We start from the raw sequence: 57671 nt of genomic DNA on the forward strand, positions 1-57671 counted from the left end.
TCGGCTCCCTGATCGGCGGCCTGCTCGCGCGCACCGGCTACAGCACGCCGCTGATCGTCGGGGCGACGGCCGGCCTGATGGTCGCCGCCGTCGGGCACAGGTACCTCGTGTCGCTGCCCGATCCGGAGACGCTCGACCCCGCCTGACGGCGGGCTCAGATCCAGCGCTTCCAGCGGAAGACGCCGAACAGGCCCACGCTGACCGCCAGCATCGCCACTAGGGCCACCGGGTAGCCGTACGCCCAGTCGAGCTCCGGCATGATCTCGAAGTTCATGCCGTAGACCGTGCCGACCAGGGTCGGGGCGAAGAGGATCGCCGCCCAGCCCGAGATCTTCTTGACCTCCTCGCCCTGCCGGATGCTGACCTCCGACAGGTGCTTCATCTCCTCGTTCTGCCGCTGGGCGGCAAGGGTGGCGGCCACGGTGAGGATGTCGCGCAGCGCCGCCCGGAAGACCTCGATGCGGTCGGCGGCCTCGGTGAGGTGGTCCGCGACGTCGCGCAGGTAGGCCTGCAGCTCCGGGTCCACGCCGTACTTGTCGGCGCCCTTGGCGAGCGAGGCGCAGAGGCTCTGCTCGGGCCGTACGGCGCGCTGGAAGTCGATGACCTCGCGGGAGAGCTCGTAGATGCGCCGCGAGACGTCGGGCGCGCCGCCCCAGACGTCGGCCTCGATCTCGTCGATGTCGTGGTCGAGCCCCGCGACGACGGGCGCGTACCCGTCCACGACGCTGTCGAGGATCGCGTACAGCACGGCCTCGGGCCCGCGGGCGAGCATCTCGCGGTCGGACTCCAGCCGGCGCCGCACCGCCGCCAGGTCGGGCGAGGCGCCGTGCCGGACGGTCACCACGAAGTCGGGGCCCACGAACACGTGCAGCTCGCCGAACTCGACCTCCTCGGCGGCGTCCAGGTAGCGGGCCGCGTGCAGCACCACGAACAGGGTGTCGCCGTACCGCTCGATCTTGGGGCGCTGGTGCGCCTGGATGGCGTCCTCGATCGCGAGCGGGTGCAGGTCGAACTCGTGCGCGAGCGACGTCAGCTCGGCCTCCTCCGGCCGCTCCAGCCCGATCCAGGCCATGCCGCCGGGACGCGACCGCAGCGCGCTGAACGTCTCGGCGAGGTTGTCGTAGGCGGCGGTGCGGACGCCGTCGTCGTAGATCGCGGCGGCGACCACCGACGAGCGAGGCGCCGGCGCGACGGCGCGCGGGGTGACCTCGGGCGGCGCGACGTCGACGGCGCGGCGCTGGCGCAGCGCGCCCAGCAGCGGGCGGACGGGACGGGCAGGGCGGGACGGCAGGAACGTGGCCATGGGGAACTCCGGGGGTCGAGCGCAGGGGAAGGACTGCGAACGGATCACCGCAGGAGGGACGGCCGACCGACCGGTGGAGCTCACGCCCAGCGAGGGCGGAGCGCACCGGTGCGCGAGAGCCCGCGGACGCGCGGGCCGGGGAACCGTCAGCTCAGCTGCGGTTCGGACTACTCGGAGGCTCGCTACGGGTCATGCGCGCCACCTCCTCTGTCCCAGCGGCAGACCGCCGCGCCGTACGTTCTCGACGGAGGCCAGTCTAGCCCCGTCTCCGAGCGGTTTCGAACCCATTCGAGAGCAACCTCACAGGACGCGTCACCAGGCGTCGTGCGCCCGGTGGTGCACGCCGGGCGGGGTGTGGAACTCGTGCGGCGTCGGCGACAGGTAGGCGCGGGCGAACTCCAGCGAGGCGGCCAGGTCGTCGTGCCGCTCGGCCGCCGTCCGCGCCGCGCGGGTCGAGATCTCCACGCAGACGTCGCCGCTCCAGCGGCGCGCGACCAGCTCCTGGAGCACCTTCTCCGCCTGCATGCGGCCGCGGCCGGGCACCAGGTGCTCGTCCCGCGGGCCGTGGTTGCCGTCCGCGAGGTGGACGTGCCGCAGGCGGTCGCCGAACCGGTCCAGCAGGGTCAGCGCGTCCTGCTGCGCCACGCTCGCGTGCGACAGGTCGAGGGTCACCGCGTCGTAGTCGTGCTCCGCGGGGTCCCAGCCGGGCAGGTAGGCCTGGAACTCGCGCCCGCCGCCCCGCCACGGGTACATGTTCTCGACGGCGATCGTGACGCCCGACGCCCCGCTCAGCGCACGCACCTGGTCCTGGAACTCGCGCGCGTACTTGTACTGCCAGCGGAACGGCGGGTGCACCACGACGGTGCCGGCCCCGAGCTCCACCGCCATGTCGGTGGTCCGCTCCAGCTTGGCCAGCGGGGACCGGCCCCAGACCCGCTGGCTCACCAGCAGCGTCGGCGCGTGCACCGAGCGCACCGGCACGCCGGTCTCTGCGGCGAGCTTCGCCAGCGCCCGCGGGTTCTGGGTCACTTCCTCGGACCAGATCATGACCTCGATGCCGTCGTAGCCGAGCTCGGCCGCCGCCTCGAAGGCCATCGGCACACGGCGCGGGAAGACCGACGCCGTCGAGAGCGTGACGTGCACGTCGGGTGCAACGGGCTCCTGTGGATCGGTCCTGATCGGTTCCGGCATGCGGGCCACCTTAAAGCGCCTACGTGACTGTGATGTGACCTGGAGGTTCAGATGAGGTTCAGGTGAGAAGACGACTCCGTGCCACGTCGCGCGCCTCCTGCGCGGTCGGGCACTGGAGAACCGTCCGGGCCAGCTCCGCACACTCCTCGCGGGACACGCCCGCGAGCGTGCTCGCGACGTCGGCCAGCGCACGGGGCGTCATGGACAACGACGTGACGCCGAGCCCCACCAGGACGGGCGCGAGGAGGGGGTCGGCCGCCGCCTCACCGCACACGCCCACCGGAGCACCATGCATGGCACCACCCTCGCACGCCACCCGGACGAGCTCCAGCACGGCAGGCTGCCACGGGGTCGACAGGGCCGCCACCCCAGCGAGGTCGCGGTCCGCCGCCATCGTGTACTGCGTGAGGTCGTTGGTGCCGAGGCTCGCGAACGACACCTCGGCCAGCAGGTGCCGCGCCTGCAGCGCGGCGGCGGGCGTCTCGATCATCACCCCGGCCTGCTCCAGACCGTGCGCCGCGCACGCCGCCGCGAAGTCGCGGGTCTCGTCCACGGTGGCCACCATCGGCGCCATCACCCAGACCTCGGCGCTCTCCGCCGCGGCGGCCTGCGCTATCGCGTCGAGCTGCCGGTCCAGCACGTCCGGGTGCGCGACGGCGGTGCGCAGCCCCCGCACGCCGAGCGCCGGGTTGTCCTCGTGATCCGGCGTGAGGAAGCGCAGCGGCTTGTCGGCGCCGGCGTCGAGCGTCCGGACCACCACGCGGCGGTCCGGGAAGTGGGACAGCACGGCCCGGTAGGCGGTCACCTGCTCCTCGACGCTGGGCTCCTCGCCCCGGCCCAGGAAGCAGAACTCGGTGCGGAACAGGCCGACGCCGCGCGCTCCGGCGGCCGCGGCGGCCTGCGCGGCTGCGGGGTCGGCGACGTTGGCCACGAGCTCCACCTCCGACCCGTCGCGCGTCACGCCCCTGCCGTCGAACGGCGCAGCGCTGACCCGGCGTCGGGCCCCCGCCACCTCGTCGGCGGACGGCGCGCGCAGGACGGTGCCGAGCGTGCCGTCCACCACGATCTCCTCGCCGTCGGCGAGGTCGCTCGCGCCGGGCAGCGCGACGACGGCCGGGATGCCCAGGGCGCGGGCCAGGATCGCCATGTGCGAGGTGGGGCCGCCGCGGGCCGTGACGATCGCCGTGACCACGGCGGGGTCGAGCATCGCCGTGTCAGCGGGCGCGAGGTCGCTCGCGACCAGCACGAACGGGTGCCCGGGATCCGGCACGCCGGGCGGGGCGGCGCCCGTGAGGGCCGCGACGATGCGGTCCCGCACGTCCCGCACGTCGCGGGCCCGCTCCGACATGGGCGGGCCGAGCGCCTCGAGCTGCGCGGCGACAGAGCCCGCCGCATCCCACACGGCGCGCTCCGGGGTGAGGCGGTCCTCCCGGACCCGCCGGGCGGCACCGGCGGCGAGGGTCGGGTCTGCCGCCATGGCGGCGGTGACGGCGAGGACGTCGGCCGCGGTGCCCGACGCACGGCCCGCACGCTCCGCGAGGTCGGCCTCCACCTGGGCGGCGGCCTCCTCGACGGCGCGGACGGCCTCGTCCGGCGAACCCGACAGGCGGGTCGTCCTCGGCTCCGGGACGCGGGCCGGCATCCGGACCACCACGCCCACCGCGCGGCCCGGGCTCGCCGGGACCCCCGTGAGCCTCTCGCTCGTCATCCGCACGCTCCCCCACAAAGGCTCGTCGTCGAGTGCGCTCGGAACGTTACACGCGAGCGCCCGAGCGGGCGAGGTCCGGCCGTCGGCGTGGCCGGGTGACAAGATGGCTCCATGGCCGAGGCGCTGATCGTCGGATCCCCCGTCGCGGGACGGGTGGTGGCGATGCGCGACGTGCCCGACCCCGTCTTCGCCGAGAGCATCGTCGGCCCTGGACTCGCCCTCGACCCCGATCCAGAGCTGGGCGGGCGCGTCGTCGCGCCGTGCGCCGGCGTCGTGGTGAAGCTGCATCCGCACGCGTTCGTGCTGCTGGCGCCGTCGGCGGGGCGCGACGGCGAGCTAGAGGGGCCCGGCGGACCGGCGGGGCCCAGCGAACCAGCGGGGCCCAGCGAACCAGCGGGGCCCAGCGAACCAGCGGGGCTTGGCGAACCAGCGGGGCCCAGCGAACCAGCGGGGCTTGGCGAACCGGCAGGGCTCGGCGCGTCCGGTGCCGGTACGCAGGCCGGCGCTGCCGCGACCGGCCGGGGCGTCCTGGTGCACCTCGGCATCGACACCGTCCAGCTCAAGGGCCAGGGCTTCACCCTGCTCGTCGCGGAGGGCGCGACGGTAACGGCCGGCCAGGAGCTCGTCGCCTGGTCCCCCACGGCAGTGTCCGACGGCGGCCGCTCGCCCCTCGTACCCGTCGTCGCCCTGGACCTGGGGCCCGGCGGCCTCGAGGAGCTGGCCCATCCCGGTGCGCACCTCCGGGCGGGCGACCCGCTGTTCCGGCTGGCCTGAGACGATCCGGTGCGGACGACCCGGGCGCGGACGGACCCAGGAGCCGACCGACCCAGGAGCGGAGACCCGGGCGCGGAGACCCGGGCGCGGACGGGCAGCGCGGGTAAACCGCGCCGCGGGAATGTGTTGCGGAGAGTAGATCGTGTCTACACCCCGCAACACATCCCCGCGGGGCAGTTCTCCTTGGGCGCCTCACCACCCGGCCCAGACGAAGACCCGCAGGATCCCTGGCGAGCTCAGCGGGCGGCGAGCAGCTCCGGCAGCTCGGTGAGCGAGTCGATGACCGTCGTCCGCCCCGCCTCGGGACGCCGCGCGTGCAGGTGGCCCCACGGACCGCGGCGGAGCAGGACCGGCAGCATCCCGGCGTCCGCCGCGGGCAGTACGTCGTTGTCGAGCCGGTCACCGACGTAGGCGATCTCCTCCGGGGCGACCCCTGACAGCTCGGCGACCTTGGCGAAGAACCCGGGCTCGGGCTTCTGCACGCCCCACTCGTCCGACGTCCGGATCGCGCTCGCGGGCAGGTCCATCGCCTCCAGTGCGGCCCGCGCGGCCGGCGGCTGGTTCCCGGCGACGACGACGCCGAAACCCGCCGCGCGCAACGCCGTCAGGGCCGGGCGGACGTCCGGGTAGAGGTCGCCGGCGTCGAACCCGTTGCGCAGGCCGGCCGGGTCATCGAGGGCCCAGCGCGCGGCCTCGGCCTCGACGTCCAGGCCCGGCCGCACGATCTCGAAGGCTTCCCAGTGCGGGCGGTCGAGCGCGGCGCAGCCACCCAGCACGCCGAGGAACGTGAGCGGGGGCACACCGAGCCGTTCGGCCCACCGCAGCCAGATCCTGGACTCGTCGATCAGCGTCTCTCCGACGTCGAACACCACGGTGCGCACCATGCGCGTGACCATAGACGGGCTCGGCTCAGCCCCGCAGGGGCAGGGTCAGCTCGGCGTCGCCGTCCGGCGTCACCCGTACCGGGACGCCCCAGTCCTGCTGCGCCAGGTGGCACGCGGGGAACACGTCGGGGTCCGGCTCGCCGTTCGGCAGCAGCGGCACCTCGTCGCACGACGCCGCCTTCGCGGTCACGTGCAGCACGCCCTCCGTCACCTCCGGGTTGATCACGAGCTCCCGGAACAGGTCCGTCCCGCTCCCGGACCCCGCCAGCAGCAGCTCCGGCGGAGTGGCGCTGACCTGGAGCGACGTCGACGGACCCCAGCGGTCGTCGAGCTTCTGGCCCGGCGCGGGCACGAACGGCACGTCCAGCCGGAGCGCGCCGGCGCCGATGTCCGTGGCGGGGCGGGCGACCCGGTGCGCGCCACCGTCGAGCACCTCGCCCGCGAGGCTCGCCGGGAGCGCGACCCGGGTGAGCCGGTGCGCCGCCGACTCCACCACGAGCAGGCGCACGGCGCCGTCCGCCGCCTCCACGAGCACGTCCGACGGCTCGGCCAGGTCCCGCGCGAGGGTGGTCACCTCGCCGGAGGCCGGGTCGTACCGGCGCAGCGCGCCGTTGTACGTGTCCGCGACGACGGCGGAGCCGTCGGGGAGCGTGGCCAGGCCGAGCGGGTGCTGCAGCAGCGCCTGGTCGGCGGCGCCGTCGCGGTGCCCGAAGTCGAACAGCCCCTGGCCGACGGCGGTGCTGACCACGGCGGCCGGCGTGTCAGCGACGCCGGCGGACAGCTCGACGCGGCGCAGCGACGAGGTCTCGGAGTCGGCGATCCACAGGTGTCCGTCGGGCCTGCCTTCGGCGTCGACGGAGGGCACGACGCCGGAGGTCTGGGCGAACCAGGCGCGCTCGCCGGGGCCGTCCTCCAGCCCTTCGTTCATGGTGCCGGCGAGCAAGCCCGCCGAACCCTGCAACAGGTCGATCTCCCACAGGGTGTGGTTGCCGGCCATGGCGACGACGAACGCGCCGCGCACGGACGACCAGGCGACGTCCCAGGGCGAGCTGAGGCGCAGGTCGAGCGGCGCGACGGAGGTGCCGGGCTCGTAGGGCGCCGACGGCCCGCCGTCGCGCCCGCGCACGTTCTCCGGCCCGCCGACCATGAACTGCTCGCCGGTGCCTGCCACCGTCGTGACGGCCCCGTCGGCGAGGCGCAGCCCACGCAGGGCGTGGTTCACGGTGTCGGCGACCACGACGTCGTAACCGAGGTGGGAACGCAGCTCGTCCGGCACCAGGCACAGCCCGTTCGGCTCCGAGAACCGCGCTTCGCCCGGCCCGCCGTCGACGAGCCCGCGCTCGCCCGAGCCGATCCGCCGCACGAGCGTCTCGCCGTCGGACGCGAGCTCGGCGATCGAGTGGTGCCCGGCGTCCGCGACCAGGAGGTTCCCGTTCGGCAGGGCGAGCGCCTTGGCGGGGAACCGCAGCGTGCCCGACGCCGGAGCCGGCGGCACGTACGGCCCGTCACCCCGGTGCAGCGTGCCCTTGGCCGCGTGCTCCTCGATCAGCTCGGTGACCAGGGCCGCGATGGCGGAGCCGTGCCCCTCGCCCGCCATCTGGGCCACGATGTAGCCCTCCGGGTCGATGACCACGAGCGTGGGCCAGGCCCGCGCGGTGTACGCACCCCAGGTGACCAGCTCCGGGTCGTCGAGGACGGCGTGCCGCACCTCGTACCGCTCGACGGCGGCGGCCAGGGCGTCGGGATCGGCCTCGTGCTCGAACTTGGGCGAGTGCACGCCCACGATCACGAGCTCGTCGCGGTGCCGCTCCTCGACCTCGCGCAGCTCGTCGAGCACGTGCAGGCAGTTGATGCAGCAGAAGGTCCAGAAGTCGAGCACGACGACCTTGCCGCGCAGCTCGGCGAGCGTGACGTCACGGCCGCCGGTGTTCAGCCAGCCGCGCCCGACGAGCTCGGACGCACGGACCCGAGGAAGATGCTGGACGGTGGTACTCACCCGCCCATTGTCACTCCCGGGGCGAGCTGTCCTTCCCGCTGTCCGGCTTGCGGGCACGCCACTGCTCGACCAGGGCCTTGTCGGCCCGGCGGCGCGTCAGGTCGCTCTTGCTGGAGTGCACGGCCGCCCGGTGCGCGAGCAGAGCATCGCGGTCCCGCTCGAGGGCCCACATGAGGGCCTCACGCACGTCGGCGCGGGTCACCCGCGCGCTCCGCGTCTCGTCCATCGTCCCGATCATTCTCGCCGTTTCGTGTCCATCGGTGCCCGGAGCGGGTACCGCCAACGGTTCAAGAGGCCCTGGAGGATCTTTTGTGACACCCCAGGTCTTCCTGGCTTTCACCCGGCCATGATTGGGTGTAGCAGAGGAACGTACCGCGCAAACCTGGCGAGGCGATATCCATCTATCGGATGACTTTCCGGGGCAGATCGGCGTGTCGCCACCTTGCGTGCCGTGTCGTGTGGTGGGTGAGGAGAGGATCAGCGCATGGACCGCGACGAGGCCAGGAAGATGAAGGAGCAGCTCGCAGCCTTCGCCCGGGAGCTAGCAGAGAAGCATGGAGTCGTGGCGACGCCGCGGTCGCTGGGCGCGCAGACGGAGGCCGAGGCGGCCGACGTCGTGCGCGCGCCCACCCTCACGCTCGGGCTGGTTCCGCAGGCGGAAGGCGGTTTCGGCATCGCCGTCCGCTACCGGCTGGGCATACCGCGGGCGCGCTCGATCGTGCGCAAGATCTCCGCCGAGATCGGGCCCGACGCCGACGTCCGCCGCACCGGGCGCATCCGCCCCGTGAGCGAGCTCGGCCCGCGCCCGCCGGCACCGACGTCGCAGGCCGACGGTGAGACCGACCGGCGCAGACCGCTCCGGCCCGGTATCTCGATCGGTCACGTGGGAGTGACGGCCGGCACGCTCGGCGCCTTCGTGACCCGCGCGAACCCCGGCGACGGCAGCCTCTACGCGCTCTCGAACTACCACGTGCTGGCCGGGTCCCCCGAGGCCCGGCGCGGCGACATCATCCTGCAGCCGGGACCCGCCGACGGCGGCCTGGCGCCCGGCGACCGGATCGGCGAGCTGACCGAGGTGGTGGACCTGGACTCCGTCGAGCCGTCCTACACGGACGCGGCGATCGCCCGGCTCGACCGGGTCCCGGTCGAGTTCGACTATCCCGTCGGCCGCGTGGTGAAGACCGCGCGGGCGCTCGGCGGTGAGATAGTCGGAAAGGTGGGCCGCACGACCGCGGTCACGCGCGGGCGGGTCACCGCTATCGAGCTCGACGACGTCATCGTGGGTTACGAGGACCTCGGCGCGCTCAACTTCGACGACCAGATCGAGATCGAGAGCCTGGACGACGGGCCGTTCTCCCGTGGGGGCGACTCCGGCGCCCTCGTCTACCGGGAGGACGGCGTGGCGCTCGGCCTCCTGTTCGCCGGCTCCGAGTCCGGCGGACGCAGCGGCAAGGGGCTCACCTATGCCAACCCGATCGACCAGGTGCTGGAGATCCTGGGGGTCGAGCTGGCGCGGGAGCCGACGCACCCGTTCGAGTGACAACCGCATCCGTTCGGATGGGGTTCATCTCCGCCCGGAGGGCGTTCGGTATGCGCACCAGCGTTTCCCGCCCCGGGCGTGTCGCGTCCGGCGGTGGGACGCTTGGGCGTGTCCGCGCGGCGCGTCGCGGGTCGTCAACCGGCTGACCTGCGGCGCTGCCCGAGGCCCCGAAATGTGGTCCAGCACACCTCCCGGTCCGGTGGAAGGGGGTAGACACGGGGGACACAATGGATGACCAGGAGGTGATCGGGATGGCAACACTCGACGAGGCTCGGTCGGCAAAAGCCGCATTACGGAAAAAAGTCACCGGGCTCGACGGTGTGATCGGGGTTGGCGTCGCCCCTGAGTTCACGACGTCACTCGGCCAGCCACCACGTGAGTACCCAGCACGAAAGCACGCGGAACCCGGCACACCCGGCGGCGGATCGCCGGTTGAAGTGCTCGCAGAGGAAGTCCTGGTCGAGCATGTCGCAGGCCCCAGCCGAAGCTGGGTACTGCAGGTCAACGTGACGGACCCCCGTCTCGTGGACAAGGTCCCCGAGGAGATCGACGACGTCGCGGTGCGCGTGCGCGTCGTGGGTGCGGTCCGCGCGGGCTGAACGCACCACCGAAGTAGAGCGGATGTGCCGCACCCGCTCTACCTCGGCCTCGGTGCAGCGGTAACCGGCCGACAGGCCTCGGCTCGGCGCGGGCTCGTCAGCCCAGCGTCGTCGGCAGCTCCGGCGTCTCGCCGAGCACCTGCTCCGCAAGGAACGCCGACACCACCTGGCACCAGACCTTGGCGTGCTGCGGCGTGAGCACCCAGTGGTTCTCGTCCGGGAAGTACAGGAACCGGTGCGCCGTCTCGCCGTCGTCGGACGCCGGGAGGCCCGACTTGGTCAGCAGCTCGAACCACAGGCGCAGGCCCTCCCCGATCGGGACCCGGTAGTCCTTGTCCCCGTGGATCACGAGCATCGGGGTGCGGATCTCGCCCACCGCCCCGTGCGGGCTGTTCTCCAGCGCCATCTCCGGCGTCATCTCGCGCGCCCAGTAGTACGCGGCGTCCGTGGTGGGCCCGAACTGGTCCAGCGCCCACAGGCTCGCGTGCGTCACCACGGCCTGGAACCGGTCGGTGTGGCCGGCCACCCAGTTCGCCATGTAGCCGCCGAACGAGCCGCCCATGGCGGCCGTGCGGGTCTCGTCGATCTCCGGCAGCGCCTCCGCGGCGTCGGTGATCGCCATGAGGTCCGTGAACGGCGCGGCGCCCCATGCACCCCACCCGCGCTGGATGAAGTCCTGCCCGTACCCCGTCGACAGGGCCGGGTCCGGCAGCAGCACCGCGTACCCCTGGGCGACCATCAGCCACGGGTTCCAGCGCCAGCTCCAGGCGTTCCACGAGCCCAGCGGGCCGCCGTGGATCCACAGCAGGAGCGGGGCTTTGGCCTCAGGGCCGACGTCGGCGGGCAGCGCGAGCCACGCGCGCACCCGCGTCCCGTCCTCCGTGGTGGTCTCGACCTCGGTGAGCGTGCCGGGCAGGGCAGGGGCCGCCACCGGGGAGCGCAGGACGGTCGCCGCCACCGGCGTCCGCTCCCCCGGTGCGCCGGAGGCGAGGAACCCCGCCAGGTCGACGCGCACCGGCTCGGCCGGGGCCGCGTAGGAGGCACGCAGGGCGAAGAGGGTGGCGCCGTCGGGCGTCACGGCGAGGTCGGAGAAGACGGCGTCGTCGGCCGTGACCTGCTCGACCACGACGTCGCTGCCCGGCAGCGTGCCGGCGAAGGTGTACAGGAAGACCGGGCCGCGGCCGTCGTCGTCGGCCTGGACCAGCAGGCCGCTGCCGTCGGGGAGCCAGGTGGGCCGGCCGGGCCAGCGGTCCCAGTCGTCGGCGAGGACCACCGGCCCGGCGGAGCCGTCGGCCGGCACGAGCGCGAGGCGGATCACGGGCGCCTCGGTCGGGGACGAGATGGACTCGGTCACGTAGGCGACCCAGGCGCCGTCGGGCGAGATGCGCGGCTCCTGCGCGTCGCCGTCCGGGTCGTCCACGAGCACGCGGCGCTCGCCGGTCGCCGTGTCGAACGCGACAAGGGTGCTGCGCAGGGCCGCCCCGGCGTCGCTCACGCTCCAGCTCGTGACGAGCGTGCCGCCGTCGGCGGACAGGTCGGCCGAGTGGTTCAGCAGGTGGTGGCCGGCACCGCTGAGGTCGCGCAGGTCGAGGTGCTTGCCCGGGGTCGCGGCGATGTCGTCAGTGGTCTCGCCGTCGGCCCGGGGCGCCGGCAGCGGTGCCGCAGGCTCGTCCGCGAGCGCCGCGAGGTCGCCGACGAAGCGCCGGTCCTGGTCGGGGCCGAGGTCGTGGTCCCAGTACCGCACGGGGTACCCGGTGTGCAGGATCGCGGAGACCTTCTGGTCCTTGCGGGCCTTGCGCAGCTCGGCGTCCTGCTTCAGGTCCTTCGCCGAGGGCAGGAGGCTCGCGGCGACGCTGACGGTGTCGGCATCGCGGGCCGCGAGCGGGGCCGCGGCGCCGCCGGGCGGAGCCGCGATCACGCGGGCCTCGCCGGCGTGCGCCGGCAGCAGCCAGAGCGCCGACTTGGGGTCGTCGCCCTCCTTGCCGTCCGGGTCGGGCCGGGCGGAGGTGAACAGGAGGTCGCCGGACCGGGTGAAGGCGGCGGACGACTCGCCCTTGGCGGACCGGGTCAGCCGGCGGGCAGGCGTCTCGCCCGCGGGGTCCACCTCCCAGAGGGCGGTGCGGTACCCGGTGCGCTCGCCGTCGAGCGTCTGCACGCCGACGACGAGGCGGGTGCCGTCGTGGCTGGCCGTGAGGCCGGTGAGGCGGGGGATCGCCACGTAGTGGTCGAGGTCGTGGAACGGGGTCTGCGGGGTCTGCGGGGATTCGCTCACCCGACACGTCCTATCACGCGCGACCGGCACCTGTACCGGTGTTTGTCGTCGGCCCGGCTCTCGGGCCTACCACCGGGTCGGCCCTCGCCGCCGCGGGTCAGCCCTCGCCGCGCTCGGCTGCCTGCTCCGCCTTCCGCGCCAGCATCTCGTTGTACGCCTCGAGCTCGGCGTCGCCGTCGCGGTCCGCCTTGCGGTCGCTCCGCCTGGCCTCCCGCGCGTCGGACCGCGTCCAGGAGATCGCGACGCCGACGGCGAGCAGCAGGGTGGGCAGCTCGCCGATACCCCAGGCGACGGCGCCGCCGCGCTGCTGGTCCTCGATGGCGCTGGGGCCCCACGGGCGGCCCAGGAGCCCGAACCAGTCGGGCACGAGCAGCGCGGTGCCGGAGGTGAGCGCCACGCCGAAGAACGCGTGGAACGCCATCGTGGCGAACAGGAGCACGAGCCGCAGCGGGTACCCGGGACGGGACGGTCCGGGGTCGACGCCGACCAGCGCGTTCGCGAAGAGGTACCCCACGAGCGTGAAGTGGGCGATCATCCACAGGTGGCCCGCGTAGGTGGTCAGGGCCAGCTCGAACAGCGGCGTGAAGTAGAAGGCGATCATCCCGCCCGCGAACAGGACGGCGGCCACCACCGGGTTGGCCAGGAACCGGCCGAACGCGGAGTGCACCAGCAGCAGGACCCACTCGCGCGGGCCGCGGGAGTCGTCCTTGCGCGCGGGGACCGCGCGCGCGAGCAGGGTCACGGGCGCGGCCAGCACGAGGAACAGCGGCACCACCATCGCCAGGATCATGTGCTGCACCATGTGCCCGCTGAACAGCACGTGCCCGTAGGTGGCCGCGCCGCCGTTCGTGGCCCAGAACAGCACCAGGATGCCGAGGCACCAGGAGACGGTGCGGCCCACCGGCCACGCGTCCCCCCGACGGCGCAGCCGCAGTTCCCACCGGACGTACACGATCAGGGCTGCCGCGCAGGCGAACGCGGCGATGACGTCCCACTGGAACTCGGTGAACCAGCGCAGCGGGGTGGGCTCGGGCGGCAGGGGGTGCCCGGTCACGATCTCGGCGGGGGTCGGGTCGGCGATCGCCTCGTCGGGCACGGGGGGCGCGGTGGAGCCGAGGGCCACCGCCACGCCCGACACGGCACCCATCACCGCTACCTCGACCGCGGCGAGCCGCCAGAACAGGCCGATCGCGGCGTTCCGGGTGGCGGTGCCCGCGGTCAGGCGGGCGACCACGGTGGTGCGGTGCAGCCAGCCCAGCGAGCCGAGGACGATCAGCAGCGCGGCCTTCGCGACGAGCAGGATCCCGTAGTCGGTGCCGAGGCCGTCGAGCGAGCCGATCCGGATCCAGGCGCTGACCAGGCCGGAGACCGCCACGGCGGCGAAGCACCAGAGCGCGATCTCCGAGTAGCGGCGGATCACGTCCGCCGTGGCGGCGTACCGCAGCCCGACGAACACGATGGCGCCGAGGCCGCCTATCCACAGGGCCGCGCCGCCGAGGTGCAGGAACAGGGCGGAGATCGCGAGGTCGTGGCTGGCCGCGCCCGCCGCGTGGCCGGTGGAGGACTGCATGCCGAGCGCCACCACGGGCAGCGCGAGCGTGCCAAGGGCGCCCCCCGCGCCGCGCACCAGGAGCGCGACGGCGGCCGTGAGGGCCGCGACGACCACGATCCCCAGGTACGTGCGGCCCACGGGGATGGTCGAGACGTACTCCATCAGCGCCGGCCCGAAGGTCGGCGCGTCCAGGGGTAGGTACGTGGACCACGAGAACCGCAGGACGAGCTGGACCAGCGCGGCGAGCGTCCACACCCCCGAGGCGACGCCGGCGACCCCCAGGGCCCGGTCCACCAGCGGCCCCCGCGGCAGCACCCAGGCCGCGAGCGCGAGCGAGCCGACGGTCACGGCGAGGGCCAGCTCCGTCGTCACCGTCGCGACGGGCGTGCCCCAGCGCACGAGGGCGCCCGGGTCGGTGAAGTTCGCGAACGCGGTGAACGCGCCGGAGAACGCGCCGGCCGCGAAGAGGGCCGCCAGCGCCACGAGGATCGCGGCGGGCAGCGCCGCGACGAGCCACGAGGGGCTCGTCGGGCCGCTCGCCGGGCCCTTCCGGGCGGCCGCGCTGGTCCCGTTCCGGGTGTCGGTCGGTGTCACCGGTCCAGCCTAGGCGCGCTCCGGAGCGGTTCTGACCCGTCGCGGGTGTCCGGTTGACCACGCCGCGAGCCGCCCCGGACGAGGCCTTCCACAGATGTTCAGGAAAAGTTCGGCCGGATTATGCACCAAACCCAACCCTTTAGCCCTCTTCAGCGTTGTGACCAGTGTGGACCTCGCGAACATCATCACCGAGACCGACGACTCCGTGCCGTGCTCGGAACAGCCCGAGCTCTGGTTCGCGGAGCATCCTGCGGACCTCGAAGAGGCGAAGCGCGCCTGCGCCGCGTGCCCGCTCAAGGTGCAGTGCCTCGCGGGCGCCCTCGCCCGCCGCGAGCCATGGGGCGTCTGGGGCGGAGAGATCGTCGTGGACGGCACCGTGCGGAGCCGCAAGCGTCGCCGCGGCCGCCCGCGGTCGATCGGAGGCATGCGCGTCGCGTGACGGCCACCTGACCATCAGCCGTTTCCCGAGGCACGGCGCCCGAGTCCAGTCGCCGTGAGCCGCCGGGACGGTGCGTCCGTTCCGCACCGCGGATCTCCCAGACCGATCCGGAACGGGCGCACCACCCCGGCGGCATACGTGTCAGACCCCCAGGTCACTCAGGTGACCTGGGGGTCTGACATGTGCGGGGCCCTGCGTGTGGGGGCTGCCGGATCAGCTCCAGACGAGGCCGTGCGCCGGCTCCTCGAGCACCCGCGCGACGTCGGACAGGAACCGCGCGCCCAGCTCGCCGTCGGCCAGCCGGTGGTCGAAGCTGAAGCCGAGCGTCGTGACCCACCGCGGCTTCACCTTGCCGTTGTGCACCCAGGGCTGCTTGCGGATCGCGCCGAAGGCGAGGATCCCCGACTCCCCCGGGTTGAGGATGGGCGTGCCCGTGTCGATGCCGAAGACGCCCAGGTTGGTGATGGTGATGGTGCCGTCGGACATGTCGGCGACCGAGGTGCGCCCGGCCCGCGCGGTCGCCGTCAGCCCCGTGATGGCCTTGGCGATGCCGAGCAGGTCGAGCGTGTGCGCGTCCTTGATGTTCGGCACCACGAGGCCGCGGGGGGTCGCCGCGGCGATCCCCAGGTTCACGTAGTGCTTGTAGACGATCTCCTGGGCCGCGTCGTCCCACGACGCGTTGATCTGCGGGTGCCGCTTCACCGCGAGCAGCATCGCCTTCGCCACGACGAGCAGCGGCGTCACCCGGACGTCCGCGAAGTCGCGGTCCTCCTTGAGCTTGGCCACCAGCCGCATCGTCTTGGTGACGTCGACGGTGTGGAACACGGTCACGTGCGGGGCGGTGAACGCGCTGGCCACCATGGCCTCGGCGGTGCGCTTGCGCACCGACTTCACCGGGACGCGCGTCTGGCGCCCGTCCGGTGAGACCACGCCGGAGGCGAGCCACGGCTCGTCGTCCGGGTAGGTCGCCAGCTTCTGCACCGACGAGCGCTCGGCGTGGGAGACCACGTCCTCGCGCGTCACGATGCCGCCGGGGCCCGACGCCTGCACTCCCGCCAGGTCCACCCCCAGGTCCTTGGCCAGCTTGCGCACCGGCGGCTTCGCCAGCACGCGCGCCCGCGTCGCCGTCGTCGTCCCGCTGTCCGACGCCGGAGCCACCGGGGCCGGCGCTGCGGGAGCCGGACGCGCGGGCGCCACCGCCGGTGCCGCTGCGGCCGTGGGAGCCGGCGGGGCGGCGACCGGGGCCGATGGAGTGGGCGCCGGGGCCGGAGGAGCCACGGTGGCGACCGCTGCGGGCGCTGCGGCGGCCGGGGCGGACGCCGCCGCCTGGTACCGCCGGCGCCGGCCGGTCGCCTTGGCCTCCGCCGTGCCGTAGCCGACGAGCACCGACCCGGAACCCTCGTCCTGGGCCCGCTCGGCGGCGGGGGCGGCGGCCGGAGCGGCCTGGGAGGCGGTCCCGTTCGCGCCGGCCGGGGCCGCGCCCGCACCACCGGGCTCGGACACCGCGATCTCGATGATCGGCGTGCCGACGTCGACGGTGGTGCCCGACTCGACGAGGAGCGCCGACACGGTCCCTGTCCAGGGCGACGGCAGGTCGACGAGCGACTTCGCCGTCTCGATCTCGACGATCGTCTGGTTCACCTCGACGGTGTCGCCGACGGCGACCCGCCACTCGACGATCTCGGCCTCGGTGAGGCCCTCACCGACGTCGGGGAGCGGGAACCTCTGGTTGATCGAACTCACTCTCGGCTCACTCCTGGGTCAGTGCGCGAAGGCACGGTCGACGGCGTCGAGCACCCGGTCCACGCTGGGCAGGTACTCGTGCTCGTGCTTGGCCACCGGATACGGCGTGTGGAAGCCGCCCACGCGGAGCACCGGCGCCTCCAGGGCGTAGAAGCACTCCTCGGTGACCCGGGCCGCGATCTCGGCGCCGGAGCCGAAGAACACGGGCGCCTCGTGGATCACCACGCAGCGCCCGGTCTTGCGGACGCTGGCCACCACGGCGGCGGTGTCGAGCGGCGAGACGGCGCGCAGGTCGAGCACCTCGGCGGAACGCCCCTCCGCCGCGAGCGCGTCGGCCGTCTTGAGCGCGGTCTCCACGGAGGGCCCGTACGCGACCAGCGTGACGTCGGTGCCCGTCCGGACCACCTGGGCCGCGTTGAGCGTGGCCGACCCGACGGGCGCGTCCAGGTTGACCGGACCCTTGGCCCAGTAGCGGCCCTTCGGCTCGAAGAACACCACGGGGTCAGGGCACGCGATGGCCTCCTGGATCATCGTGTACGCGTCCTGCGGGCTGCTCGGCGAGACCACGCGCAGGCCGGCGGTGTGCGCGAACAGCGCCTCGGGGCTCTCGCTGTGGTGCTCCACCGCGCCGATGCCGCCGCCGTACGGGATGCGGATCACGACGGGCACGGACAGCGCGCCCCGCGTGCGGTTGTGCATCTTCGCGAGCTGGGTGGTGATCTGGTTGAACGCCGGGAAGACGAACCCGTCGAACTGGATCTCGCAGACCGGGCGGTAGCCGCGGATGGCCAGGCCGATCGCCGTGCCGACGATGCCGGACTCCGCCAGCGGCGTGTCCACCACCCGCTGCTCGCCGAACTCGGCCTGCAGGCCGTCGGTCACCCGGAAGACGCCGCCGAGCGGGCCGATGTCCTCGCCCATGACCATGACCTTGTCGTCCCGCCGCATCGCGGCACGCAGGCCTTCGTTGACCGCCTTGCCGAGCGTCAGGGTCTTGGTGCCCGCCGCCTCGGCGGCGCCGGACGTGGTGTGCGTACGTTCCGCCATGGTTGTCATCGTGCGCCTCCCTGGGCCGTGTCCGCGATCGCGTACTGCTCGGCCGGCGGGTCGCCGGCCTCGTATGCCTCGTACCAGGCCCGCTCGGCGGCGACGACGCCGTGCGGGGTGGCGTAGACGTCGTCGAACGTCGAGACGGCGGGGCCGCCGTCGAGCGCCCTGACGCCGGTGCGCAGGTGGGCGCCGAGCTCTGCCTCGGCCTCCTTGACCTGTGCCTCGAAGTCCTCGTCGAGCTCACCCTCCGCGCGCAGGTAGGCGGCCAGGCGGTCGATCGGGTCGCGACCGCGCCACTCCTCCTCCTGCTCGGAGGTGCGGTACCTGGTCGGGTCGTCCGACGTCGTGTGCGCGCCCATGCGGTAGGTGAACGCCTCGATGAAGCTCGGGCCCTCACCCATCCGGGCCCGCTCGAGGGCCTCCTGCGTCGCCGCGTACACGGCGAGCACGTCGTTGCCGTCAACCCGCAGGCTGGGCAGGCCGAACGCCTCGCCGCGCCGGTAGAGCGGGCTCCGCGTCTGCTTCGTGGTGGGCTCCGAGATGGCCCACTGGTTGTTCTGCAGGAAGAACACGACGGGCGCGTTGTTCACCGCCGCGAACACCATGGCCTCGTTCACGTCGCCCTGCGAGGTGGCGCCGTCGCCGAAGTAGGTGATCACGGCCGTGCCGTCATGCTTGTCGAGCGGGGTGCCGTCCCGCTGGACGCCCATCGCGTAGCCGGCGGCGTGCAGCGCGTGCGCCCCGATGACCACGGTGTAGACGCTCGCGTTGTACTTGTTCGGGTCCCACCCACCGTGGTCGGAACCGCGGAAGAACCGCAGCCGGTCGACAGGGTCGAGGCCCCGGACCTGCAGGACTCCGTGCTCCCGGTACGACGGGAAGACGAAGTCCTGCGGCCGGAGCGCGTAGGCACTGCCGACCTGCGCGGCCTCCTGGCCACGAGCTGGCGCGTACAGGGCGAGCTCGCCCTGCCGCTGGAGCGACGTCGCCTCTTCGTCGAAGCGGCGAGTCAGGACCATGTCGCGGTACATGCCGCGGAGGTCTTCCGCGGTCAGGGTTGCGGCGCGGTCGCGATACCCCTTGGCGCCGCGCGTGGTGACGCGGTTCCCTCGGGGATCGAGTAGCTGCAACGTCGGGATCGCCTCGTTGGAGCCGTTGGTCGTAGTCACGCTCTCCTCCTTCACCTGCGGACGCGAGCGCCCGCAGATGCGGAGACGCCCGGCCCGTTCCGGGGACCTTTCCATCTTGGCACGGGTCCAGCCGGAAATTGGCCGATCCGCAACCTACGCTCTCGTAGCCTACGCAAGCGTAGGCTACGGCTCCGTAGGTAGGTCTGCCGCGATGTCGCCCAATCTCTCGACGGGCCGTTTGTCGGAATCCACCAAGGCACGCGACCGAGTCTCGGCGACCCGCCCCGAGCACGTCCCGCGCGGCGCCCGCGTCTCGGCCCGACCTGAGCCGATACTGGCCCGGTGCCCCTTCCAGAGCCGTACGACCGCTGGTTCCCCGACGCGCCGATCGACGGCACCTACGGGTACGACCGGGACGCCCTGCGCGCCGTCGCGCCCGTCCCGGCGCCCGCCGGCTTCGCCGAGCTGTGGCAGGGCTGGTTCGCCGCCTCCCGGGCCGTCCGCCCGGAGCCCCGCCTGACGTCGCTCGGCCGCCAGGGCGCGCACGACCTCTACGAGGTGGAGCACACCGGCGCCGGCGGGCTGCGGCTGCGCGGCTGGCTCGCCCTGCCGTCCGACGGCGTGGCCCGGGTCGGCGTCGTGCGCAGCCACGGGTACGGCGGTCGGGACGAGCCGACCTTCGACCGCGTGCCCGACGACGCCGCCGTCGTCTTCCCCGTGGCGCGCGGGCTCCGGGCGCTCAACGTCGGGGTCGGCGCACCGGACACGGCCGCGGAGCACGTGGTGCACGGCATCGGCTCGGTGGAGACCTACTCGCTCGGCCGCTGCGCCATCGACCTGTGGCATGCGGCCGACGCCCTGGTCGAGGTCGCCGGCGACCTGCCCCTTTACTACGTGGGCGAGAGCTTCGGCGGGATCGGGGCGCTGGCCGTGCCGTGGGACCGGCGGTTCGTCGGCGCGACCTTCGTGGTGCCGAGCTTCGGCCAGTACGACGTGCGGCTGGGCCTGGAGTGCACCGGCAGCGGGGAGGCCGTGCGGCGGTACGTGGCCGCGCACCCGGAGGCCCGGGACGTGCTGCGGTACTTCGACACGTCGACGGCGGCCGGGTATCTGCGCGTGCCCGTGCGCTGCGAGTGCGCGCTGTGGGACACGGCGGTGCCGCCGCCGGGGCAGTTCGCGGTGGCGAATGCGGTGGGGGGTTCCTTGGCGGGGGCTTCGGCTGGGGCCCGGGCTGCGGCTGGGGACGAAGCCGCGGCTGAGGGCGGAGGCCCGGCTGAGGGCGGCCTCGCGGCTGACGGCGGGGCGCGGTCCGGGGTTCCGGCTGGGGACGGAGCTGCCACTGGGAGCGGAGCTGCCCCGGGTGCCGCGCTGGAGCTGTGGGAGCTGCCGGCCGGGCACGCGGAGTACCCGGGCAAGGAGGACGACAACGCCCGGGCCGCCGCAGCGACCCGGGCGCATATTGCGCGCTGCCTGGCGGGCGCGGGTGGGCCGCCGGCTGGTCGGCAGAATGTCACGTAGTCGGTAGTCCGGGGTGCCGACTACCTGACATTTTGCCGACCACTCGGGATCCGGCTGGTCCACTAGCTCCCTGGCCAGCGGGTCAGGGGCGCCAGGTTGATGCGACCCGGAGGAGCGCGTCGTTCGCTTCCGGCTCCCCGATGCTCACGCGGATGCCGTCGCCGGCGAACGGGCGCACCAGCACGCCGGCCGCCTTCGCCTCGGCGGCACGCTCCGTCGTCGCCTCGCCCAGGCCGAACCAGACGAAGTTCGCCTGCGTCTCCGGGAGCTGCCAGCCCTGGTCGCGCAGGGCGTCGGCGACGCGCGTGCGCTCCCCGACCAGCGCGTCCACCCGTGCCATGAGCTCGCCCTGCACCTCCGGCGCCAGGGACGCCAGCGCAGCGACCTGCGCCACGTGCGACACGCCGAACGGCGTCGACACCGCGCGGATGCCCGCGGCCAGGCGCGGCTCGGCGACCGCGTAGCCGACCCGCAGCCCGGCCAGCCCGTACGCCTTCGACAGGGTGCGCAGCAGCACCACGTTCGCGTGCCGCCGCAGCAGGTCGATGCCGTCGGGCACCAGGGGTTCCCGGACGAACTCCAGGTAGGCCTCGTCCACCACGACGAGCACGTTCTTCGGCACCGCCGCGAGGAACGTCTCGAGCTCGTCGGCGTGCACGGCGGGGCCGGTCGGGTTGTTCGGCGTGCAGACCAGCACCGCCCGGGTGGCGGGGGTGACGGCCGCTGCCATCGCGGGCAGGTCGAGCCGGCCCGTGTCCTGGACCGGCACCGTCACCGCCGTGCCGCCGGCCACCGCCACCGCGATCGGGTACGCCTCGAAGGACCGCCAGGGGAACACGACCTCGTCCCCGTGCTCGACGACCGTCTGCAGCACGTGCGCCAGCACCGCCACCGAGCCGTTGCCGACGACGACGTTCTCGGGCGCCACCCCCGAGCGCGCGGCGAGCGTCTCGACGAGCTCGCCCGCGTACATGTCCGGGTACCGGTTCACCTCTGTCGCGGCCCGCGCTATCGCGTCGAGCACGGAGGGCAGCGGCGCGTACGGGTTCTCGTTCGACGACAGCTTCCAGGCCTGCGCGCCGGCAGCCACACGGGCACCCGGGACGTAGGCGGGCAGTGCCGACACGGCGGGGCGGAGCGGTACTGATGCTTCTTCCACGGGGGTCAGCATGCCACGATGGCCAGATGAAGCTCGTGGCGCGCATCCTCATCACCGCACTCGCGATCGGGTTGTCTGCCCTGATCCTCGGCTCCCACATGGATGTCGTGAGCGACGGCACCGCCCTGGGCACGATCCTCGCCCTCGTGGTGGTGGCTGTGGTCTACGGCCTGGTCCACATGGTCATCAAGCCCATCGTCCAGCTCATCTCGCTCCCCCTCTACATCCTCACGCTCGGCCTCATCTCGTTGCTGGTCAACACCCTCATGCTGTGGATCACCACGTTGATCACCAACCAGTCCTGGTTCTCCGACACCCCCAACTGGGGCCTCGAGGTGAACGGCGGGTTCTGGTGGTACGTGCTGGCCGCGCTCGTGATCTCGGTGGTGCAGACCATCCTGCTGGCGCTGCTGCCCAAGCGGATCTCGGACTGAGGTCTCTCCTGCGGCCGGGCGGTCCGGTCCGCCCCAGGGTCACGAGTCGACCCGCTCGGCCCGGTAGAAGACAGTGCTCACCACCTTTCCGTCCAGCCGCGCCCCGATCCGGTCGGCCACCTCGATCACCCGCGGATCGCCCGACCCCACGGCGAGGTCCAGCGTGCGGACATGGGTGGTGATCGAGTGCGCCAGCGACACGTTGCCCGACGCCGCGCGGTCGCCCGCGTAGGTCGAGTCCCGCAGCGTCCGGACCACCGTCACGCGGTCGCGGGTGCGCGGGTTCTCCGCCGCGGAGCGTCCGTCGGCGTGGGAGACCAACTCCTCCGAGGTCTCCAGGTGCAGCACCGGGACACCGGGCGGCGTGGCCAGCAGGCCCGTCGGTGAGCCGGCGGTGACCAGCCCGCCCACCCGGTACCGCTCCGCGAAGTCCGCCCGCGACGCCAGGGCGGCGACCGCGATCCCGCCCAGGCTGTGCCCGACGAGGGTCACGGGCTCGTCCGGGCCGACGCCGGACTCCACGAGCGCGCGCTCGATCGCCGCCGTCGCGCCGTCGGCCTGGCCCGCGACCAGCTCGAGGTCGGTCCGGCCGTCCCAGGGATGATCGGCGGGCAGCGCCGACTGGGTGCCGGGGACCAGCACCGTCCACGACACCGCACCGTCGGGCCCCGTCACCTTCTGGACGGCGACCGTCGCCTCCGGCGCGCCGCCCTTTCCCGGGTAGAGGTCGTCGATCCGAGCCAGCGCCTCCTGCACGGACCACGCGGCGGTGCCGGACCACGCGGGCACCGTGCCGCCCGCGAAGTCGTCCGGGCCGACCCGCGTGACCCGGAACCCGCCGTCGTCGTTCCCCACCACCGGGACCTCGCGCGCCGCGTGCGCGAGTACACCCGCTCCCCCGGCGACGCCCGGGGGGCCGCCGCCCGGCGCGGGCCGCGTCAGCCCGAGGCCGCTCCCCAGCCCGGCGAACGCCTCGTCCGTGAGCGGCGCCAGGCCCCGGGTGGCGGAGGCCGCGGCCAGCCCGGTGAGTGCCCAGGTTGCGCCGCCGCTGAGTAGTCCGCCGGCCACGCGCCCGGTTACCTCCGCACCCGCGGCGGCGCCGAACCCGAGAAGACCCGCCCAGCCCAGACTGCCGAACGCCACCCCTGTCCCGAAGGTCCCCGCGGTGACCAGCGCACCGATCGTCCGCTCCGCCGTCGACTCCGCCTCCTCGTAGAGGCCGGCCGCCCGCAGCAGGCGCCAGCCCAGCAGGTCGCACAGGTCGGCGCGGACGCCGAGGCCCCGCGCCGCGTCCCCTGCTGCGGCCTCCAGCGCCAGGGCGGCGGGTCCGAGCGCAGCCGGTGCCCACGCGGCCGGTTCGGGCCCGGCTGATCCGGGCCCAGTTGATCCGAGCCCAGCCGATTCAACCTCCGCCGTCCCAAGACCCGCTGACCCAAACCCCACCGACCCAAGGCCCGCTGACGCGAGCGCAGCCGATCCAAACCAAGCCGACCCAGACCCAGCGAACCCGGGCATGCCCGACGCGAGCCCATCCGTTCCAGATCCAGCCGCTCCGCACCCGGCCGGCCCAGGCCCCGCCGACCCGAGCGCCGCAGCGACCCGGCCGAGCCCGCCATCAGACCGCCAGGCCGCCCCCGGAAGAACGACACCCCCACTCACCCCGGCGCACAACGCCGCGGCCGAGCGCAGGTCCTGGGCGGCGTCGGCCATGCGGGCGGCCGCGCGGCGCACCGAGTCCGACTCGACGGCGGAGGTGCCCGCGCCCCCGAAGACCGTGACGGTGTCCGCCGGCGTGCGGGGACCGTCCGACGGCGTGACCGAGAGCGGCGCCGGGTCTTCCGGCGTCATCCACGTCATCCGAACCCGCCCGCCGCGAGGTACTCGGCTGCCCGCCTCATCGCCTCCTCCAGCGACGACAGGTCCCGCACGACGGCGACCACCGCCTCCCTGACCTCCGCCTGGTACAGCCGGGCAGCGGGTGAGTCCCACTCCACGTCCACGGCCGAACGGAGCTGGTCGGCAGCCCGGGTCACCAGCTCCAGCGCGGCCGCGAGCGCCGCCGTCGGATCGTCGGCGCCCCGTGCGGGCGGCAGGCACGCATCGTTCATAGGCTTCCTCCATCGTCCATTCGGTCACACCGACCGGCCGTATCGGCGTTCTTCCGGTGCCACCGGTCGGCTGTACCGGCGTCCCTTCGGCCACACCGGCAAGCGACACCGGTCCGGCACTCGGTCACACCGGCTGGCCGCGCCGGCATCCGTTCGACCACACCGGCCGGCGTACCGATGTCCTTTCGGTCAACCGGCCGGCCGCGCCAGCGTCCTCTCCGGCCGACAGCACCAGCGTCCCTTCGGTCGTACGGCTCGGCGATGCCGGTCCGGCCACATCTCGTCCAGCCGCCCCAGGGCGACCTCCCACGACGACGTTATGGGCGCACCCGCCGTCGTCGTCGGCCCGGGGACGCCGCCTGTGCACAAAGCGTCGAAAAGGTCGCCTGTGGTCCGGCTCGTTGCCGCGGCACGCCGTCACGAGGGGCTGCGCGCGGCCGCGACGAATCTCGGGCAGTGCCCGCATGGGAGAATGGGGCACGTGCCTGAGACCACCGCTCCACCCGCCCGCCCCGCGGGCACCACTGCTCGTGTCGCCCTCGCCGAGGTGAGCCCGGCCATCGCGCTCGGACCGCTGGACGGCCGGTATCGCAAGGCTGTCGCCCCGCTCGTGGACCACCTGAGCGAGGCCGCGCTGAACCGCGAGCGCATCCACGTCGAGGTGGAGTGGCTCATCACGCTGTGCAACGGCGCGCCCGGCATCGAGGCTCCCGTGGTGCCGGGGGCGCCCACGCTCACGCAGCCGGAGATCGACTACCTCCGGGCGATCCCCGCGACGTTCGGCGCGGACGAGATCGCCGAGCTGGCGGAGATCGAGCGCGAGACGGTGCACGACGTCAAGGCCGTCGAGTACTTCATCAAGCGGCGCATCGCGGCGGCGCCCGAGGCGCTCGGCGAGACCGGTCTCCCCGCTGCCAGCGAGCTGGTGCACTTCGCCTGCACCAGCGAGGACATCAACAACCTGTCCTACGCGCTGATGGTGCGCGGCGCCGTCCGCGAGGTGTGGCTCCCCGCGGCGACGGCCCTTGCCGACCAGCTCGCCGGTATGGCACGCGAGCACGCAGCCGTCCCGCTGCTGTCGCGGACGCACGGCCAGCCCGCCACGCCGTCGACCCTGGGCAAGGAGCTCGCCGTCCTGGCGCACCGCCTGCGGCGTCAGCTCCGCCGTGTCGAGGGCGCGGAGTTCCTGGGCAAGCTGAACGGGGCCACTGGCACCTACGGCGCGCACACCGTAGCCGTCCCCGGCGCTGACTGGCCCGCCGTGTCGAAGGCGTTCGTCGAGGGCCTTGGCCTGGACTGGAACCCGCTGACCACGCAGATCGAGTCGCACGACTGGCAGGCGGAGGTCTACGCCGACGTCGCCCGGTTCAACCGGATCCTGCACAACCTCGCCACCGACGTGTGGACCTACATCTCGCTCGGCTTCTTCACGCAGATCCCGGTCGCGGGTGCCACGGGCTCGTCCACGATGCCGCACAAGGTGAACCCCATCCGGTTCGAGAACGCCGAGGCCAACCTCGAGGTCTCGTGCTCGCTGCTGGACACGCTCTCGGCGACGCTCGTCACCAGCCGCCTGCAGCGTGACCTCACCGACTCCACCACGCAGCGCAACATCGGCCCGGCGTTCGGGCACAGCCTGCTCGCGATCGACAACGTGTCCCGCGGCCTGGACCGGCTCGCCGTCAACGAGACGCTGCTGCGCGAGGACCTCGACGCCAACTGGGAGGTGCTGGGCGAGCCCGTCCAGTCCGCGATGCGCGCGGCGTCCGTCGCGGGCGTGCCCGGCATGGAGAACCCGTACGAGCGCCTCAAGGACCTCACGCGCGGCCAGCGGGTGGACGGCGCGCGCATGCGCGAGTTCGTGGCGGGCCTGGGCCTGCCGGACGACGTCGCCGCGCGCCTCGCCGCCCTGACCCCCGCCACGTACACGGGGCTGGCCGAGCGGCTCGTGCGGGACTACCTCGCCTGAGCCGCAGGCGCGGACGTCGTGACTTACTTCGACTGACGTCGCCGGCCCGCGGTCGCCCCGGCCGACGTCGGCCTCCGTCGCACGAGATCGACCATGCACCTGCTGCCAGTCTCCGCCCTGGCGTGGCAGGAGGTGCATGGTCGTTTCACGCCCCGCCGTCCGCGTGCCGTAACGGCCGGCTCACACAGGTGAAATCTCCGGTTCCTACCGTCGGGACGGTGCGGCGCCCGGCCGCGCGGGTACGAAGGAGCGTGAACGTGACTCTTCCCGAACACCGGACCGGACGTACGGCAGCGGAAACCCTAGTCTCAGCACTCGGCCGACGACGATTCCTCCAGGCGGCGCTCGGCGTCGGCGCGGGATCAGCGCTGGCGACCGGGTCCGCGGTTCCGGCATGGGCAGCGGCCGGTACGACGGCGGTCGGCGGTGCCACGGTCGGCGGTGGAAGCGCCGGAGGCGCGGGGAGGTTCTCCGGCGTCCTGCAGCCCGGCCGCGGGCGCATCCCGGGCGAGGTCTACCTGGGCTCGGAGGTCGACGACGTCCTGTGGGGCTACGTCCCGTCCGTGCACGCCGACGCCGCGGCGCGGGTGCGCTCCGGGCAGACGGTCACCATCGACTCCGTCTCCCACGAGGGCATCCTCGAGGACCAGGGCCGCGACCCGGTCGCGTACTTCGCCCAGCACGGTGTGCGACGTCGCGAGGTGCTCGACGACGCCGTCGCGATCGCCGGCGGGTACTCCCGCACGCCGCGAACCTTCGACGTGGACGGACCACACGTCGTGACGGGTCCGGTGTTCGTGGAGGGCGCCGAACCCGGCGACGTCCTGAAGATCGAGACGCTGGAAGTCACGCCGCGCGTGCCGTACGGCGTGGTCTCGTCCCGGCACGGCAAGGGCGCGCTGGCGGCGACGGCCTCGGGTGCGCCCGCCGGCATCACGCTCGGCGAGGTCATGCCGCCGGTCGGCACGGACGGCCGGGACTCGGGGATTCCTACCGAGTACGGCAACGTGTCGGTGTTTGCGAAGGTGTGGGGCGACCACGCCGTGATGGGCTCCGGTGCGGGCCGGGTCCGGTTCCCGCTGCGGTCGTTCTTCGGGATGATGGGCGTCGCGTTCGCCGAGACGACGAACCTCACCGCCCCGGAGGCCAACTCGATCCCGCCCACGCTCGGCGGCGGCAACATCGACATCAGCCACCTGGGCGCCGGCTCCACCTTCTACCTGCCGGTCAGCGCCGAGGGCGCGCTCTTCTACGTCGGCGACCCGCACATGGCGATGGGCGACGGCGAGGTGGCGCTCACCGCCATGGAGGGTTCGCTGCGGGGAACGTTCCGGCTGACCGTCTGCAAGCCCGGCTCGGGCGACGCGCCGTCGGTCGCTTACTCGTACCCGTTCGCGGAGACGCCGGACGCGTGGATCCCGATCGGGCTGTCCGACCCGGACGGCTCGGTGGGCGGGCAGCTCAGCGACCTCGACGTCGCGATGCGCCGCGCCGTCGTCAACGCGCTGGACTTCCTGGAGCACGACCACGGCCTGGACCGGGCGGTCGCCTACGCCTACCTGTCGGCGGCGGCCGACTTCGCGATCTCGCAGGTGGTCGACCGGACGGTGGGCGTGCATGGGCTGATCCGGAAGTCGGACCTGGGCTGACCTGGGTGGCTTGGCCCGCCGTCAGCGGGCCGAGGCGTCCGCTGGGAAAACGCGGGCGCCTCGGCGAGGGCCGACCTTAGGGTCAAGTCATGACGACGCCGGAGATCGCCCCTGTGGACACCTGGCTCGCCGTCACGCGGGAGGACGGCGAGACCGTTGGCTACCTTGAACCCGTGACCGCCGACTACGCCGACGTGATCCCGCGCAACCGCCTCGGCCACGCGGTCGGTGATGCGGGCGACTACCACTCGGCCGAGGAGCTGGTGCTCGACCGCGGCCTGCGGGAGCTCGCGGAGCACTGGCTGCTCGACGGTGAGGGTCCCGAGCTCACGATCTCCGAGCTCTCCCCCGACGGCATCGTGCTGCGGGACGCGTTCCTGACGAAGGCACTCGTCCCGCTGGAGCCCGTGCACGTCCCGTGGCCGGACACAGCGGGACGGTTGCGCCGGGCTTGATGTGGTCCGACGTGGCCTGACTGACTGGCCTGGCCTTCTTGACCTGACCTTCCTGGTCTGGCCTAGTTGACCTGACCTAGCTGGCCTCACCGACCCGACCCGGCCTGGCTTGGCCGCGTGAGTTCGGTCAGACGACCGACCGAACTCGTTGACTTCGGTCGGTTGCCCTGAGATCGGTCCATTAACCGACCGATCTCAGGGCAACGGACCGATCTCGTCCGCGGACCCAGAGGTACTGACCTGGTCAGGCCGTGCGCAGGAGCTCCGCGACGCGGACCGTGCGCTGGCGTGCCACCACGATCGTCGTGACGGCCAGGCCCGCGATGCCCCACAGGACGGTCGCGGCGGTCGCCATGCCGACGCCGCCGACGCCGGGCTCAACAAGTCCCGCAAGGCCGTCGAGTCCTGGGCCGACCGGCAGGAACGCAGCCAGCCCTTCGAGCACGCCAGGCACCGTCGACACCACACCCGTTGCGATGACTAGCACCGCCACCAGCAGACTCAGCCCTCTGCCGACGTGGCCGAGCGCAGCGGCGAGCGCCTGGTTGACCGCGACGAAGGCGACCGAGGCCAGCGCCCCGAAGCCCATCGTGGCCGCCCACCCGCCGGCGTCGAGGCCTTCGATACCGGCCAGGACCGCGCCTGTCGCGAGCCCCGTGACCACGCCGATCGCTGCGGGGACGGCGAACGTCCCGAGCACGAGCCGCAGCGCGCCGCGGGTCGACCCGCGCGCGTGCAGCGGCACCGGCGGGAACACGATCATCACCGCGAGCGCGCCGAGCCAGAGCGCCAGGACCGCGAACATCGGGCCGGTCGCACCGGTGTCGAGCTCGGTGACCTCGCCGTCCGTGGCGACCGGGTCGGCCACCACGGAGGCCAGCGACTTGCGCTCCCGCTCCGTGTAGGTGGGGATCTCCTCGGTGGCCTGCCCCAGCCCGTTGGACAGGTCCTTCGCGCCGCCGGCCAGCTCGCCGACGCCGTCAGCCAGGCCGTCGACGCCGGTCGCGAGCTGGGAGGTGCCCGTCTCCAACTGACCGACGCCGTCGGCGAGCTCCGTGGCACCGGAGGCGATACCACCGGCTCCGCCGGAGAGCTCGCGTGCGCCTGAGGCAAGTCCGGACACACCTGTCGCGAGTTGTGCGGAGCCGTCCGCCACGCCCGACGCGCCCGAAGCGACCTGCGTGGCCCCATCCTCAAGCTGGCCAAGCCCGGCAGCCAACTGCTTGTTACCGTCCGCCAGCTCCTGCGTGCCGTCGGCGATCCCGCTGATACCCCCGGCAAGCTTGTTCACGCCGCTCGACGTCTTGGCTGCTCCAGCGGCGAGCGCGTACAGGCTCTTCTCGCTGTTCCTGTCCGACAGCGCGCCGAGACCTTGCTCGACCGCATCCGCACCTGCAGGGATCTTCCGGTACTCGTTCAGTGGCAAGCACAACTCCGGGACAACAGCAGCACGTGGTCCCGCGCAAATGGTCTCCACCTGTTCCATCAGGCCGTCGACCCCCGTCGAGACGCCTTCCGCACCCACCGCCAGCTGACCAACGCCGTCCGCGGCTCCCCGTGTGCCCGTCGCGAGGGTACCTGCGCCCTCGGCCAGCCTTGTCGCGCCACCGGCCAGCGCAGTGGCGCCGCTGCTGAGTTCTCCCGCGCCCTCGGCAAGGCCTGTAGCACCGTGGGCGCTCTGGCCCACACCAGCAGCAACCTGGCTCGCGCCGTCAGCAAGGCCCGAAGCTCCGGAAGCCAGGCCGGCTACGCCTGACGACACCTCGTCCGCACCCGCAGCCCATTGGTCCGCACCCGAAGCCCACTCGCCAGCACCGCCGGCCAGCCCGGACACGCCGTCACCAAGCCCAGCCACACCGTCCGAGGTCTGCCGCGCACCGCTGGCCAGCTCCTTGGCACCCTTGCCCGCCTCGTTCGCCCCGTCGGCGAGCTGGTCGGCGCCGTCGGCGGCCTTGCCCAGCTCCTCCGACAGCGTCGAGAAGCCGACCAGGACGTTGTCCACGTAGGTCTCGGTGAGCGTGCTGCCGAGCACGCCCGTGGCGGTCTGAGCCACGATCTGGGCGAGGGCTTCGTCCAGCACCCGGCCGTTGGCCGGCGTCGCCACGTCGATCGTCGCCTGCCGCGCCTCCGCCGGGTCCTCGCCACCGAACGACGTGGCGGCCGCCGAGAAGTCCTCCGGGATGGTCACGACGGCGGCGTAGGTGCCGTCGGCGAGGCCGTCGGCAGCACTCGCCTCGTCACTGATCTCCCAGTCGTAGCTCGCGTCCGAGGCGGGGACCGCCGCGGCTTGACCCGCTTCGGCGTCCGCCGTCTCGCCGCCGCTCACGAGGCCCGCGGCGAGCTGGCGGCCGAGCGGCACCAGCTGCCCGTCGACGGTGACCGGCTCGTCGAGGTTCACGATCGCCGCCTTGACGGTGTCGAGCCGCTCCTGCGGGTTCCACAGGGCGGAGATGAGCAGCCCCAGGATCAGCAGGGGCAGGAGCGCCACGGCCACGGCGCGCCACGGGTTGCGGATGGGCTCGGGCCGCAGCCACCTCGTCGCGGTCGTCATGCCCGTACCTCCTGCTCGATCGCGCCTGCTTGCTGATCACGTTCCGTGCTCGCCGACCCGTCGCGCGCGCCGGCGCTCACGTCCAGCACCGGGGTGCCGGGCGGCGCCAGGTCGGTCGCGGCGTAGCCCGTCGAGCCGAGCAGCACAGCGACGCCTGCGGCCTGCGCGCCGCCGACGGCCTGCGCCAGCTCCGCCCGTGCCGTGAGGTCGCCCACCGTCTCGGTGGCGTCGACGACCAGCACGGTCGGTCTGTCCCGCAGCGCCCGCCGAACCGCCTCGGCGGGATGCCCGCCCTCGGCCGCCGAGTCGACGACCGCGACCTTGTGCCGCACGGACGACGCACGCTCGGGCAGCACCAGGCCCGCGGTCTTCGCCACACCACCCGACACCTTGATCCGGCCCGCCACGGCCAGCAGGAAGGCGCTGACCGGCGCCGTGGCGTCGCCGCGGACCAGCAGCGCGCCGCCGTCGGGCACCCGGACGCTCACCGGGCCGACGACCACGCCGGACCGGCCGCGCACCTCCAGGCCGCCCACCGCCACCGCGTCGGTGGCGCCCGGCTCGGGCCAGTCCGTGAGCGACAGCTCGCGGGCCAGACCCTCGCCCTCGACGTCGAACGACGGCAGCACCCTGTCGAGCCACTTCGGCATGTACCAGGCCCGCTCGCCCAGCAGCGCGAGCACCGCGGGGACGAACACCATGCGCACCACGAAGGCGTCCACGGCCACGCCGACGGCGAGCCCCAGCGCGATCGGCTTGAGGTTCATGTCGCCGTGCGGCACGAACGCCACGAACACCGCGATCATGATGATCGCCGCGGCGGTGACGACCTTCGCCGACCCCTGGAAGCCCGTGATGATCGCATGCCTGGCGCTGCCGCCGTGCACGTAGTCCTCGCGCATGCGGGACACGAGGAACACCTCGTAGTCCATCGCGAGGCCGAACAGGATGCCCATGAGCACGATCGGCATGAAGCTGATGACCGGCCCGGTGCGGGTCACGTTGAGCGCCTCGGCGAACACGCCGTGCTCGAACACGAGCGAGACCACGCCGAACGCGGCGCCCACCGAGAACAGGTAGCCCACCGTCGCCTTGATCGGCACGGCTATCGAGCGGAACACCATGGTCAGCAGCACCAGCGACAGGCCGACGACGACGAAGGCGAACGGCAGCAGCGCGTCACCGAGCTTGTCCGACACGTCGATGCCGACGGCGGTGAAGCCGGTGACGGAGAGGTCGACGCCGTACTCGTCGAGGAAGTGGTCGTGCTGCGCGCGGATCTCGCGCACCAGGTCCTCCGTCTGGGCCGACGTCGGGCCGCCCTCCGGGATCACCTGGATGATCCCGGTGTCCGCCGACTCGTTCGGCGTCGCGAGCGGCACGTCGGCCACCCCGGGCAGGTCCGCGATCTCGTCCCCGAGCTGGTTCATGAGCGCCACCGGGTCGGTGCTGGTCACGATGGACCCGGTCACGATCAGCGGGCCGTTGAAGCCATCGCCGAAGTGCTCAGAGACCAGGTCGTACGTGACGCGCGCGGGGTCCTCCTTCGCCATCACACCCGCGTCCGGGAGAGCGAGGCGCAGGTCCAGGGCGGGGTAGCTCAGCGCGCCCATGCCGGCGACGACCAGCACGACGGTCAGTGCAGGGACCTTGGTCACGGCCCGCACCCACCCGGTGAAGAACCGGTTCGGCTTCCGCTCGGGCAGCGCCGCGGCGGCGGAACGCGGGCGGGTCGCCTCGACGTCGTCGCCCGCGGCAGCGGCGTCGGTGTGCGCGGCGGCCTCGGCCGCCGCACGGCGGGCCCGCCGCGACGGCTTGGGCCGCAGCCGCTCGCCCGCGAACCCGAGCAGCGCCGGCAGCAGCGTGAGCGACACGAGCACGGTGACTCCGACGGTCACGGCGGCGGCGACGCCCATGATGGTGAGGAACGGTATGCCCGCCACACCCAGTCCGACCAGCGCGATCATCACCGTGAGGCCGGCGAACACGACGGCGGAGCCCGCCGTCGCCGTCGCCCGCGCTATCGACTCGTGCACGGGGAGCCCCATGCCGAGCTGTTCCCGGTGCCGGGACACGATGAACAAGGCGTAGTCGATGCCGACGGCCAGGCCGAGCATCACCGCGAGCATCGGCGTCGTCGAGTTGACCGGGCCGAACGCCGTGGCGGCGAACAGCAGACCCATCGACGCGCCGACGCCCAGCAGGGCGTTGAGCAGCGGCAGGCCCGCGGCCACGAGCGAGCCGAGGGTCACGACAAGGACCACGAGCGCGACCAGCAGGCCGACGCCCTCGGTGAGTGTCATCTCGGGGAACTTCGAGGAGAAGAGCTGGCCGCCCAGGTGCGCCTCGGCGCCGTCGGGCAGGGCCTGCGCGAGCTCCTCGGTCTCGACCCCCAGCGCGTCCTTCGTCTCGTCGGTGATCGAGCCCTGGTCGCCGTCGAGCTGGATCGTCAGGAGCGTCGCGCGCTCGTCGTCGGACACGGACGCGGGCATCTGCTTGTCGAACGGCGAGGTGACGGCCGCGACCTGCGAGATGTCGCCGATCGCCTCGACGCCGTCGGTGATGGCCGAGCGCATGGGTTCGTCCTTGACGGACTCACCCTCCGGCGCGACCACTATCACCTGCGCCGAAGCGCCGCTGACCTGAGGGAACGTCGCCGCCAGGCGGTCGAGCGCCTCCTGGGACTCGGTGCCCGGGATGGACACCTGGTTGTCGAGACCTTGCTGCAGCAGGCCGGCCGCACCGCCCACGAGGACGAGCACCACGACCCAGAGGGCTACGACGAGCCTTCGGGCGCGGACGGCCCAGCGGCCGAGCGAGTAGAGAACGGAGGACACGCACACTCCTGGACGAGGCAGGTACGGATGAGAGGTCGTTCGATGCACCACTGTATCCGATACAGCGATGCATCCGATACAAAGATGTATGCGGGGACGTAGACTGGGTTCCTTCCGTCCGAGGCAGTCCGAGGAGTTTCCGTGACCACTGAACCCGTCGCCGATGCCGGGTCCGGGTCGCCTGTCGAGCGCGCGTTCGCAGCGGCCCTCTCCCCGCGCCGCGAGCGCACCCGCGAGCGCCTGCTCGACGCCGCCTTCACCGTCTTCGCACAGCACGGCATCCACGGCGCCTCGATCGAGGCCGTCTGCGAGGCGGCCGGCTTCACCCGCGGAGCCTTCTACTCGAACTTCAGCAGCAAGGAGGAGCTGTTCCTCGCGCTCGCCGAGCGGGCGCAGCGCCGGCAGCTCGCCGCGCTGGAGTCCGTCGTCAAGGATCTGCGGCTCGACGTCCTCCGCGACGGCTCCGTGGACCACGGCGCCGTCCGCGCGATCCTCTCGGTGGTGGTCACCGATCCAGGGCAGGCCAGGACCTGGGCCCTCATGCGCGCGGAGCTCGAGCTGCTCGCCATGCGCGACCCGGCCGTCGGCCGACCGTTCCTCGCCCAGGAGAAGGCGCTCCGCAAGGAGTGCGGTGCCGCGATCGAGCGGATCCTGACGCACCTCGACCTACGGTTCACCATCGACCACGACACGGCCGTCGACCTGCTGCTCAGCACCTACGAGTCGGCCATGCGCGCGTCGATGATCGCGAACCCCACGGCGGAGGACAGCGACGTCGTCGCTCGCACCGCCGTCCTGACGGAGCTCGCCAACGTGCTGGTGGCACCGGCCGAGTGAGCGCGCCGGGACCGCGGTTCGCGGTCCCGGCGCGGAGTGACGCCGCGTGCCGCGGCCGGGGTCAGCCCAGCGCCTCGCCGACCAGCGCCCTCGCGGCGTCCTGCACCTCGGTCAGGTGCTCGGCGGAGACGAACGACTCCGCGTAGATCTTGTACACGTCCTCGGTACCGCTCGGCCGCGCGGCGAACCACGCGTCCGCCGTCGTGACCTTGAGGCCGCCGATCTTGGCCCCGTTGCCGGGCGCCTCGGTCAGCTTGGCCGTGATCTCCTGGCCGGCGAGCGTGGTGGACGTGACGTCGGACGGCGCCAGCGCGCCGAGCCGGGCCTTCTGCTCCCGGGTGGCGGGGGCGTCGACGCGGGCGTACCAGCTCTGGCCGTGCCGCTCGACCTGGGCCGCGTGGTGCTCCGACGGGGACCTGCCGGTGGTCGCGAGGATCTCGGAGGCGAGCAGTGCGAGCAGGAGCCCGTCCTTGTCGGTGGACCAGACGCGGCCGTCCTTGCGCAGGAACGACGCGCCGGCCGACTCCTCGCCGCCGAACCCGACCTCGCCCGCGAGCAGGCCCGGGACGAACCACTTGAAGCCGACGGGCACCTCCACGAGGCGGCGGCCCAGACCCTCGGCGACCCGGTCGATGAGCGCGGAGGACACCAGCGTCTTGCCGACCGCGGCGTCGGCGCGCCAGCCCGGGCGCGCGCCGCCGTAGAGGTACTCGACGGCCACGGCGAGGAAGTGGTTGGGGTTCATCAGGCCGTCGGAGGTGACGATCCCGTGCCGGTCCGAGTCGGCGTCGTTGCCGGTCGCGACGTCGAACGGCGCCGCGCCGCCCGCGCCCGTCATCCGCTGCACCAGCGACGCCATCGCGTACGGCGAGCTGCAGTCCATGCGGATCTTGCCGTCCCAGTCGAGCGTCATGAACGCCCAGCGCGGGTCGACGCGCGGGTTCACCACCGTCAGGTCGAGGTCGTACCGCTCGGCGATCGCGCCCCAGTACTCGACCGACGCCCCGCCCAGCGGGTCGGCGCCGATCCGCACCCCCGAGGCGCGGATGGCCTCCAGGTCGAGCACGTTCGCCAGGTCGTCCACGTAGGTCGACAGGAAGTCGTGCCGGTGCGTGGTCTCGGCGGCGAGCGCCTCGTCGAGCTGCACGCGCTTCACCTGCCCCACTCCGGTGCGCAGGATCTCGTTGGCCCGGTCAGCTATCCACCCGGTCGCGGAGGAGTCCGCGGGGCCGCCGTGCGGCGGGTTGTACTTGAAGCCACCGTCGCGCGGCGGGTTGTGCGACGGCGTCACCACTATCCCGTCAGCCAGTCCGGATCCCGGCGCCCCGAGACCCGGTGTCCCCTCGGCGAACCGCGTCTGGTTGTGCAGCAGGATCGACTGGCTGACCGCGGGCGTCGGCGTCCATGAGTCGCGCGCGTCGACCATCACGTCCACGTCGGCCGCCGCGAGCACCTCCAGCGCCGTCTGCCAGGCCGGGAGGGACAGCGCGTGCGTATCGCGGCCGATGAACAGCGGGCCGTCCGTGCCCTGCTCGCGCCGGTACTCCACGATGGCGGCGGTGATCGCGGCGATGTGCGCCTCGTTGAAGGCGTGGTCCAGGCTCGCCCCCCGGTGGCCGGACGTGCCGAACACCACCTGCTGGGCGGGGTCGTCCGGGTCCGGGGACAGGTCGTAGTAGGCGCCGACCACCCGGTCGACGTCGATCAGGTCGCTGGGCTGGGCAGGGGTTCCGGCACGCGCATCCATGCAGCCGATACTGCCAGGTACCGGGCGGGTCCGTCGCCGTCCACGCTCGGGTCGGGTGTCGCCCACGCTCGGTCCGGCGCCGTCGCGCCGCCGCCGTCGTAGGCCGCCGTCGTAGGCTGACGGCATGTTCCCGGCGATGCCAGACGTCCCATCGGTCCACCCCAGCGAGCTCGACCCCGCCACCCCGGTCCCGGACGGGACCACGCTGCTCGACGTGCGCGAGCAGGACGAGTGGGACGGCGGCCACGCCCCCGGCGCGGTGCACATCCCGCTGGGCGAGCTGCCCGCGCGGTTCGGCGAGCTCGACGCCGACTCGCGGATCCTCGTCATGTGCCACAGCGGCGTCCGCTCGGCGCGGGCGACGCAGTGGCTCAACGAGGCGGCGGGACTGGAGGCGACCAACCTCGACGGCGGCATCGTCGCCTGGGCGCAGGCGGGGCTCGCCGTCGAGAACTGACGCACCTACCGCGCCGCGCCCGCCGTCCGGCACCTACTCCGTGCCGGACGGCGGGCGCCTACTCGGTGCCGCGTGCCCGGCGCCGGTGCCGCGTGCCCAGCGTCTACTCGGTGACGCGCGGCTGGCTCGGGGCGGTCTCGTTCCAGACCCGGTCCAGCGCGGTGACGACGTAGGTGTAGTCGGTGCCGGGCTCGGCCGACTCGTCGAGCCAGGACTGCACCCGTCCGCCCGCCGAGCGGAACGTTCCCACGAGGTTCGCCGGGTCGTCCGTGTCGACGGCGTGCGCGGCGCCGGCCACGCGGTACACCGCGAACGACGTCGCCCGGCCGTCCCGCGCGCCGACGTCGGCCACGTGGATCCGGACGCCGCCGGGCACCCTGCGTGCCTTGGCGAGGACCGGGGTGACCACCGGTTCCGCCGGCAGGTGCGGCATCGGCGGCACCAGGGCGGGGTACTGGTAGTGGTCCTCGACGATCTTCGACATCGCGCCCTGCGGGTCGGCGGGCACGTGCACCGCCGAGTAGTAGACGTTGCCGTGGATCGGGCCGACGTCGCGGCTGACCTCGCGGCACAGGTCGAGGTGGTTGGTGAGCTCGTCGGGGTCGGTGAAGACCCCGCTCGTCACCTTGTACAGGGCCTCGCCGATGTAGAGCTGCGTGCCCGACTGCGCTGCGACCTCCGCCCACCACGGCACCAGTGCCGCGTAGTCGGCGATCGCGAGCCCGATCTGCCAGTAGATCTGCGGGTTGACGTAGTCGAGCCAGCCTTCGAGCACCCATTTGCGGGTGTCGGCGAACTGGTCGTCGTAGGACTCCGAGCCGCCCGTGTCCGAGCCCAGCGGGTCGGTGGTGGAGTTGCGCCAGATACCGAACGGGCTGATCCCGAACTTCACCCAGGGCTTGGTCTCCTTGATGCGGCGGCTCATCGTCTCGACGAACCGGTCCACGTTCCCGCGCCGCCAGTCCTCGATCGTGTCGAAGCCCGCGCCGTACCGCTCGTACGTCCCCGCGTCCGGCAGCACCTGGCCGGCGACCGGGTACGGGTAGAAGTAGTCGTCGAAGTGCACGCCGTCGATGTCGTAGTTCTCGACCGCGTGCAGGATCGCCCGCTGGATGTGCTCCTGCGCCTCGGGGATGCCCGGGTCGAAGTAGAGCCTGCCCCCGTACGCCCACACCCAGTCCGGGTGCTGCCGCGCGGGGTGGGCGGCGACGAGCTGCGCCGGGTCGGTCTGCATCGACACGCGGTACGGGTTGAACCAGGCGTGCAGCTCGATGTTGCGCTTGTGCGCCTCTGCGACCATGAACGCGAGGGGGTCGTAGCCCGGGTGCTGCCCCTGCGTGCCCGTCAGGTACTGCGACCACGGCTCGTACGGGCTCTCGTAGAACGCGTCAGCGGTGGGCCGCACCTGCACGAACACGGCGTTCAGCCGGTTCTCCTCCGCCACGTCCAGCCAGTGCAGGAACTCGGCCTGCTGGGTGGCCGCGTCGAGGCCGCTGGCAGAGGGCCAGTCGATGTTGACCACCGAGGCGATCCACATGGCGCGCAGCTCGCGCTTGAGGTTCGTGGCCGACGACGGCTCCGGCGTGGCGTTCCCCGTCATGGCCGGCGCACCCAGCGCGGTGGCCGGGTCGAGGGCCGCGATCGTGACGCTGATCGCCGCCGCCGCGGTGCCCGCCGTCGCCATCGTGAGGAACTCCCGGCGGCCGATCCCCGACAGCAGCCCCGAGAGCTTTGCCGGTGGCAGCGACTCCGTGCGCGCATAGGCGGGCTTCGGTGTCGCCTCGTGGCGGGCGGGTTGCCTCACGTGCCTGACCTCCGGTGACGGCTGCTGGGGGTTGGTGCCGTGGTGCTCTGTGTTCTGGTTTTGCTACGTTGGCCGGCGTCGATCCGGAGGCACTGAGGTGACGAACAATGCCGCCGGGCGACGCCGTGGGGAAACTCTCGCACATGTCGCTTCGGATGTGAAGTTTGCAGTGTGATCGCGAATGTGAAGATTACTTTCACAGACGGCGTCAGTCAGCCAGGGGTCGCAGCAGCAGGTCGTCGTACTCGGGCGCATGCTTGCGCACGTAGCCGCGGATGTAGGGGCACAGCGGCACGATCTTGTCGCCCGCCTCGCGCACCATGCCCAGCGCCGACCTCGCGAGCTGCCCGGCCAGGCCGCGGCCCTCGTACTCCTCGAACACCTCGGTGTGTACGAAGATCACGACGCCCGGATCCGTCTGGTAGGCGGCGATGCCGGCCAGCGTGCCGTCGACGGTCAGCTCGAAGCGGGACTCCTCGGGGTTGTCGGTCACTGCCACCTGGGGTTCGTCTGTCATGGGCCCATCGTGGCTCACCGGAAACAGCGGGACCAGTGTCAGTGGTTGGTGCGACACTCGGTCCGTGCCCCAGACCGCCGCTTCACCCCGCTCCAACCCCTACGCGGCGGTGCTCCGAACGCCCGGCGCGCTCCGGTTCTCCGCCGCCGGCGCGCTGGCCCGGCTCCCGATGTCGATGGTCGGGATCGGCGCCGTGCTCATGGTCCAGGGCCTGTACGACAGCTACGCCATGGCGGGCCGGGTCGCTGCGGTGCTGGGGCTCGCGCAGGCGTTCCTCGCCCCGCAGATCGCCCGCTGGGTGGACCGGCGCGGCCAGCGGACGGTGCTGCTGCCCGCGCTCGCCGTGTCCGCGGTCGGGCTGGGCGGCCTCATCACGGCCGCCGTGCTCGGCGCCCCCGAGTGGGTGCTGTGGCCGTTCGCGGCGATCGCCGGCGGGAGCCAGGGCTCGTACGGCTCCATGGTCCGCGCGCGCTGGAACCATGCGCTCGGCGACCCCGACCGCCTGCACACCGCGTACTCGCTGGAGTCCTCGATCGACGAGCTCGTCTACATCGTCGGGCCGGTGCTCGCCACGACGCTCGCGACGGCCGTCGCGCCGCCGTCGGCCCTGGTGCTCGCCGGGCTGGCGACCGTGGTGGGCGGCCTCCTGTTCGTGGTGCAGCGCGCCACCGAGCCGCCCGTCGTGGTGCCGGACGCCGGCGCGCGGAGCCGGCCCGTCGTCCTGACCCCCGGCATGCCCGTGATGGTGCTGGTGTTCGTGGCGATGGGCATGATCTTCGGCTCCACGGAGGTCACGACCGTCGCGTTCGCCGAGGAGCTGGGCAACAAGGGCATGTCCGGCGTGGTGCTCGCGGTCTTCGCGCTCGGCTCGATGGTCGCGGGCCTGGCCTACGGCGCCCGGCACTTCACGAGCTCGGCGGCGCGCCGCTTCGTGATCGGGATGGTGGCGCTCGGCCTGGGCGCGTCCCTGTTCCTCCTGGCGCACTCGCTGTGGGTGCTCGCGGCCGTGATGTTCGTGGCCGGGCTCGCGATCGCGCCCACCGTCATCACCGGCACCGGCCTGGTGCAGGACATGGTCAGCAAGCATCAGCTCACCGAGGCCCTGACGTGGGTGGGCACGTCGATAGGCATCGGGGCCTCCCTCGGCGCCTGGGTCGCGGGGGCACGGGTGGACGCCGCTGGGGCCGAGGCGGGCTTCCTCGTCGCCGTCGGCGCGGCCTGGTTCGCCGCTGTGCTGACGCTGGCCGCGAGCCGCACGCTCAGCCGGCAGTCCGCTGCCGGCTGAGCCGGGACGGACCGGAACGGACGGACGGACCGGGACCGGTTGGACGGACCCGGGCCCGGCCGGACCAGGACCCGGTCAGGGCTCCGGGTGGCGCGCGTCGTACCGCCAGAAGCGCGGCGTGAGGCGGACGATCAGCCAGAGCAGCGCCACGCACGTGAGCCCGCCGAGCACCGCCGCCCAGCCCTCGCCGAACCACGCCGCCTCGGCGCCGAGGACCATCTCCCCCAGACGCGGGCCGCCGGCCACCACCACGATGAACACGCCCTGCAGCCGCCCGCGCATGTGGTCGGGCGTGGCGGTCTGCAGGATGCTCTGCCGGAACACGGCCGAGACGCTGTCGGTGCCGCCGGCGAACGCGAGCGCGATCCCCGCCGCGACGACGGCCCAGACGATCGGCCCGTCCGGCGTTCCCCTGCCCACCAGCACGAGGACCAGCCCGAACGCGGCGATGGACGCGCCCCACGCGGTGATCGCCCAGATGATCACCTGGCCCTGCATGCGCATGCGCGTCAGCCCGCCGGAGAACACGCCCGCCAGCACGCCTCCGACGGCGAAGGCCGCCGCGAGCACGCCCGTCGTCGTCTCGCCGCCGCCCAGGTAGATGACGCCCGCCGCGGGCCACAGGACGCGCGGGAAGGCGAGGACCATGGCGCAGATGTCGACGAGGAACGTGGTGCGCACGTTGGGCTGGGTGGCGAGGTAGCGCAGGCCGTCCAGGACGGACCGCAACCCGACCGCTCCCACGCGGCTGCGGCCGTTCGAGGTCGCGCCGTCGGCGGCGCCCTCCGGCGGCACGGGCGGCAGCCGGAACACGGCCCAGAGCGCCGCGAGGAACAGCACCATGTCCAGCGTGTACGCCCAGGCGTAGCCGAGCTGGGCCACGAGCAGGGCGCCGACCAGCGGACCGCCGGTCAGGGCGACGTTCATCGAGAGCGTCGACAGCGCGTTCGCCGCCGGCATGAGCTCGGCGGGCAGCAGCCGGGGGATGATCGCCGACCGGGCCGGGTTGTTGATCGCGAAGGCGGCGCTCTGCAACGCGACCAGCCCGTACAGCAGGTGCACCGACTCCAGCCCGAGCCAGGCCTGGGCCGCGATGGCCGCCACGACCACCCAGAGCACCACCGACGACACGAGCGACACCTTGCGCCGGTCGTAGTGGTCGACGAGCGCCCCGCCGTACAGGCCGAGGGCCACCAGCGGGACCAGGGAGAACATGCCCAGCACGCCCACGGCGAGCGTGGACCCGGTCAGCGCGTAGACCTGCAGGCCCACCGCGACGATGGTCACCTGCGTGCCGATGTTCGAGATCGACAGCCCGAACCAGAGGCGCCGGTAGTCGGCCGACACCTGCAGCGGCGTGGTGTCGGCGAGGAGATGGCGCATGGTGCTCCGATCGTAGGCCTCCGCCCGACGCCCGGGCGTCCCTCGCCGCTGTGACGTGTGCCGCGTGCGACGTACGCCGCGTAGGGCGTGGCCGCGTACATCGTGCGACGCCGTACGCCGCGAACGGCCGAGGCCGCGTACGACAGAGCGGGAGCCCAGGTCACCCCCCGATGCCCTGGGCTCCCGCTCTGTGCTGTCCGGGTCCGCGGGCCGGGGCGCCCCCCAGCGGCGCCCCGACCCGTGGAACCTACCGACCCCGGGCTGGTCGACCCTCGGTCACGAGCCACCTTGATGACTCATGACCCAAGGCCGCGCCCGGTTCGGTGCCGCCCGTCGGACCGTGGTCAGACCACGGTCCGACGGCGACGTGCGCGGAGCAGCACGATGCCCAGCCCCAGCAGGAGCGAGACCAGCGCGAGCTGCCCCGTGATCATGGGGCCCGTATGAGCAAGGGTTTCGCCGGGTGCCACCACCGGCGCCGCCTGCTCGTCGAGCCCGGTCAGAGTGCCGACGAGGCCGTCGCTGATGCCGGCCGACAGGATCGCCCCGTCCGACGCCGTCGGAACGACCCTGGCCTTGTCACCCCAGCTGATGTCGACGCCACCGCCGGGCAGCTCGTCGACGGCGCCCGCGGGCGCGTCGGAGTCCGTCAGGACGTCGGACACCGGGACGGCACCGGTGCCGCCGGCGGCGCTGGGCCGGATGCCGCTGGGAACCACTACCCCTGGTGTCTCGCCGGGGGTTTCGAACCACGGCTCGGCGGCTCCCGGAGCATCCGCTCCGGGAAGGTCGGCTCCGGGACCGGCTCCCGGCTGGTCGGGGCGCGGAGCATCGGGTCGCGGGCGATCGGTACCCGGCTCGCCCGGGCGCGGCCGGTCGGTTCCCGGGTCGACGACGTCGGGGTCGTCGTTTCCTGGACCATCGGTGCCGGGACCATCGGTGCCGGGCTCTCCGGCGTCGGGGTCGAGGACGCCCGGATCGAGAATGCCGGGGCCGTCAGTGCCGGGATCCATGCCCGGATCTTCCGTGCCCGGTCCGTCAATGCCTGGCCCATCAGTACCGGGCTGGTCCACGCCCGGCTCATCCACGCCCGGCTCATCCACGCCCGGCTCGCCCACGCCTGGCTCATCAGTTCCCGGCTCACCCGTATCCGGCTCCTCTGGTCCGGGAGCCTCGATGTCGCCCGGCAGGATCTCCTCCACGATGCCGCCGACCAGGCCGTCCTTGCCCAGCGCCCCGTCGACCACACCGGCGACGTCACCGCGGACCACGGACCCGACGATTCCCTCTGGCCCGACGACGTCGTCGAGCAGACCTTCGTCGGCAGCGACGGCGTCGACAGCATCGTCGGCAGCAGCGCCGTCGTCGACAACGTCAGCGCCCTCCGTCACGTCCGCCGCAGCGCCGTCCGCTACATCGGCCCCCTCGCCCGCCGGAACCGCGCCCTCGACGGCAGCGTCGAGCACGCCACCCGGTACGGCAGCTCCCTCGGTCTGCTCCGTGGCTCCCTGAGCGACCGGATCCACCTCGGCGGCAGCGTGTGCCGCGGAGGCGCCGACGACCACGAGGCCGCCCGCCACGAGTGCCGTGTACAGGGCACGTCGGAAAAAGGTGTCCATGAGTCTCTCCTTGCCTGGCGTGGGGCCGACGGCAGGTGCGCCGTCGGGCGGTGCCGCTCACGTGGGAGCGGCCCGGCCACATCAGGCAGGAGAGACGGGGATGTCCGTGTAGCTGCTCGCGAGCTTGGCGCGCGACTCGTCGGTCGACACCCGCCAGGAGCGTGCGCGGAAGACCAGGAGGGCCGAGAGGACCGCGACGACCTCGCCGCCCGGCACCTTGAGCTGCGGCGCACCGCCACCCAGGAGGCCACCGGCTCCGGCGGCGACGGCGCCGCCCGCTGCGCCACCGGCGAGCGGGAGGCCGGCACCGAGCAGGCCCGGCCCACCCGTGCGGACGACGTCCGCCGTCGCGCCGCTCAGGGCCGGCGCGCTGTCGACGGCGGACGCACCCTCGGGAGCCGGCATCAGGTCGAGCATCGCGTGCTGGACCCCGCCAGAGGTCCAGACCACGACACCCACGGCGTCACCGGAAGCCTGCAGCGCCCCCGGGTACGTCGGCTCTGCGCGTTCCTCGGCCGGCTCGGCCGGGATCGCCGTCGTGGGCCCGTCGGGCACCGAAGGGTCGGTGGGCGGGAGCGTCGGCGCCAGGACCCCCGGCACCGGGGCGAGCGGCTCGACGACCGGGCTCAGCGGCTCCACGACCGGGGCGAGCGCCTCGCCCACGGGGGCGAGCGGCTCCACGACCGGCCGCAGGACGGGCTCGAGCGCGTCCGTGATCGGCGCGGTCGCCGGCTCGAGCGCCCGCACGATCGGGCTGGTCACGCCGCCCACGATGTCGGTGACCGGCGAGACGACGTCGACCACGGGCGTCAGCAGGCCTCCGGTGACAGGGGCCAGCGGCTCCGTGACCGAGCCGAGCACCGGCGCCAGCGGCGTGACGACCTCCCCGACGATCCCCGTCACCGGCGCGAGCCCGCCGCCGAGGGACTCGGTCACCGGAGCAAGAATCTCGCCGACCGGCTCGGTGACGGGTCGGAGGACCGGGTCGGAGACCTGCTCGACGACCTCGGCGACGGGCTGCTCGGCGACCTCGGTGACCATCCCGCCGACCGGCTCCGTCACGGTCCGGACCGGCTCCGTCACCGGGTCGAGCACGCTCTCGACGACCTGGGTGATCGACTCGGCCGCCGGCTTCACCGCCTGGGATGCGTCCTCGGCCGCCTGCCCTGACGCGTCGTCGGCCGCCCGCTCGGGCACGGCCGTCGACTCCGGCCCCGCCTTCGGTCCCGGCCCCGCCTTCGGCCCGGACGCCGCCTGCGCGGCGGACTCCGCCGCAGCGCCCTCCGCGGCCGCCTCCGGCGCAGGCTCCGCTGCCTGCCCGGGCTCCGCTGCTGCCTGCCCTGACGCGGGCGTCTCCGACTCCGGCGCGGATGCGGGCGCCACCGGCGACGTCGCCGGCCCGGTGCCGGTCAGCACCTGGTCGACCGCCGTAGTGGCCGCCCCGAGCGTCCCAGCCGTCTGCGCGACGGTCTCGACAGTCGCCCGCACCGTGTCGCTGAGGGCCGAGCCGAGCAACCCGCGGTCGGCGGTGCCGGAGTCGGCAGCGCTCGACGGGGCCGCGAGGGTGATGCCGAGCGCAAGGCCCGCTGCGCTGAGCGCGACGGTTCCGACGGCACGCACGACGACGCGACGGAGGAGGTTGTCCCCCGTGCTCGTCAGCGCGTCCTTCGCCATCGGTCTCCCGCTCTCCGGCCCTCAGGTGGGCCAGCAGACATGCATACTCATCAAATCTGCGCGGGGTCGCGCAGATCGGCAACTACATACCCGCGGTTTGCGGATCGAGAATTTTGTGCTTAGGAACCAGGGTATGTCGGAAGAGGCGCCATATCGCGCCTATCTCGGGACAATGTTCGCTATTTGTCCGACGGCGGGACACGCGGGTGAACTCTCGGGTCAGCCCACCGTTGCCCCGAAGAGCAGCCCGAGACCGTACGTGACGACCGCCGCCCCGAGGCCGATGGCGAGCTGGCGCAGCGCCCGGGTGAGCGGAGAGGTTCCGGACAGCAGGCCGACGACGGCGCCGGTCACGAGCAGCGCGACACTGACGAGCGCCGTCGCGACGACGATCGCCACGAGCCCGTCCAGGCCGAACAGGTAGGGCAGCACCGGGACTATCGCGCCAGAGGCGAAGAAGCCGAACGAGGAGACCGCCGCACCCCACGCCGTGCCGTGCGTCTCCAGGTCGTCGGCCTCCGCGGTGGCCTCGTCCCGCAGGAGCTGACCGCGGTGCTCCGCCGGAGGGACGGTGAGCCGGGCGAGCACGGCGTCGGCGCGGGCCGTCGCCTCGTCGGCGCTCATGCCCCGCGCCCGGTAGACGAGCGCGAGCTCGTTGGCGTCGACGTCGAGGTGCGGCAGGGCGGCGTCGGCGTCGGGCGACGGCGCCGACGCCTCCAGCAGCTCACGCTGCGAGCGCACCGACACGAACTCGCCCGCACCCATCGAGAGGGCCCCCGCGAGCAGGCCCGCGAGCCCGGTCAGCAGCACGGTGCTCGTCGCCACGCCCGAGGCGCCGATCCCGAGCACGAGCGCGAGGTTCGACACGAGCCCGTCGTTCGCACCGAACACCGCTGCGCGGAACGTGCCAGAGAGCCGGTTCCGTCCTCTGGTGGCCAGCGCGCGCACCACCTCCTCGTGGATCTGCTCGTCGGCCGCCATCGTCACGGTGGCGTCGGCGTCGTGCGCGTACGACGACCGTGCCTCGGCGCGCTGCGCGAGGGCCAGCACGAAGACGCCGCCGAAGCGGCGCGCGAGGAACCCGAGCGCCCGCGTCCGCAGGTCGCCCCGGACGGGCGCGCCGACGTCGGGGCCCAGGAGGTCGAGCCAGTGCGACTCGTGCCGCTTCTCGGCACGCGCGAGCGCGAGCAGGATCTCGCGCTCCTCGCCGGTGCGGCGCCCCGCGAGGTCGCGGTAGACGGCGGCCTCGGCCCGTTCGTCGGCGAGGAGCCTGCGCCATCGCCGGATGTCGGCTCGGGTCCGCGGGCGCGACGGGTGCAGCTCGTGCGCGCGCTCGGCGGGCGTTGGTGTGGCGCCCGGCGGGCGACGGGCTGGGTCCGACGAAGGATGAGGCACCTTGTCATCATGCCCACGGATCGCGCCGCGTGGGTTTCGTGGCTCCGGGGCCCGGGATTCGCCGCGCCGAACTCAGGAGTGGCGCGCTCCGGCCTGGCGTCCGAATTCTCGGGCAGAAGGATGCACAATGGACGCCGTGATCATCGTCAGCACGCACGGGTCGGCCGCTCCCGGCGGTGCGATCGGGTGGGCATGGATCAATCACGCCGGCGGGCAGTTCGACTCGGGCGGCGCCGCCCAGGGCAACGACCAGGTCGCCGCGCTCTCCGCCCTGCTCCGCGCGATCGAGGCGCACCCGGGCAGCGAGCCGCTGCTCGTGGAGTCGGGTTCGCAGTACGCCGTCCGGTCCGTGTCCGAGTGGTCAGCGGGATGGAAGCGCAACGGCTGGCGGGCGCCGTCCGGCGAACCCGTGCCGAACCTCGACCTGGTGCGGGACATCGATCGCGCCGTCACGGAGCGCACCGGCCCGGTCCGGTTCCACTGGGTGCGCGGTCACGTGGGCAACCCGTACAACGAGCGGGTCGACCAGCTCGCGGGCTTCGCCGCGGAGGAGTGGGACGCGGGACGCGGCGGCGTCGGCGAGATGCTGGTCCCCGACGCAGGGATGATCCCCGATGCCGAGCTGCGCGGCGGGAGCCTCGGCACCGAGGCCCGCGAGACCGCGGCGCCCCTCACGCCGGCGGCCCCGGTCGGGACCGGGGCCGGGCGGACGTGGGAGTCGGGAACGCTGTTCTAGGTCGTCCTGGATGGCACGAAACGCGCAGCGCGGCCGCTCGGGACCGAGGCCGGGGCACAGTCACCGAACAGCCCGCGCCGACGCGGAGCTGATCGGACCTAGAGCCCCACGAGCATGAGCTCGTCGGCGGTCCGCGCGGCCGGGGCGATGCGGCCCGAGGCGACCGGGTCGGCGTCGCCGGCGCCGTCGTCCGCCGTGGCCGCCTTGCCGGCCGGCTCGCGGACGAAGAGCGGCACGGGCTTGGCCGTGCGGGCGCTGAACTCGAGCCGGTCGGCGACGGCGCGGGCGTGCTGCGCCATGTCGTGCGCGATGGTGATGCTCTCGCCCAGGTACGCGCGCGGGTCGATCAGGCGGCAGATCTCGTCGCGGCTGAAGTAGGCGCTGACCGTCGCGTTCCGCACAAGCAGGTCCAGGAACGGCGTGTCCCCGACGGCGGACTCCTGCGCCACCTCGTAGACCACCTCGTGCGCCTTCTGCCGGCCGATGCGCTCGCCCAGCTCCATCATGAGCGACTCCGACCCGATGAGGCCCTCGCTCAGCGCCAGGTTGGCGCGCATCCGCCGCTCGTCCAGCTCCAGCCCGTCGAGGATCACGTCGAGGCGGGTCAGGATGTCGCCGGCCAGCACGGTGGCGCGGGCGACCGTCTCCTCCAGGAGGTCGGTCATGCCGCCGTTGGCCTCGTGGTCGTGCTGCATCGACTCGAGCGCGGGCGCGGCGAGCGCGCGGAGCTGGGCGCTCATCGACAGGAGGTCGAGCGCGAGCTGCGGGTTGCGCTTGTGGGGCATGGTCGAGCTGCCGACGGTGCCGTCCGGGATGGGCTCGAACGCCTCACCGAACTCCGGCTGCATCATCGAGTAGATGTCCTTGCCGATCTTGCCGGCGGTCCCGGCCACCTGGCCGAGGACGAGCACGAGCTCGACGATGCCGTCGTTGATCGCCCGCGACGGAACCGGCATGGTGCCGAGCCCGAGGTGGTTGGCCACCCGGCGCTCGACCTCGCGGCCGGCGGGCCCGAACGACGCGAACGTGCCGACGGCGCCGCCCATGAGCACCCGGAACAGCCGGTCCTCGAGGCGCTCCAGCCGGTCGGTGTGCGCGGCGAGCTCGTCGATCCAGACCGCAACCTTGAAGCCGAACGTGACCGGCACGGCGTGCTGGCTGTGCGTACGGCCGGCCATCGGCACGGCGGCGGACGCCTCCGCCTGCTTCGACATGCCGCGCAGCACCTTGGCGAGCAGGTCCTTGACGGCACGGTGCGCGTCGCGCAGCACCAGGACGTCGGCCGTCTGCGTGATGTTCTGCGTTGTGGCGCCCCAGTGCACCCACCCGCCGTGCTCCCGCCCGACCACCCGGGCGAACTCCTCGATGAGCGGCATCAGGGGGTGGCTGGCCGACGCCGTCTCCGCCGCGACGCGGGCGAGGTCCAGCTTCTCGATCTGAGCGGCCTGGGCGATCGTCTCACCCGCCGGCTCCGGGATCAGGCCCACCTCTGCCTCGGCGAGCGCGAGCGCCGCCTCCACATCGAGTCGTGCCTGGAATCGGTTCTCGACGCTGAAGAGGTGCGCGATCCCGGCGTCGGGCACGCGTCCGTCAGTGAAGTGTCGAATCGATTCGCCATTCATCCCTGGTATCCCCGCTCAGTTCTTTCTTCTGTCGTCCGTGACTGCACGCGCTCCGGCCGGGCTCGTCCCCTTGTGAGGGCTCCTGCTCCACCGTGCCGGAACTCGCCGTGCCCACTCTGCCTGCGGCACCGACCTGCACCCGAATTGTGGGAGAGGATGCGGCATCCAGGCTAGCGGAACTGTTTCCAGAATGTAACGGGAGTGAGGTCTGTCACACCAGTCCCAGGTGCCATAAGGCCTCGGACCTGCCGCGAGAGGCCGATCCACGCGCCTCGGGTGAATTCCGGGACGTGTGACATGTGTCTCGCATGGCGGAACGCGGACGCCGGTCCGACGACGCGGAGAGCCCGGCCGCGCGCCACGAGGGTGGCGTGCGGCCGGGCTCTCGGTCGTCGAAGGCGAGCGGCCGGCATCGACGACGGCGGACGTCCGGTGTCGTCGGGGTCAGGCGTTCGGCGCGAGCGCGGTGCGGTCAGCCCGCAGGCGACTCGTCGGCCGGCGTCTCACGTTCGTCACGTTGGGGCACGAAGGCGTCGGTGGCGCTCCGATGCAGGAGCGTGGTCCGGCGAGGGTTGGCGATGGAGCGGTACTGGGCGTCGTCGGCGTCCGTCATGGTCCTCCTCCGGTGCACGCGTACGGGTGACGTGGCACGTGGTTCACCGCTGATGTGCGGATCATCCATTTTGGTTGATACCGCGTCGCGGCGTCGACTGAAAGAGCTGTGACGTCGGACTCATGAGGCCGTCAGAACCCGCTCGTCAGAGCGGCGCCGGCGTGTCAGTGGTCGGGTGCCAGGACGACGTCGAAGCGGGTGCGGGCCCAGGTGCCCTCGATCTCCCGGCCGTCGGGCGTCGGTGTGCCCGGCAGCAGCTCCTCGAAGTCCATGACCAGCGAGTCCTTGACCCCGAACACGGAGTCGGCCGCGAGCAGCTCGTCGCCGCGCACGAAGATGTGGGTCACGAGCGTCCGCAGCCCGGGCGCCGTCACCATGAAGTGCAGGTGCGCGGCGCGCATGGGCGACCGGCCGGACGCCGCGAGCAGCGCGCCGACCGGCCCGTCGTGCGGGATCGGGTACGGCGTGGGCGTGACGCCCCAGAAGCGGTAGCCGCCGCCGTCGTCCGTGAAGAGGTGGGCGCGGCCGGCGGTGCGGTCGTCGTCGTACTGGACGTCGTAGAAGCCGTCCTCGTCCGCCTCCCACACCTCGATGCGCGCGCCCGGGACGGGCCTGCCGGACGTGTCGGTGACGGTGCCCTCCACCCAGCACGGCTGGCCGGTCGCGCCGCCCGCGATGTCGCCGCCGTTCTCGATGCGCGGCGCGTCGTCCACGAAGAACGGGCCGAACACCGTGGCCTCGGTCGCGTTCGCATAGGCCTCGTTGTTGATGGCGATGGTCTGCATGGAGGCGCCCAGCACGTCGGACAGCAGGATGAACTCCTGCCGCTTGTCGTCGGTGATGCGCCCGGCGGCGGTGAGGAACTCGATGCCCCGGTTCCACTCCTCCTCGGTGATCCGCACCTCGCGCAGGAACGCGTGCAGGTGCCGGGTCAGGGCCTGCATGACGGTCCGCAGGCGTTCGTCGTCCGCGCCGTCGAACGACGCCACCACGCGGTCGGTGAGCTCCTGCTCGCGGGCGGCCTGCTCTGGAGCCGCCGGCTCGGCGGCCGGGCGGCCGACCGGCTCGTCCGTGCCCGGCTCGTTCACGCCCGGCTCAGTCATCGCGGTCGCTCCGGCCCAGGACCGACCTCAGCGCCTCGCCGAGCGCCGACGCCGGGTCGTCGGCGAGGGTCTGCGCGCGCCACGCGACGTGCGAGTCCGGACGGACCAGGACCGCGCCCGACTCCTCGACGCCGCGCATCCTCGCCCAGTCGTAGTAGGTGTCGATGACCTCGCGGCCCGGCCCGATGACCACCGCCGCGAGCGACACGTTGAGCTCCTCGGCGACCTTCGCCGCGGCGTCGGCCCATGCCTCGCCCGCGATGCCGGTGACCAGCGTGAACTGCCCGTAGGGGGTGAGGTCGTGCGTCGAACGCTTGTGGCCGTCGGGACCCGCTACCCACACGTGCGGGAACCGTGCACCGGGCACCGTGGACTGCTGGTAGTAGAGCTCCGGGTCGCGCTCGTCCACCGGCTTGGGCGACCCGTCGGGGACGACGGCGGCCGACTCGTAGAACTGGCCCAGCTCCACGCCGTGCGCGTTGAACTCGTAGTGCTTCAGGTCCATCGCCTCCACGAGCGCCGCCCGCTTGGCCGCACCCGCCGGGGTGTTCGCCTTGCGCTCGTCGATGGCGGCCTGCATCGCCTCGGGCGTCTCGGCGTCGAGCACCCCGAGCACCTCCATGAACCGGAACTCGCCGCCCGACTTGTTGGCGCGCAGCACGATCTGCTCGGCCACGGGCGCACGCTCGGCCGAGTACGTGTCCAGCAGGGACGGCGCGGCCTGGCCGTTCAGGACGGCGGCGATCTTCCACGCGAGGTTGTACGAGTCCTGCACCGAGGTGTTGGACCCCAGGCCGTTGCTCGGCGGGTGCCGGTGCACGGCGTCGCCCGCGCAGAAGACGCGGCCGTTCTGCAGGTGGGTCGCGTACATCCGGTTGTTGCCCCACAGCGAGTAGCCGGTGATCTCGACGTCCAGGTCCTCGACGCCCACGAGCTGGCGCACGATCTCGGTCGCCGCCGCGTCGTCGAGCTGCGGCGGCTCGCCGGCGATGTCGTAGCCCCAGACGATGAGCCACTCGGTCCACGGCCGGACCATGCGGACCAGGCCGGCGCCGATGCCGCCGACGTCGGAGCCGGGCTGCAGCACCCAGTACAGGACCGACGGGCGGTGGCCCACGAGGTCGGTGAGGTCGGCCTTGAACGTGATGTTCATGGAGCCGGCGATGTCCATGGCACCCTCGAACGGGAGGCCCGCGTCGGCGGCCACCTGGGAGCGGGCGCCGTCGCCGCCGATCAGGTACTTCGAGCGGATCGTGTAGCGCAGGCCGGTGACCCGGTCGAGCACGCGCGTGCTGACGCCGTCGACGTCCTGCGTGTGGCTCAGGTACTCCGTGGAGAACCGGGACTGGGTGCCGCGCTGGGTGGCGTTCTTCACCAGGATGGGTTCGAGGTAGGTCTGCGGGATGTCCACCGTGAGCGACGGCGACGCGAGCCGCGCGTCGGCCTCGCGCGCCGGGTGGGTCTCCCAGGTGAGGATGCGGCCGATCTCCTCGCCCGCGATCGTCGTGCAGAACACCGTGTCGCCGACCAGCTCGTGCGGTGTGGCGTCCGCGAGCACCTGGTCCTCGATGCCCAGGTCGCGGAAGATCTCCATGGTCCGCTGGTTCGTGATGTGCGCGCGGGGTGTGTTCGCCGTCCAGCGGTACTTGGTGATCATGATGTTGCTGACCCCCAGGCTGGACAGGAACAGGGCCGCCGAGGCGCCCGCCGGGCCCGAGCCCACGACCAGCACGTCGGTCTCGACGACCGGGTCGCCGTCCGTGCTGGTGCTCGGGCTGGTGTCCGTGCTGGTGTCCGTGCTGGTGGGCAGGGCGGTCTCCGGCTGACCGTCGTCGAAATCAGGCATGCGCATACCGTCCCGTAGGGCCGCGGGTGAGAAAAGGGGCGGCCACGAAAGTCGGCGGAAACCCTCAAGGCGGGGTGGGGTGGCAGGCTGGTCTGCGGCGGCGGTCCGCTTGGCCCGCCCGCTGAGGCCGGTCCGCTGGAGCCAGTCCGCTGCGAGGACGTCGGGTACCGGGATCAGGCAGGTTTGAGCGCCTCCGGCCGTTCCTGGAGCCGACCGATGTACCGGCGCGCCTCCGACGGCGACATGCCCGCCTGCTCCCGGAACACCCGCGAGAACTGCGCGGCCGACGAGAAGCCGCAGCGCAGGCCGATGGCCTCGACGGTCTGCTCCGCGTACGAGGCCATGCGCAGCATGCGGCCCGCGAGCTCCACGCGACGGCGCGCGACGAACCGCGGCACGCTCGTACCGCGCTCGGCGAAGACGCGCGAGAGCTGCCGTTCACTCACGCCGATCGCGTCGGCGATCCGCCGCGCGGACAGCGTGGGGTCGCGCAGCCACTGCCGCACGTACTGCTCGGCGGCGGCGAAGTGCGCGCCCGACGCCTGCGTCCTGGACGCGGCGGGGTGCGCGACCACCGCCGCGACCAGGTCGAGCGCCGCACCCTCGTCGGCGGCGCCGTCGCCCTGGGGCCCCACCGCGCGGGCGACCAGGGCGGCGAGGGCTGCGGCGTAGGTGTTGGCGCCGGACGGCGGTCCGGAAGCCCTGGCCGATCCCGGCAGGCCGAAGTCGATCACCCGGGCGGTGCGCGGGACGGTGCCGCCCACGGAGCGGAACACCTCGTACGGGACCTTGATCGCTAGCTCCTCCAGGCCCTGGGAGAACCCGCGCAGGAACGGCCGGTCGGCGTCGCACACGAGAAGCTGGCCGGGGCGGAGCATCCGGACGCCGTCGTCGTGGTAGAAGAACGCCTCGCCCACGAGCGTGAAGTAGAGGGCCACCGACTCGGTGGGGCGGGTACGGACCGTGCGCACCGTGCGCTCGACGGCGTGCGGGTTGGCCTCGACGTGCGCCAGGTGCAGCCGGTCGAGCTGGAGGTTCGCCTCGGACGCCTCGAGCGCCGCCTCGTCGAGCATGCGGCACTGCAGCGCGACCAGGGCGTCGGCGTTGTGCTCCTCCCACAGCTCGATCCGCCGCGCTGCGGGCAGGCCACGCGTGGAGAAGCGGTCGACGGCGCCGTGCGACGCCGGTGTGGCACGGGTCACGGTGCTCAGATTAGGTGGCAGCGCAGTGCGCGCACCAGGACTCTCCCGTGATGGGCCGCGTGGCGACCCCGCGTGTTGTCGGGGCCACGTTCGGGCAGGTCAGCGCAGCTCCGTCCGCTGCTGCTCGGCTCGCGGCGCCGTTCCGCGCCGCGCTCCCCTTCGAGCGCGCCGCGCTCCCCTTCGAGCGCGCCGCGCTCCCTTCGAGACCGAGGTTCCTTCGCTTTGACGGGCCCGAAAGCGGAGGAACCTCGGTCTCGAAGAGAAGGAGATCCGGTGGGCAGGGGTGCGCCGCGCCGTCGGACGCAGGATGCTCGTGGCATGCCTGACGAGACGATGCCACCGGCCCAGCCCTCGACGCGGCCCTCGGTCCAGCACCCCGATCAGCACTCTGCCCAGCACGCCGACCGGCCGCCGGCCCTGAAGCCGCCGCGCGACCCGCAGCTCGTGCTGCTCCGGCACGGCGAGACCGAGTGGAGCGCGAGCGGGCAGCACACGGGACGCACGGACATCCCGCTCACCGCCGACGGCGAGAAGCAGGCCCGGTCCGCCGGGGCAACGCTCGCCGACTACGAGTTCGCCGCCGTCTACACGTCTCCGCTGACCCGGGCGCGGCGGACGGCGGAGCTCGCGGGCTACCCCGACGCCGTCGTCGACGAGGACCTCGCCGAGTGGGACTACGGGCCCGTGGACGGCCGGACCTCGCACGACGTCTCCGAGATCCTGGGGCGCGAGTTCCTCATCTTCGACGACGGCGTCCGCGTGCTGCCGCCGTCGGCCGAGCACGGCGGGGGCCGGGCGGGCGAGACGCTGGACGAGGTCGCCGTGCGCGCCGCCCGGATCATCGCCCGGGCGGAGCGGACGCTCGCCGGCGAGGACGCGCTGGAGGCCGGGTCGGGGCCGCGTGACGTGCTGCTCGTCGCGCACGGCCACCTGCTGCGCGTGCTCGCCACGGTCTGGCTCGGCGTGGACCCGCGCCTCGGCGCCCGGTTCGAGCTGGGCACCGCCGCCGTCTGCCTGCTGGGCTACGGGCACAGCCTGCGCACCATCGAGGGGTGGAACCTGGCCGCGCAGTAGCTCGGGTCGCGCGGCGGTTCCGGCCGGGCAGTGGCTCCGGTCGCACGACGGTTCTGTCCGCTCAGGGGCTCCGCTCGGACGGCGGATCGGCGCAACCTGGCGGTTCCAATCAGTAGCCTCCGGATCGCGCGGTAAGGCAGTATTCGCGGCATGAGGGAAGAGCACCTCGCCGACGGCGAGACCATCGTGATGCAGCTCCGCACCCACCCGAAGAAGGTCGTCAAGCCGATCCTGGTGCTCGTGCTGCTGGTCGTGGTCCTGGTGGCCCTGTGGGTGGTGCCGCTGCCGGTCGACCAGATCGTGCTGTGGTTCGCGACGGCGGCGCTCGTGGTGCTCGGCCTGGCCGCCGCGGCGGGGCCGTTCCTGCGCTGGCGCACCACCCGGTACATCATCACCAACCAGCGCGTCGCGCTGCGCACCGGCATCCTGACGCAGACCGGCCGGGACATCCCGCTCTACCGGATCAACAACGTCACGTTCGAGAAGCAGCTCAGCGACCGGTTCTTCGGCTGCGGCACCCTCGTGATCTCCGACGGCACCGACCAGCCCGGCATGGTGCTCGACGACGTGCCCGACGTCGAGCGGGTGCAGCGCACCCTGCAGGACCTGGTCCGCCAGGGCAACACGCTGAGCGACGACTGACGCGGTGCCGGCCCGGCGACCGTTGGGTGCTGACTGCCGTTGGGTGCTGACTGACCGGCCTCGGCCTGGGGCGATGTGGCTCGGTTCGGGCACCGTCATCCGAGTTCGCCCTCCCGCACCACCGCAGAGGCGGCTCACCGCTCTTCAGGGTCGATGATCTCGGCCAGGTCCGCGCCCGCGCGCAGCAGGGCGACCGTGCGGACGGCGATCTGGTCGAGCCGCCGGTCCAGGATCCGCCTGGCCTCGGCGACCCCTTCGAGCCCGCGGAGGGACGCGACGACGTCGCGCACCGCCGGGATGCCGTACCCGCTGGCGCGCAGGGCCGCGACGATGCGCGCCTCGCGGATGGCCGCCGGCCCGTACTGCCCGGCGCGCAGGGTGGTCACCCGCTCCGGGACCGCCAGGCCCTCCTGCTCCCAGAACCGGAGCGTGGACGTGCGCACGCCGAGGGCGGTGGCGAGCTGGGTGATGGTCATCGTGTCGGTGCCGGTGGTGCTGGGGCTCAGGCTCGCGCTCCCGACGACATTGGCACCTGCGCCGCCACCGGCGTCGACATCGGAGCCCGCGTCCGCGCCGGCATCGGAGTCAGCGGCGACGACGGAGTCTGCGCTGGTGACGGGCTCGGCCTGGATGGCGCTCAGCGCCTCCTGCGCGCGGAGCGCCTCGTCGCGCTCGCGCGCGAGCCGGACGTGCACGGCCCCGATCGCGGCGGCGGCGTCCGCGAGGTTTCCTGCCGGTCGCGCGGCGAACAGCTCGACGAGCAGGCGGCGCGCCTCCACCGGCCCGGCGGCGCTCGCCAGGCCCCGGTAGGCGCGAAGCGCCCGGACGTGCAGCGGCAGGTACGTCCGGTAGCCGTTCGGCGCACGCATGGCCGCCGGGATGACGCCGAGGCGCTCCAGGTCCCGGACCTGCTGCACGGAGTAGCCCGACTCCCGGGCGACGTCGGCCGTGCGGAGCGGCGGGCCGCCCGGCGCGTTTTCGGCGGGCATCAGCTCAACCCCACATAAGCACTTGAAGGTGATGCTTGAACCATGAGCACACGTCTGAGTATCGACCAGGTCATCAGTGCTGTCCGAGGCCTCGACGGTGCACTCGTCGTCGCGCCCGCCGTCGGCGACCCGGCGTTCCCTGAGCTGGCCTGGGGCGACGCGTTCTTCTACTACGCGCCGGACGGGCAGATGCCCCGCACCGTCCAGCCGTACGGGACGATCGTCACCAAGAACTACCCCGACGACACCGCCTCGGACCTCGACCCGGCGGGCCGGTGGCGGGTGAACATCCATGTCGACCGCGCCACGTTCCGCGAGCTCACCGGCGACCTCGGCGCCACGGATCCGGCGTCGGCCGATCCGGGTACGTCCCCGACGTCGGCCGATTCAGTGACGCCCCCAGCATCGGCCGATCCGGCGACACCCGAGACATCGGTAGATCCGGCGATGCCCCCGGCATCGGTCGATCCCGCGGTGCCCCCGGCATCCGTCGATCCCGCGACATCCCCGACATCCGTCAGTCCCGCGACGCCCGACGTCGTGCTGCCGCATCCGGTCTACGCCTCGGCCGGCTGGGTCGCCGTCGTCAATCCCGGCCGCGCGACCGGGGACACGGTGCTCCGACTCCTCCGCGAAGCCCACGACGCCGCCCGGGCCCGCTACGAACGGCGCCACGGCCCGGAGGACTGACCTCCGCCGAACCGCAACTTGGCCCTGCTCGCTCTCCCGCCGAACCGCAACCTGTTCGAGTTCCAGTTCGCCGAACCGCAGCGACACGCCGAGGGGATCGTGATCTGCGGCGCGTCGTTGCGGTTCGGCGGCGGGGCACACCATCAACCTGCGGTTCGGCGAGAGCACGAGATCAACCTGCGGTTCGGCGGGAGAGCGAGCAGGGCCAAGTTGCGGTTCGGGGTCGACGGCGTTCAGCTCGGCAGAACCTCTCCCCGTCAGTCGATGATGGCGCTCTCGTCAGTCGACGGTCCCACCCTCGTCAGTCGACGGTCCCACCCTCGTCAGTCGGCCGTCCCGCCCTCGTCAGTCGACGATCGCGCGGCCCGCCGCCTGTTCGGTGCGGCGGAGCATGTCGGCGCTGAGCCGGATCTCACCGGCGGCGTGCGCGTTCAGCAGCCGCTGGGCCAGCCGCTCCAGGGTGTCCGGGTCGGGCGCGCCCTTCTCGTCGACGACGGCCTCCGGCGCGCCGGTCCCGGGAGCGTCTGCCCCTGCCGCCACACCTTCCGCGGTTGACGCTCCGGTCACGAGAGACCCACCGTCCGCAAGAGTCGTACCGTCCGCCGGCGACACACCAGCGACGGGAGACCCACCGGCCACCGGAGCAGACGTCGTCGTCCCCTCGCCGCGCGCGGCGCCGTACCGCCCGGCGAACCAGTCCGCAATGGTCACCCCGTGCGCGGGCGTGTGCACGACGTCGACGTGGTCGCCCGCGCCGACCTCGCCGTTCTCGACCACGCGCAGGTAGGCACCCGTGCGGTTCGCCTGCGTGAACCGGCGCACCCAGCGCTCCTCGCCGAGCCGGCGGCCGAAGGTCTGGCACGGCACGCGAGGCTGCGTGACCTCCAGCAGCGCCGAGCCGACCCGCCACCGTTCGCCGATCACCGCGTGGTTCACGTCCAGCCCGCGCGTGCGCAGGTTCTCGCCGAACAGGCCGGGCGT

Annotated in this window: 47 protein-coding genes (2 of these 47 cut by a window edge); 17 read left to right on the plus strand and 30 right to left on the minus strand. The window is 73.1% G+C overall.

Going from position 1 to position 57671, the window contains the following annotated elements; translation table 11 throughout:
- Positions 1-146, plus strand: the final stretch of a protein-coding gene (locus AC0QU1_RS25245) for an MFS transporter (RefSeq protein WP_483573379.1). 1246 nt of this gene lie to the left of the window's left edge; only the last 146 of its 1392 coding nucleotides appear in the window; its start codon lies off the left edge, out of view; its stop codon occupies positions 144-146.
- An 8-nt stretch (positions 147-154) separates the two neighbouring features.
- Here AC0QU1_RS25245 and AC0QU1_RS25250 read toward each other — a convergent pair whose 3' ends face one another.
- The 3 genes from AC0QU1_RS25250 to ptsP all read right to left on the minus strand — a co-directional run bounded on the left by AC0QU1_RS25250 (position 155) and on the right by ptsP (position 4202).
- Positions 155-1303, minus strand: a complete 1149-nt coding sequence (locus AC0QU1_RS25250; protein ID WP_483573381.1) for a magnesium and cobalt transport protein CorA — start codon at positions 1301-1303, stop codon at positions 155-157.
- A gap of 312 nt (positions 1304-1615) precedes the next feature.
- Positions 1616-2494 (minus strand): sugar phosphate isomerase/epimerase family protein, encoded by an 879-nt coding sequence (locus AC0QU1_RS25255; RefSeq protein ID WP_483573383.1) that lies wholly within the window; start codon positions 2492-2494, stop codon positions 1616-1618.
- Between the two features lie 58 nt (positions 2495-2552).
- On the minus strand, positions 2553-4202 hold the full coding sequence (gene ptsP / locus AC0QU1_RS25260; protein ID WP_483573385.1) for a phosphoenolpyruvate--protein phosphotransferase: 1650 nt from the start codon (positions 4200-4202) through the stop codon (positions 2553-2555).
- 111 nt (positions 4203-4313) lie between these two features.
- Here ptsP and AC0QU1_RS25265 point away from each other — a divergent pair, with 111 nt between their 5' ends.
- Entirely contained in the window at positions 4314-4976 is a 663-nt protein-coding gene (locus tag AC0QU1_RS25265) for a PTS sugar transporter subunit IIA (RefSeq protein WP_483573387.1), read from the plus strand.
- 236 nt (positions 4977-5212) lie between these two features.
- On the opposite strand, the gene AC0QU1_RS25270 is transcribed toward AC0QU1_RS25265, so the two are convergent.
- Genes AC0QU1_RS25270 through AC0QU1_RS25280 form a run of 3 tightly spaced genes read right to left on the minus strand, consistent with a single transcriptional unit; the run spans position 5213 to position 8082 of the window.
- The gene (locus AC0QU1_RS25270; protein ID WP_483573389.1) at positions 5213-5860 is read right to left on the minus strand and encodes an HAD family hydrolase; all 648 of its coding nucleotides are present in this window, start codon (positions 5858-5860) and stop codon (positions 5213-5215) included.
- A 25-nt stretch (positions 5861-5885) separates the two neighbouring features.
- Positions 5886-7856 (minus strand): NHL domain-containing thioredoxin family protein, encoded by a 1971-nt coding sequence (locus AC0QU1_RS25275; RefSeq protein ID WP_483573391.1) that lies wholly within the window; start codon positions 7854-7856, stop codon positions 5886-5888.
- Between the two features lie 10 nt (positions 7857-7866).
- A complete protein-coding gene (locus AC0QU1_RS25280) occupies positions 7867-8082 on the minus strand; it encodes a hypothetical protein (protein WP_483573393.1) in 216 nt (71 codons plus the stop codon).
- A gap of 258 nt (positions 8083-8340) precedes the next feature.
- On the opposite strand from AC0QU1_RS25280, the gene AC0QU1_RS25285 reads away from it, so the two are divergent.
- Together AC0QU1_RS25285 and AC0QU1_RS25290 are read left to right on the plus strand one after the other, a co-directional pair.
- A complete protein-coding gene (locus AC0QU1_RS25285) occupies positions 8341-9396 on the plus strand; it encodes a chymotrypsin family serine protease (RefSeq protein ID WP_483573395.1) in 1056 nt (351 codons plus the stop codon).
- A gap of 227 nt (positions 9397-9623) precedes the next feature.
- Positions 9624-9995 carry a hypothetical protein gene (locus tag AC0QU1_RS25290; RefSeq protein WP_483573397.1) on the plus strand — a complete coding sequence of 124 codons (372 nt, stop codon included), beginning with the start codon at positions 9624-9626 and terminating at the stop codon, positions 9993-9995.
- Positions 9996-10092: 97 nt separating this feature from the next.
- Here the strand turns inward: AC0QU1_RS25290 and AC0QU1_RS25295 are convergent, their stop codons facing one another.
- Both AC0QU1_RS25295 and AC0QU1_RS25300 read right to left on the minus strand, forming a co-directional pair.
- Positions 10093-12267: a S9 family peptidase gene (locus tag AC0QU1_RS25295; protein WP_483573398.1), complete on the minus strand. Its 2175-nt coding sequence runs from the start codon at positions 12265-12267 to the stop codon at positions 10093-10095.
- Between the two features lie 97 nt (positions 12268-12364).
- Positions 12365-14413 carry a bifunctional copper resistance protein CopD/cytochrome c oxidase assembly protein gene (locus AC0QU1_RS25300; RefSeq protein WP_483573400.1) on the minus strand — a complete coding sequence of 683 codons (2049 nt, stop codon included), beginning with the start codon at positions 14411-14413 and terminating at the stop codon, positions 12365-12367.
- 157 nt (positions 14414-14570) lie between these two features.
- On the opposite strand from AC0QU1_RS25300, the gene AC0QU1_RS25305 reads away from it, so the two are divergent.
- Positions 14571-14852 carry a WhiB family transcriptional regulator gene (locus AC0QU1_RS25305; protein ID WP_483573402.1) on the plus strand — a complete coding sequence of 94 codons (282 nt, stop codon included), beginning with the start codon at positions 14571-14573 and terminating at the stop codon, positions 14850-14852.
- Positions 14853-15065: 213 nt separating this feature from the next.
- Here AC0QU1_RS25305 and AC0QU1_RS25310 read toward each other — a convergent pair whose 3' ends face one another.
- Genes AC0QU1_RS25310 through pdhA form a run of 3 tightly spaced genes read right to left on the minus strand, consistent with a single transcriptional unit; the run spans position 15066 to position 18814 of the window.
- Positions 15066-16595: a dihydrolipoamide acetyltransferase family protein gene (locus AC0QU1_RS25310; protein WP_483573403.1), complete on the minus strand. Its 1530-nt coding sequence runs from the start codon at positions 16593-16595 to the stop codon at positions 15066-15068.
- 18 nt (positions 16596-16613) lie between these two features.
- Positions 16614-17642 carry an alpha-ketoacid dehydrogenase subunit beta gene (locus tag AC0QU1_RS25315; protein ID WP_483573404.1) on the minus strand — a complete coding sequence of 343 codons (1029 nt, stop codon included), beginning with the start codon at positions 17640-17642 and terminating at the stop codon, positions 16614-16616.
- 5 nt (positions 17643-17647) lie between these two features.
- On the minus strand, positions 17648-18814 hold the full coding sequence (gene pdhA, locus AC0QU1_RS25320; protein WP_483573405.1) for a pyruvate dehydrogenase (acetyl-transferring) E1 component subunit alpha: 1167 nt from the start codon (positions 18812-18814) through the stop codon (positions 17648-17650).
- 303 nt (positions 18815-19117) lie between these two features.
- Here pdhA and AC0QU1_RS25325 point away from each other — a divergent pair, with 303 nt between their 5' ends.
- Complete coding sequence (locus AC0QU1_RS25325; protein ID WP_483573406.1) at positions 19118-20293, plus strand: acetylxylan esterase; 1176 nt, start codon at positions 19118-19120, stop codon at positions 20291-20293.
- Positions 20294-20375: 82 nt separating this feature from the next.
- On the opposite strand, the gene hisC is transcribed toward AC0QU1_RS25325, so the two are convergent.
- Positions 20376-21464 (minus strand): histidinol-phosphate transaminase, encoded by a 1089-nt coding sequence (gene hisC / locus AC0QU1_RS25330; RefSeq protein WP_483573407.1) that lies wholly within the window; start codon positions 21462-21464, stop codon positions 20376-20378.
- A 14-nt stretch (positions 21465-21478) separates the two neighbouring features.
- Between hisC and AC0QU1_RS25335 the strand changes: the two genes are divergently transcribed.
- Positions 21479-21886: a phage holin family protein gene (locus tag AC0QU1_RS25335; RefSeq protein ID WP_483573408.1), complete on the plus strand. Its 408-nt coding sequence runs from the start codon at positions 21479-21481 to the stop codon at positions 21884-21886.
- Between the two features lie 39 nt (positions 21887-21925).
- Here AC0QU1_RS25335 and AC0QU1_RS25340 read toward each other — a convergent pair whose 3' ends face one another.
- Both AC0QU1_RS25340 and AC0QU1_RS25345 read right to left on the minus strand, forming a co-directional pair.
- Entirely contained in the window at positions 21926-23734 is a 1809-nt protein-coding gene (locus AC0QU1_RS25340; RefSeq protein ID WP_483573409.1) for a hypothetical protein, read from the minus strand.
- A 5-nt stretch (positions 23735-23739) separates the two neighbouring features.
- Entirely contained in the window at positions 23740-23994 is a 255-nt protein-coding gene (locus tag AC0QU1_RS25345; protein WP_483573410.1) for a hypothetical protein, read from the minus strand.
- Positions 23995-24466: 472 nt separating this feature from the next.
- Between AC0QU1_RS25345 and purB the strand changes: the two genes are divergently transcribed.
- The 3 genes from purB to AC0QU1_RS25360 all read left to right on the plus strand — a co-directional run bounded on the left by purB (position 24467) and on the right by AC0QU1_RS25360 (position 28067).
- On the plus strand, positions 24467-25963 hold the full coding sequence (gene purB, locus AC0QU1_RS25350; protein ID WP_483573411.1) for an adenylosuccinate lyase: 1497 nt from the start codon (positions 24467-24469) through the stop codon (positions 25961-25963).
- Between the two features lie 257 nt (positions 25964-26220).
- On the plus strand, positions 26221-27612 hold the full coding sequence (locus AC0QU1_RS25355; protein ID WP_483573412.1) for an acetamidase/formamidase family protein: 1392 nt from the start codon (positions 26221-26223) through the stop codon (positions 27610-27612).
- A gap of 89 nt (positions 27613-27701) precedes the next feature.
- Positions 27702-28067: a hypothetical protein gene (locus tag AC0QU1_RS25360; protein ID WP_483573413.1), complete on the plus strand. Its 366-nt coding sequence runs from the start codon at positions 27702-27704 to the stop codon at positions 28065-28067.
- A 244-nt stretch (positions 28068-28311) separates the two neighbouring features.
- On the opposite strand, the gene AC0QU1_RS25365 is transcribed toward AC0QU1_RS25360, so the two are convergent.
- Together AC0QU1_RS25365 and AC0QU1_RS25370 are read right to left on the minus strand one after the other, a co-directional pair.
- Positions 28312-30618, minus strand: coding sequence for a YhgE/Pip domain-containing protein (locus AC0QU1_RS25365; RefSeq protein WP_483573414.1), 2307 nt, complete (start codon positions 30616-30618; stop codon positions 28312-28314).
- Positions 30615-33455: an MMPL family transporter gene (locus tag AC0QU1_RS25370; RefSeq protein ID WP_483573415.1), complete on the minus strand. Its 2841-nt coding sequence runs from the start codon at positions 33453-33455 to the stop codon at positions 30615-30617. Before AC0QU1_RS25370 ends, AC0QU1_RS25365 begins: the two co-directional genes overlap by 4 nt.
- A gap of 141 nt (positions 33456-33596) precedes the next feature.
- Here AC0QU1_RS25370 and AC0QU1_RS25375 point away from each other — a divergent pair, with 141 nt between their 5' ends.
- Positions 33597-34292 (plus strand): TetR/AcrR family transcriptional regulator, encoded by a 696-nt coding sequence (locus AC0QU1_RS25375; RefSeq protein WP_483573416.1) that lies wholly within the window; start codon positions 33597-33599, stop codon positions 34290-34292.
- A gap of 61 nt (positions 34293-34353) precedes the next feature.
- Here AC0QU1_RS25375 and pgm read toward each other — a convergent pair whose 3' ends face one another.
- Positions 34354-36039: a phosphoglucomutase (alpha-D-glucose-1,6-bisphosphate-dependent) gene (gene pgm / locus AC0QU1_RS25380; RefSeq protein ID WP_483573417.1), complete on the minus strand. Its 1686-nt coding sequence runs from the start codon at positions 36037-36039 to the stop codon at positions 34354-34356.
- A 136-nt stretch (positions 36040-36175) separates the two neighbouring features.
- On the opposite strand from pgm, the gene AC0QU1_RS25385 reads away from it, so the two are divergent.
- Positions 36176-36496 carry a rhodanese-like domain-containing protein gene (locus tag AC0QU1_RS25385; protein WP_483573418.1) on the plus strand — a complete coding sequence of 107 codons (321 nt, stop codon included), beginning with the start codon at positions 36176-36178 and terminating at the stop codon, positions 36494-36496.
- A 103-nt stretch (positions 36497-36599) separates the two neighbouring features.
- Here AC0QU1_RS25385 and AC0QU1_RS25390 read toward each other — a convergent pair whose 3' ends face one another.
- Positions 36600-38300 (minus strand): glycoside hydrolase family 10-like protein, encoded by a 1701-nt coding sequence (locus AC0QU1_RS25390; protein WP_483573419.1) that lies wholly within the window; start codon positions 38298-38300, stop codon positions 36600-36602.
- Between the two features lie 208 nt (positions 38301-38508).
- Positions 38509-38817, minus strand: coding sequence for a GNAT family N-acetyltransferase (locus AC0QU1_RS25395; protein ID WP_483573420.1), 309 nt, complete (start codon positions 38815-38817; stop codon positions 38509-38511).
- Between the two features lie 64 nt (positions 38818-38881).
- On the opposite strand from AC0QU1_RS25395, the gene AC0QU1_RS25400 reads away from it, so the two are divergent.
- Positions 38882-40102, plus strand: a complete 1221-nt coding sequence (locus tag AC0QU1_RS25400) for an MFS transporter (protein ID WP_483573421.1) — start codon at positions 38882-38884, stop codon at positions 40100-40102.
- Positions 40103-40177: 75 nt separating this feature from the next.
- Here the strand turns inward: AC0QU1_RS25400 and AC0QU1_RS25405 are convergent, their stop codons facing one another.
- The 4 genes from AC0QU1_RS25405 to AC0QU1_RS25420 all read right to left on the minus strand — a co-directional run bounded on the left by AC0QU1_RS25405 (position 40178) and on the right by AC0QU1_RS25420 (position 46173).
- Positions 40178-41485 carry an MFS transporter gene (locus AC0QU1_RS25405; RefSeq protein ID WP_483573422.1) on the minus strand — a complete coding sequence of 436 codons (1308 nt, stop codon included), beginning with the start codon at positions 41483-41485 and terminating at the stop codon, positions 40178-40180.
- A 344-nt stretch (positions 41486-41829) separates the two neighbouring features.
- Complete coding sequence (locus AC0QU1_RS25410) at positions 41830-43104, minus strand: hypothetical protein (RefSeq protein ID WP_483573423.1); 1275 nt, start codon at positions 43102-43104, stop codon at positions 41830-41832.
- 81 nt (positions 43105-43185) lie between these two features.
- Positions 43186-44778, minus strand: coding sequence for a hypothetical protein (locus AC0QU1_RS25415; protein WP_483573424.1), 1593 nt, complete (start codon positions 44776-44778; stop codon positions 43186-43188).
- 219 nt (positions 44779-44997) lie between these two features.
- The gene (locus AC0QU1_RS25420) at positions 44998-46173 is read right to left on the minus strand and encodes a VIT1/CCC1 transporter family protein (RefSeq protein WP_483573425.1); all 1176 of its coding nucleotides are present in this window, start codon (positions 46171-46173) and stop codon (positions 44998-45000) included.
- Between the two features lie 127 nt (positions 46174-46300).
- On the opposite strand from AC0QU1_RS25420, the gene AC0QU1_RS25425 reads away from it, so the two are divergent.
- The gene (locus AC0QU1_RS25425) at positions 46301-46909 is read left to right on the plus strand and encodes a ribonuclease H family protein (RefSeq protein ID WP_483573426.1); all 609 of its coding nucleotides are present in this window, start codon (positions 46301-46303) and stop codon (positions 46907-46909) included.
- Positions 46910-47007: 98 nt separating this feature from the next.
- Here the strand turns inward: AC0QU1_RS25425 and AC0QU1_RS25430 are convergent, their stop codons facing one another.
- From AC0QU1_RS25430 to AC0QU1_RS25450, 5 genes are all read right to left on the minus strand, one after another.
- The gene (locus AC0QU1_RS25430; RefSeq protein WP_483573427.1) at positions 47008-48492 is read right to left on the minus strand and encodes a class-II fumarase/aspartase family protein; all 1485 of its coding nucleotides are present in this window, start codon (positions 48490-48492) and stop codon (positions 47008-47010) included.
- A 511-nt stretch (positions 48493-49003) separates the two neighbouring features.
- Complete coding sequence (locus tag AC0QU1_RS25435; RefSeq protein ID WP_483573428.1) at positions 49004-49144, minus strand: hypothetical protein; 141 nt, start codon at positions 49142-49144, stop codon at positions 49004-49006.
- Between the two features lie 164 nt (positions 49145-49308).
- Positions 49309-50247 carry a dioxygenase family protein gene (locus AC0QU1_RS25440; RefSeq protein WP_483573429.1) on the minus strand — a complete coding sequence of 313 codons (939 nt, stop codon included), beginning with the start codon at positions 50245-50247 and terminating at the stop codon, positions 49309-49311.
- Positions 50240-52093: an FAD-dependent oxidoreductase gene (locus tag AC0QU1_RS25445; protein ID WP_483573430.1), complete on the minus strand. Its 1854-nt coding sequence runs from the start codon at positions 52091-52093 to the stop codon at positions 50240-50242. Before AC0QU1_RS25445 ends, AC0QU1_RS25440 begins: the two co-directional genes overlap by 8 nt.
- Before the next feature lie 173 nt (positions 52094-52266).
- Positions 52267-53295 carry a helix-turn-helix domain-containing protein gene (locus tag AC0QU1_RS25450; RefSeq protein ID WP_483573431.1) on the minus strand — a complete coding sequence of 343 codons (1029 nt, stop codon included), beginning with the start codon at positions 53293-53295 and terminating at the stop codon, positions 52267-52269.
- Positions 53296-53613: 318 nt separating this feature from the next.
- Here AC0QU1_RS25450 and AC0QU1_RS25455 point away from each other — a divergent pair, with 318 nt between their 5' ends.
- On the plus strand, positions 53614-54369 hold the full coding sequence (locus tag AC0QU1_RS25455; protein WP_483573432.1) for a histidine phosphatase family protein: 756 nt from the start codon (positions 53614-53616) through the stop codon (positions 54367-54369).
- Positions 54370-54519: 150 nt separating this feature from the next.
- A complete protein-coding gene (locus AC0QU1_RS25460) occupies positions 54520-55011 on the plus strand; it encodes a PH domain-containing protein (protein WP_483573433.1) in 492 nt (163 codons plus the stop codon).
- A 134-nt stretch (positions 55012-55145) separates the two neighbouring features.
- On the opposite strand, the gene AC0QU1_RS25465 is transcribed toward AC0QU1_RS25460, so the two are convergent.
- Complete coding sequence (locus AC0QU1_RS25465; RefSeq protein ID WP_483573434.1) at positions 55146-56000, minus strand: MerR family transcriptional regulator; 855 nt, start codon at positions 55998-56000, stop codon at positions 55146-55148.
- Between the two features lie 42 nt (positions 56001-56042).
- On the opposite strand from AC0QU1_RS25465, the gene AC0QU1_RS25470 reads away from it, so the two are divergent.
- Positions 56043-56690, plus strand: coding sequence for a DUF6194 family protein (locus tag AC0QU1_RS25470; protein ID WP_483573435.1), 648 nt, complete (start codon positions 56043-56045; stop codon positions 56688-56690).
- A gap of 345 nt (positions 56691-57035) precedes the next feature.
- On the opposite strand, the gene AC0QU1_RS25475 is transcribed toward AC0QU1_RS25470, so the two are convergent.
- Positions 57036-57671 carry the 3' portion of an MOSC domain-containing protein gene (locus tag AC0QU1_RS25475; protein WP_483573436.1) on the minus strand. The gene runs 234 nt beyond the window's last position, so 636 of the gene's 870 nt are visible here — the last part of the coding sequence; the start codon falls outside the window, past its right edge — the gene reads right to left on this strand; the stop codon is at positions 57036-57038.

Source organism: Promicromonospora noduliphila, assembly GCF_056951025.1.

Excerpts from the sequence above, each read along its gene's own strand:
- AC0QU1_RS25270 (WP_483573389.1), bottom strand. The coding sequence starts at position 5,860 with ATGGTGCGCACCGTGGTGTTCGACGTCGGAGAGACGCTGATCGACGAG.
- AC0QU1_RS25280 (WP_483573393.1), bottom strand. The coding sequence starts at position 8,082 with ATGGACGAGACGCGGAGCGCGCGGGTGACCCGCGCCGACGTGCGTGAG.
- AC0QU1_RS25455 (WP_483573432.1), top strand. The coding sequence starts at position 53,614 with ATGCCTGACGAGACGATGCCACCGGCCCAGCCCTCGACGCGGCCCTCG.
- AC0QU1_RS25435 (WP_483573428.1), bottom strand. The coding sequence starts at position 49,144 with ATGACGGACGCCGACGACGCCCAGTACCGCTCCATCGCCAACCCTCGC.
- AC0QU1_RS25395 (WP_483573420.1), bottom strand. The coding sequence starts at position 38,817 with ATGACAGACGAACCCCAGGTGGCAGTGACCGACAACCCCGAGGAGTCC.
- AC0QU1_RS25250 (WP_483573381.1), bottom strand. The coding sequence starts at position 1,303 with ATGGCCACGTTCCTGCCGTCCCGCCCTGCCCGTCCCGTCCGCCCGCTG.
- AC0QU1_RS25255 (WP_483573383.1), bottom strand. The coding sequence starts at position 2,494 with ATGCCGGAACCGATCAGGACCGATCCACAGGAGCCCGTTGCACCCGAC.
- AC0QU1_RS25405 (WP_483573422.1), bottom strand. The coding sequence starts at position 41,485 with ATGCGCCATCTCCTCGCCGACACCACGCCGCTGCAGGTGTCGGCCGAC.
- AC0QU1_RS25315 (WP_483573404.1), bottom strand. The coding sequence starts at position 17,642 with ATGGCGGAACGTACGCACACCACGTCCGGCGCCGCCGAGGCGGCGGGC.
- ptsP (WP_483573385.1), bottom strand. The coding sequence starts at position 4,202 with ATGACGAGCGAGAGGCTCACGGGGGTCCCGGCGAGCCCGGGCCGCGCG.
- AC0QU1_RS25445 (WP_483573430.1), bottom strand. The coding sequence starts at position 52,093 with ATGCCTGATTTCGACGACGGTCAGCCGGAGACCGCCCTGCCCACCAGC.
- AC0QU1_RS25265 (WP_483573387.1), top strand. The coding sequence starts at position 4,314 with ATGGCCGAGGCGCTGATCGTCGGATCCCCCGTCGCGGGACGGGTGGTG.
- AC0QU1_RS25470 (WP_483573435.1), top strand. The coding sequence starts at position 56,043 with ATGAGCACACGTCTGAGTATCGACCAGGTCATCAGTGCTGTCCGAGGC.
- purB (WP_483573411.1), top strand. The coding sequence starts at position 24,467 with ATGGGGCACGTGCCTGAGACCACCGCTCCACCCGCCCGCCCCGCGGGC.
- AC0QU1_RS25410 (WP_483573423.1), bottom strand. The coding sequence starts at position 43,104 with ATGGACACCTTTTTCCGACGTGCCCTGTACACGGCACTCGTGGCGGGC.
- AC0QU1_RS25465 (WP_483573434.1), bottom strand. The coding sequence starts at position 56,000 with ATGCCCGCCGAAAACGCGCCGGGCGGCCCGCCGCTCCGCACGGCCGAC.
- AC0QU1_RS25290 (WP_483573397.1), top strand. The coding sequence starts at position 9,624 with ATGGATGACCAGGAGGTGATCGGGATGGCAACACTCGACGAGGCTCGG.
- AC0QU1_RS25440 (WP_483573429.1), bottom strand. The coding sequence starts at position 50,247 with ATGACTGAGCCGGGCGTGAACGAGCCGGGCACGGACGAGCCGGTCGGC.
- AC0QU1_RS25415 (WP_483573424.1), bottom strand. The coding sequence starts at position 44,778 with ATGGCGAAGGACGCGCTGACGAGCACGGGGGACAACCTCCTCCGTCGC.
- pgm (WP_483573417.1), bottom strand. The coding sequence starts at position 36,039 with ATGGATGCGCGTGCCGGAACCCCTGCCCAGCCCAGCGACCTGATCGAC.
- AC0QU1_RS25360 (WP_483573413.1), top strand. The coding sequence starts at position 27,702 with ATGACGACGCCGGAGATCGCCCCTGTGGACACCTGGCTCGCCGTCACG.
- AC0QU1_RS25460 (WP_483573433.1), top strand. The coding sequence starts at position 54,520 with ATGAGGGAAGAGCACCTCGCCGACGGCGAGACCATCGTGATGCAGCTC.
- AC0QU1_RS25340 (WP_483573409.1), bottom strand. The coding sequence starts at position 23,734 with ATGACGCCGGAAGACCCGGCGCCGCTCTCGGTCACGCCGTCGGACGGT.
- AC0QU1_RS25385 (WP_483573418.1), top strand. The coding sequence starts at position 36,176 with ATGCCAGACGTCCCATCGGTCCACCCCAGCGAGCTCGACCCCGCCACC.
- AC0QU1_RS25345 (WP_483573410.1), bottom strand. The coding sequence starts at position 23,994 with ATGAACGATGCGTGCCTGCCGCCCGCACGGGGCGCCGACGATCCGACG.
- AC0QU1_RS25335 (WP_483573408.1), top strand. The coding sequence starts at position 21,479 with ATGAAGCTCGTGGCGCGCATCCTCATCACCGCACTCGCGATCGGGTTG.
- AC0QU1_RS25365 (WP_483573414.1), bottom strand. The coding sequence starts at position 30,618 with ATGACGACCGCGACGAGGTGGCTGCGGCCCGAGCCCATCCGCAACCCG.
- hisC (WP_483573407.1), bottom strand. The coding sequence starts at position 21,464 with ATGCTGACCCCCGTGGAAGAAGCATCAGTACCGCTCCGCCCCGCCGTG.
- AC0QU1_RS25425 (WP_483573426.1), top strand. The coding sequence starts at position 46,301 with ATGGACGCCGTGATCATCGTCAGCACGCACGGGTCGGCCGCTCCCGGC.
- AC0QU1_RS25285 (WP_483573395.1), top strand. The coding sequence starts at position 8,341 with ATGGACCGCGACGAGGCCAGGAAGATGAAGGAGCAGCTCGCAGCCTTC.